Here is a 55350-nt window from a genome sequence, read left to right as displayed (position 1 = left end):
GTCTCAAGAAGGGCAGAAGACGGCCCTGCAGAAGATGATGCAGGACAAGTCCGGGTATGATCCTGCGCGTGCGATCACCGACCTGCAGATGGCGCAGGTGGCGATCGAGGCCTCGGCCCAGATCATCAACTCGCTGAAGAACACGTCGCTGTTGAACCTGCTGCGTTAAGCCGCCGCTTTAAAAAAGAAAACGGCAACGCTGGACCGATTGGTGGTCGAGAACGTATCATGAACAATGGCTCGTCTCGATCTGCGTCGAAAACTGTCCGTTCTCGCCGATGCGGCGAAATACGACGCCTCGTGTTCGTCGTCGGGGACGTCGAAACGAAATTCGCTCGGGGGCAAGGGGATAGGCTCGACCGAGGGCATGGGCATCTGCCACGCCTATACGCCGGACGGGCGTTGCATCAGCCTGTTGAAGATCCTGCTGACGAACTTCTGCATCTACGACTGCGCCTATTGCATCAATCGCGTGTCGTCGAACGTGGAGCGGGCGCGGTTCGATGTGGACGAGGTGGTCGATCTGACGCTGAACTTCTACAAGCGCAACTATATCGAGGGGTTGTTCCTGTCGTCGGGCATTATCCGGTCCGGCGACTATACGATGGAGCAGCTGGTTCTGGTCGCCAAGACCCTGCGCGAGGTTCACGACTTCCGCGGCTATATCCACCTGAAGCTGATCCCCGAGGCCGATCCCAAGCTGGTGGAGATGGCGGGCCTGTATGCCGACCGTCTGTCGGCCAATATCGAACTGCCGCGCGACGAGGCTCTGGCCCGATTGGCCCCGCAGAAGGACGTCGGCGTCATCAAGAAGGCGATGAGCCAGGTGCGGCTGGGCGTTGAGGCGGCCAAGCCGGGCAAACGCGACAAGATCAAGCCGCCGAAGTTCGCGCCGGGCGGTCAGAGCACGCAGCTGATCATCGGCGCCGACGGCGCGCCGGACACCGAAATCCTGGATCGCAGCGCGTCGCTGTATGGCGGCTATGGATTGCGGCGGGTCTACTATTCGGCGTTCAGCCCGATCCCTGATTCCAGCGCCGTCCTGCCGCTGTCCAAACCGCCCCTGATGCGTGAGCACCGGCTGTATCAGGCCGACTGGCTGATGCGGTTCTACGGTTTTTCCGCGCCAGAGATCGGGGAAGGGGCGTCGGACGGCATGCTGGACCTTGCGGTCGATCCCAAACTGGCCTGGGCGCTGAACAAGCGCGAGCAGTTTCCGGTCGATGTGAATCGGGCGCCGCGCGAGATGCTGCTGCGGGTTCCCGGCTTTGGGGTGAAGGCGGTGGACCGGATCGTGTCGGTTCGGCGCTATCGGACCTTGCGGCTTGAGGATGTCGGGCGGCTGACGCGGTCGGTTGCGAAAATCCGGCCGTTCATCACAGCGCTGGACTGGACGCCGGGCGGGCTGACGGATGCGGCGGACCTGAGGGCGCGCGTGACCAGCCGCACGCCCGAGCAGTTGAGCCTGTTCTGATGGCGACGGCGATGCTGGACGGCGAGACGGACTTCGACGGCTGGCGCAAGGCGGCGCGGGCGTTCCGGCTGGCGGGCGTGGAGCCGGCGGCGGCGCGGTTCGTGGTGCGCGGCGGGCAGGAGCAGGGGGGATTGTTCGATAAGGCACCGGCTGCTCACCCCAGCCTACGGGCAGACGAGCGGCAGGAATTCAGCGTCCCGAAAGACTTCGTGGAACTGGCCCAGAACCTGATCCTGCACCGGTCCGGCGACCGGTTCGACCTGATGTATCGGCTGCTGTGGCGGCTGCGGGACGAACCGGATCTGATCAAGGTGATCTCCGACCGCGACGTGGCGGACGCGCTGGAGCGGGTGAAAAACGTCAGTCGTGCGTCGCATAAGATGAAAGCCTTCGTGCGCTTTCGCCAGGTGCATGACGACCGCGGCGAGGCCTGGGTGGCGTGGTTCGAGCCGCCGCACCGGGTGCTGGAAAAGACCGCGCCCTTCTTCCAACGGCGGTTCACGACCATGCGCTGGTCGATCCTGACGCCGGACGGCTCGGCCTTCTGGGACGGCGGGACCCTGCGGTTCGGCCCGCCCGCGACACGCGACATGGCGCCGGCCGAGGACGAGATCGAGGACTTCTGGAAGACCTACTACGCCTCGACCTTCAATCCCGCGCGCCTGAAGGTGAAGACCATGCAGGGCGAGATGGCCAAGTCCTACTGGAAGAACCTGCCCGAGGCCGCGCTGATTCCGGAGCTGATCGCCGCCTCGTCGGTTCGCACCGACACCATGGTCGCCGCGCCCGCGCCCGAACCCAATCCGCGCTTCGCACGCCTGACTGCGCCCGATCTTCACGCCGCGCGGCCGGACGCCGAGGCGGTGCCCAACAGCTTGGCCGATGTGACGGACGGGGTTCAGGCCTGCCGCCGTTGCCCTCTGTATCGTGATGCGACCCAGGGCGTGTGCGGGGAGGGACCGGCGACGGCGCGGCTGATGATCGTCGGCGAACAGCCGGGCGATCAGGAGGATCTGGCGGGCCGCGCCTTTATCGGGCCGGCGGGTCAGGTGCTGGATGCGGCGCTGGCCGAGGCAGGCATCGACCGATCCGACGTCTATGTCACCAACGCCGTCAAACACTTCAAGCACGAGCCGCGCGGCAAACGCCGTCTGCACAAGACGCCCAACGTAGGCGAGGTCCAGGCCTGTCGCTGGTGGTTGGATGCGGAGCGGCGGCTGATCAAGCCCAAGGTCGTGCTGGCGCTAGGCGCGACGGCCGGTTTGGCGCTGTTGGGGCGCAAGCCTGCCGTGATGCAGGAACGCGGTGCGCCGATCGCGCTGGAGGATGGATCAAGCGCCGTCCTGACCGTACACCCCTCCTATCTGCTGCGCCTGCCCGATGCGGAGGCCAAAGCTCAGGCGCGTCGGCTGTTCATCGACGATCTGGTCGCGGTTCGGCGTCGTATGGATTGATCCGAGAACGAATCCCGTTCGGCCGCGTTTGGCATCAGCGTGAGCGTGACAGTTGGGGAAAATCGAATGGGGGAGGCGGTCTCGACACGGTCGAACGACAAACATCTGCGCGAATGTCATCGCGCGTTGACATCGTCTGCCGGCTTGACCATTAGCGCGGTAGGGATTTCGGCTGCCTGGAGAGGCGGCCTGGGGAAGATCGCGATGTCCAACCGGTCGTTCGAGGCCCGATGAGCCAGCCGCAGTATGAAATCGTCGATGCGGACGGCGCGGCCAATCTGCGCCTGTCCGGCGATTGGACGACAACGGCGCTCGGCCGGCTGCCGACCGAGCTGAGCCGCGACCTGGAAGGCCGCGAGATCGCAAGCATCGACACTGCCGATCTGGGCCGGTTCGACACCGCCGGCGCTCTGGCCCTGGTGCAGGCGTCCAGCGGGCGTCTGTCGAAAAGCCAGTGGAAGGACCGGCCCGAGGCCGGTCGCATCTACCACATGATCGAATTGCTGGAGCGCGAGAGCGCCCCAGCCCCCAAACGCCCCAGCGCCTTCATCCGCACCTTCGCCAAGATCGGCCGGGGCGTCTATGATTTCGGCGGCGAGGCCATGCTGTCGCTGGCCTTCCTGGGTCGGTTGATGGCGGCTGTGGTCGAGGCGGCCAAACATCCTGGCGGCATTCGCTGGCCCGCCTGGGTCAGCCAGGCCGAGCGGGCCGGGCTCGACGCCATCCCGATCGTCATGATCACCAACTTCTTCATCGGCGCCGTCATCGCCTTCATCGGTGTGGATCTGCTGACCGACTTCGGGGCCCAGGTGTTCGCTGTTCAGCTGATCGGCGTGGCCATGTTCCGCGAGTTCGCGGTCGTGATCGCCTCTGTCCTGCTGGCGGGGCGTTCGGCGTCTGCGTTCGCGGCCGAGATCGGCTCGATGCGGATGAACCAGGAAGTCGACGCCATGCAGGTCATGGGAGTCAATCCGTTCCAGGCGCTGGTGATCCCACGCGTTGCATCACTGGTGCTGATGCTGCCGCTGTTGACCTTCATGGGCATGATCGGCGGCCTGCTGGGTGGTCTGGTGGTGTGCTGGAGCTCATTGAATCTTGGCCCGTCCTTCTTCTTCCAGCGTCTGGTCGAAGACGGCACCATGGCGCAGCACCTGATGGTGGGCCTGGTGAAGGCGCCGGTCTTCGCCCTGGTCATCGCCGCCATCGGCTGCCGTCAAGGCATGTCGGTCGCCGGCGATGTCGAAAGCCTGGGGCGCCGGGTGACCGCCGCCGTGGTGCAGGCCATCTTCGCCATCATCTTTCTGGACGCCGTGTTCGCCCTGATCTTCCTGGAGCTGAACATATGACCGATGCACCGGAAAACATGATCGAGGTGCGAGGCCTGCTGAGCCAGTTTGGCGAGCGGACGATTCACGAGAACCTGGACCTCGACCTGGTGCGCGGCGAAGTCATGGGCGTGGTCGGCGGGTCCGGCGCGGGCAAGACCGTGCTGCTGAACACCATCATCGGCCTGAAGGAGCCCGAGGGCGGCACGGTCAATGTCCTGGGTTACGACCGCGCGACCCTGACCGATGATCAGTCGGCTGACATCGAGAAGCGGACAGGCATCCTGTTCCAGCAGGGCGCGCTGTTCTCGTCGCTGAGCGTACTGGAGAACGTCGCCTCGCCCCTGGTGGAGCACACGAAACTGCCCAAGGCGATCATCTATGAGTTGGCCGAGCTGAAGATCGCCATGGTCGGGTTGAAACCCGAACACCACCATCTGAAACCCGCCGAACTGTCGGGCGGTATGAAGAAGCGCGCCGGCCTGGCGCGGGCGCTGGCGCTGGACCCGGAACTGGTCTTCCTGGACGAACCGACGGCGGGTCTGGATCCCATCGGGGCGGCGGCGTTCGACGAGTTGATCCGGCAACTGGCGGACGACCTGGGTCTGTCCGTCTTCATGATCACCCACGACCTCGATACGCTGTACGCCATCTGTGACAAGGTGGCGGTGCTGGCGGACAAGCGAGTCGTGGAAAAGGCCACGGTGCAGGAGCTGGAACGCTCCGACCATCCGTGGATCAAGGAATACTTCCTGGGGCCGCGCGGTCGCGCAGCCACCAAGACGGCGGCCTGAGGAGAGCCGACTATGGAAAGAGACGCACATTACGCCGCGGTCGGGATCGCCACCGTCTGCCTTCTGGCGGCGCTGGCCGTGTTCACCATCTGGCTGGCCAGGCTGCAGTTCAACAGCGATTACGACATGTACGACATCGTCTTCTATGGACCGGTGAACGGCCTGTCTGAAGGCGGCGAGGTGCATTTCAACGGCATCCGGGTCGGCGAGGTGACCGACCTGAACATCGACACCAAGCGCGGCGACCAGGTCATCGCCCGCGTTCGCGTGGACGGCACCACGCCGGTGCGCGTGACCTCGCGCGCCCAGTTGGAGCCGCAGGGCATCACGGGCCTGAACTACATCCAGATCACCGCCGGCTCGCCCAACAGCGCCCTGCTGAAGGAACAGTATCCCGACAATGTCGTGCCGGTGCTGCAGAGCCAGCCGTCGCCGATCGCCGAGCTGCTGAGCGGTTCCGGTACGGTGCTGGCCCAGACGGTGGATGCGCTGAACCGGATCAACCGCGTCATGTCCGACGACAATATCCGCAGCTTCTCGACCAGCGTGAAGAACGTGGAATCCCTGACGACCGAGCTCGAAGCCCGCAAGGCCATCTTCCAGCAGTTGGAAGAGGCCGTGACCAACGCCAACGCTGCGGTGAAGGAATACCAGGCCCTGGCCGTCGATACACGCCAGATCATCAACACCGACGGTCGCCAGGCCATCGCCAACATCAACTCGGCGACGGCGGAGGCGCGCACGGCCATCGCCTCGGCCAACCGGTCGATCAGCGGGCTGGAGCGTCCGCTGGGCGATTTCACCACCAACAGCCTGCCGCAACTGTCCGGCACGATCGAAGAGCTGCAGGACGCCACCCGTTCGCTGCAGTCCCTGATCGACGATGTTCGCGCCAGCCCGCGCGACTTTATCGGTCGTCCCCAATCCAAAGAGCTGGAGGTGCAGCCGTGATCCTTCGTCCTGTCCTTCGAATGGCCGTCGCTACGGCCGCTATGGCCGCTCTGAGCGGGTGCGCCCTGCTGTCGAGCCCGGACCCGGTGCAGAACTATCGGTTCGGCCTGCCGGTCGAGGCGCCGTCGGCCGTGGGCGACACGCCTGCGCCGCTGACGGTCTCGATCCGGCGCATCGAGTTTCCGCAGGCGACTGGCGACGACCGCATCCTGGGCGTCACCGGGCTGGAGACGGCCTATATCGGCGGGGCGCGGTGGGTGTCGCCGGCCTCGACCCTGTTCGACGACAGCCTGAAAGCCGCCTTCGCCAATCGGGCCGACCGAATCCGCGTTCTGGGCCGTCGCGAAGCCGACACGCCGCCGCTGGTGTTGCAGGTAACGGTCACGACGTTCGAGGCGCGTTACGCCGCGCCGGGCGCCGTGCCGGACGTGGTGGTGACGGCGCGCGCGCAACTGCGCTCCACGCCTGAACGGCGCGCCGCGTCCGGCGGTACCATTCGCCCGGAGGAAGGGCGTTCGGTCGAACGCGTCTTCACCGTGACCCAGCCGGCCGGCGACAATCGCGTGTCGGCCATCGTCGCGGCCTTCGATACCGCCACGCGCGACATCAATACCCAGATCACCGACTGGACCATCAGTTCCGCCAACTGACGGCCGGTCGACCTTCATTCAGGGCTGCAGGACGAAGGCCTGCGGATGCGCTAGGCTGTCTCCGAATCTGACCCGGAGTTGTCATGAGTTTTTCCGCCACCGACGCCGCCTTCGAAGGCTTTCGGGTCGTTCGCCGTCATCCGTTCGTGGCCCTGGCCTGGGGGCTGGTCTATCTGCTGATGTATGTCGTCATGTTCGGCCTGGGCGCCGACAAATGGGCGGCCCTGATGGCGGCGGGCGAGGCGTTGGAACAGTCGGCCAATCCGTCGATGGCAGACTTCCAGGCCTTGGGTCAGGTCTATGCCGGCGCGCTGGCCTGGGCGGCCCCGGCCGGGCTGTTGATCGGGACGGTGCTGAGCGCCGCCGTCGCACGTTCAGTGCTGCGTCCTGAAGAGTCGCGCTGGGGCTATGTCCGCGTGGGCATGGACGAGGTGCGGGTGCTGGTCGTCAGCCTGCTGGTCAGCCTCATCGTCGGTCTGGCCTCCGGCGTGGGCATGGCCTTGGTGGGCGCCGCCATCGGCTTCGGCTCCGCGTCGGGCCAGCCTCTGCTGATCCTGGCGGGCGTGCTGCTGGTCTTCGCCGTCTTCGCCCTGATCGTCTGGCTGGCGATCAAGTTCAGCCTGGCCGTGCCGATGACCGTGGATCGCCGCAAGATCACGCTGTTCGAATCCTTCACCGCGACCAAGGGGCATTTCTGGGCGCTGCTAGGGATGGCCGTCATCGCGGTCATCATGTCCCTGATCGTCAGCATCCTGGGCATGATCATCGGCGCGGCGACCGACCTGATGACCGGTGGGATCAAGACCCTCGCCCGCTTCGACGGCGTCGGCACGATGCAAATCCTGGCCCAGGCCTGGCCGGCCATTCTAGTGTCGTCGGTTGTCAACGCCCTGATGTCGGCGCTGCAACTGGCTGTGCTCTATGCCCCGTTCTCGGCCGCTTGGGCGGCGCTGAAGCCGCGCTGATCTTTCCTGCTCCATCGCCGCCCATGTCGTGCGGCGATGGAGGGTCGGTCGGCTAGGCCGAAGCCTTTGCCCGCCTCTTCTTGGCCGGCTCGCCGACGGATCCGCCTAAAGCAGCGACCCGCGCCTTGCGTCGGGTTTCGTGCCGATCCAGCACCTCCTTGAGGTATTTTCCGGTCCAGCTGGCGCTGTTGTCCGCCACCTGTTCCGGCGTGCCGACCGCGACGATCTCGCCGCCGCCGTCGCCGCCTTCGGGGCCGAAGTCGAGCAGATAGTCGGCGACCTTGATCACATCCAGATTGTGCTCGATCACCACGATGGTGTTGCCGGCCTCGACCAGTTCCTGAAGCACTTCCAGCAGTTTGCGCGTGTCCTCGAAATGCAGGCCGGTCGTCGGCTCGTCGAGGATGTAAAGGGTGCGGCCCGTCGCGCGCTTAGACAGCTCCTTGGACAGCTTGACCCGCTGGGCCTCGCCGCCCGACAGGGTCGTCGCCGGCTGGCCGACCTTGACGTAGCCCAGGCCCACGCGCTCCAGCGTCAGCATCTTGTCGCGGATCGGCGGCACGGCCTTGAAGAAGGTCGCGGCCTCCTCGACCGTCATGTCCAGCACGTCCGAGATGGACTTGCCCTTGAATACGATCTCAAGCGTTTCGCGATTGTAGCGTTTGCCCTTGCAGACGTCGCAGGTGACATAGACGTCGGGCAGGAAGTGCATCTCGATCTTGATGACGCCGTCGCCCTGGCAGGCCTCGCAGCGCCCGCCCTTGACGTTGAAGCTGAACCGGCCGGGGCCGTAGCCGCGCGCCTTGGATTCCGGCAGGCCGGCGTACCAGTCACGGATCGGGCCGAAGGCGCCGGTATAGGTCGCCGGGTTCGAGCGCGGGGTGCGGCCGATGGGCGACTGGTCGATGTCGATGACCTTGTCGAAATGCTCCAGCCCCTCGATCCTATCGAAAGGAGCGGGGGCCTCTGATGCATTGTTCAGGCGGCGCGCGGCGGCCTTGTAGAGGGTCTCGATGGTGAAGGTCGATTTGCCGCCGCCGGATACGCCGGTGATGCAGGTGAAGACGCCGACGGGGATTTCGCCGGTGACGCTCTTCAGGTTGTTGCCGCTGGCGCCGCTGATCTTCAGCATCCGCTTGCGGTCGATGGGGCGGCGACCGTCGACGGGGATCTCGATCTCGCGTTCGCCGGTCAGGTATTTGCCGGTCAGGGACTTGGGATTGGCCATGACCTGGGCCGGCGTGCCTTCGGCGCAGACCTCGCCGCCGTGAATGCCGGCGGCCGGGCCCATGTCGATGACATAGTCGGCGGTCAGGATGGCCTCCTCGTCATGCTCGACCACCAGGACGGAGTTTCCGAGGTCGCGCAGGCCTTTCAGGCTTTCCAGCAGGCGGGTGTTGTCGCGCTGGTGCAGACCGATGGAGGGTTCGTCCAGCACATAGAGGACGCCGGTCAGGCCTGAGCCGATCTGCGACGCCAGACGGATACGCTGACTCTCGCCGCCCGACAGGGTGCCGGAGGCGCGCGACAGAGACAGATAGTCGAGGCCGACGTTATTCAGGAACCGCAGCCGGTCGCCGATCTCCTTCAGGATGCGCCGGCCGATCTCCATCTGCTTGTCGCTGAGCGCCTCGGGCAGGGCCTGGACCCAGTCGTAGGCCTTCTTGATCGACAGGGTGGAGACATCGGCGATATCCTGGCCACCGACCTTGACCGCCAGGGCCTCGGGCTTCAGCCGCTTGCCGTGGCAGGCGTCGCAGGGCGTCTCGGACTGGTAGCGGGCCAGTTCCTCGCGCACCCAGGCGCTGTCTGTCTCGCGCCAGCGGCGCTCCAGGTTCGGCAGCACGCCCTCGAACGGCTTGGAGACCTCGTATTTGCGGGCGTTGTCGTCATAGGTGAATTTGATCTTCTCGGCGCCGGTTCCGTACAGGATCGCCTTGTGCGCCGGGGCCGGAAGCTCGCGCCACGCCACGTCCATTGAGAAGCCATAGTGGCGGCTGAGTGACTGAAGCGTCTGTGTGTAGAGGGGCGAGGGACCGCGCGCCCACGGAGCGACCGCACCCTTATGCAGGGTCTTGTCGCGATCCGGGATCACCAGATCGGCGTCGAAGGCCAGCTTGACCCCCAGGCCGTCGCAGACCGGGCAGGCGCCGAAGGGATTGTTGAACGAGAACAGCCGCGGCTCGATCTCGCTGATGGTGAAGCCCGAAACCGGACAGGCGAACCGTTCGGAGAACAGCAGGCTGCGCGGCGCCGTCTCGCCCTCGGCCACGCTGGCCCATTCGGCGTTGGCGATGCCGTCGGCCAGACCGAGCGCGGTCTGAAGACTGTCGGCGTAGCGGGCTTCTTGGTCAGGCTTGGTGACGATCCGGTCCACGACGATGTCGATGTCGTGCTTGAACTTCTTGTCCAGGGTCGGAGCTTCGTCGATGGCGTAGAACTGGCCGTCGATCTTCAGGCGCTGGAAGCCCTGACGCTGCCACTCGGCGATTTCCTTCTTGTACTCGCCCTTGCGGCCCCGGACGACGGGGGCCAGCAGCAGGATGCGCTCGCCGTCGGGCAGGGCGACCAGCTTGTCGACCATCTGGCTGATGGTCTGGCTTTCGATCGGCAGGCCGGTGGCCGGCGAATAGGGCACCCCGACCCGCGCCCACAGCAGGCGCATATAGTCGTGAATCTCGGTCACCGTGCCGACGGTCGAGCGCGGGTTCTTGGACGTCGTCTTCTGTTCGATGGAGATGGCCGGCGACAGGCCCTCGATCAGGTCCACGTCCGGCTTGCCCATCAGTTCCAGGAACTGGCGGGCATAGGCCGATAGGCTCTCGACATAGCGCCGCTGGCCTTCGGCGTAGATGGTGTCGAACGCCAGCGACGACTTGCCCGAACCCGACAGCCCGGTCATCACCACCAACTGCTCGCGTGGGATGTCGAGGTCCACGCCCTTGAGATTATGCTCGCGGGCGCCGCGAACGCGGATGAAGTTATGCTTTTCGGTCATGCTGTCCGGAGAACGCGGAGGAGGGCCGGTCGGGTCCGGCGCGACATCGCTATATGGGGATGAATCGCAGGATTGAAGCAAGAACAATGTGTGAACATTGCGGGGATCCGCAGGCTGGGTTATCGTCGCTGCATGGCCGATGGTTTCGACATCCATCTGAACGAAGATCAGGCGCGCCGGCTGAAGGCTGCGGCCGAGGCGGCGGGCGTTGAGCCGACGGCCTATGCCTTGAAAGCGCTGGAAGGCGTGATCGGCGATATCAGCATCACAGGCGTCAGCGAATATCCGGCGGCTTGGGTCGCGGAGGACGCCGAACGCTGGGCGGAATATGAGCGGACGGGCGTGACCATTCCGCTGGAAGAGGCCTTGCAGGACTTCCACGCCAATCTCGCTCGGCGCCTGGCGGAGAAGTCGTGAACTATAGGGTCCGTTTGCTGCCGCCCGCCCGCAGCGATCTGATCCGGGTCTCGAATTTTCTGGCCGACGTTGCGCCGAACGCCGCTCTACGCGCTGCTGATGTGCTGGACGAGGCGCTCAGGACACTCGAAACCTTTCCTGAGCGTGCGCCGAAGAACCAGTTTGGCGGTCGAGACATGATCGTACGATTTGGGCAGGCTGGTTATGTCATCCGCTATCATGTCGAGCGGGCGAATGTCGTCATAACCCGTATCTTCCATACGCTGGAGCATCGTTCGTCCTGACTTAATCTGGCGTCCAGACCTGCGTCGGCCGCGCGAACCGCTCGCCCTTGGCCAGAAGCGTCCCGTTGGCGGTTGCGATCCCCAGTTCCAGGCTTTCGGCGATGCGGCGGGCGCGTTCGATGAAGTTATTGGCGGCGACAGGCGGGCACAGGTCGCGGGCGGTCTCGACGAACAGCTCCAGCCAGCGGTCGAAATGGCGGGCGTCGATGGGCAGGGGCAGGTGTTTGGGCATCGGCCGGCCCTGATAGACGCCGGTCGAGAGCGCGATTGACGACCAGAACAGCTTCATCTGCGCCAGGTGCGGCGCCCAGTCGGTGATGCGGGCGGCGAAGATCGGGCCGATCAGGGCGTCGTCGCGGACGCGGGCGTAGAAGCCTTCGACCAGGGCGTCGATCATGGCCTCGTCGATGCCGGTCTCGTCACGCAGGCGCTGGACCGCTGCCTCGCGGCGCGCGGCGGCGCCGGCGGGATCGTCGATGCGGAAACGGCTTTCCATGGCTGTCGGTGTAGCCGGAGCGAGCCTATTGGTCGAGGAAGTCGCCGGCGTTGAAGGACAGGATGCAGACGGGATCGCCGCCCGCTGCATCGGTGGAGCAGGCATCCACGCCGAACAGATCGGCCTGGACCTTGGCGGTGGAGCGGAAGGTGCGGCCGTCGCGCTGGAACACCGAGCCGATCTTGTCGCTCCACGGGATCAGAGCCGTCGCGAAGGCGGCGGCCGGCGCGCCGGTGCAGGTGAACAGCAGGAACTCCGCGCCGCGCCCGTCATCGGTGCGGCGATAGGCGCCGGCGGCGACGGCCTGTGCGAGGCAGGCGGCGTAGAGGCGGGCATTCGGCGTCGGGTCCTGGGTCGGAACGGCGGCGTAGTTTGGAGGCGCGGGCAGGGCATCGGGCGCGGTGGCGCAGGCGGCAGAAGCTAGAGTGGAAAGCAGGGCGAGAGCGGCGACGGGCTTCATGAAAGTCTCCTGACGGTCAAGCTTCTCACGCGGCCGTGTTCGATGCCAGACTTGCGCATTGCAGGATTACGACCCATCCTCCTTGTTCTGACGCGTTTTGCAGAAGGTTTGACGATCATGATCATCGCATTGGCCACCGGTTCCGCCCTGTCCGCCATGCTGCTCGTGATCCTCAATGCCAACCAGCCCAAGCCGAAACGCGTCCCCGTCCGCACGCGCGACACTCGACAAGGTCGCCGCTAGGACGCCGGACGGCGTAACCCTATTCGATAATCTGAGCCTGACGTTCGGGCCCGAGCGCACCGGCGTCGTCGGTCGCAATGGCGCGGGCAAGAGCACGCTGCTGCGGCTGATCTCGGGCGCTGCCGCGCCGGCCGAGGGCGTGGTGGCGCGGACCGGCTCGGTCGGTGTGCTGGATCAGCGGTATGACCCTGCGCCTAATGAGACGGCGGCGCAGACCCTGGGCGTCGCAGAAGACCTGGCCATCATTGCGCGAGTGTTGGCCGGCGACGGCACGGCCGATAACTTGGCGGAGGCCGACTGGACGCTGGAGGCGCGGCTGGGCGAGGCGCTGGCGGCTGTGGGACTGTCGGGGGTGGCGCTGGATCGGCTGACCGCCAGCCTGAGCGGGGGCGAGCAGACGCGGCTGAGGCTGGCCGGCTTGATGCTGGCGCAGCCGAACCTGATCCTGTTGGACGAGCCGACCAATCATCTGGACGTCGAGGCGCGGGCGCTGGTCGCCGAGGTGATCGGGCGCTGGGACGGCGGGGCCGTAGTGGTCAGCCATGACCGCAACCTGCTGCGTCGGATGGACCGGATCGTGGAGGTGTCGGGCCTGGGCGTGGCCATCTACGGCGGCGGCTATGACCTCTATGTCGCGCGCAAGGCGGCCGAGCGGGAGGCGGCGGAGCGAGGGCTGGCCGAAGCTGAGCGCGACGTCGCACGGGCGGGCGCAGAGGCGCAGAGGCGAACCGAAACCAAGGCGAAGCGCGACGCAGCGGGGCGTCGCAAGGGCGCCAAGGGCGACATGCCCAAAATCCTCCTGGGCGCACGGGCCGAGTGGGCCGAGAACAGCGGCGGGCGCGACCGGCTGCTGGCCACGCGACAGGCCGAAGCGGCGCAAGGCGCGCTGGCGGCGGCGCAGGAGCGGGTGGAGCGGACGCGGGCGCTGGCGATTCCGATGCCGACGACGGGACTGGCGGCCGGGCGAACGGTGCTGACGCTGGATCAGGCGTCGTGGGCGGCGCCCGAGGGGCGGACCATCGTCGGACCTATCTACCTCAGACTGGTCGGGCCGGAGCGGGTGGCGGTGACCGGGGCGAACGGGGCGGGCAAGACGACCCTGTTGCGGCTGATCACAGGCGATCTGGAACCGACGGCGGGGTCCGTCGAGCGGCCGGTGCGGGCGGTTCTGCTGGATCAGGAGGCGGCGATTCTGAAGCCGGACGAAACGCTGGTCGAGGCGTGGCGGCGGCTGAACCTGCAAGGGAGCGTCAACGACGCCCAGGCGGCGCTGGCGCGGTTCCTGTTTCGCAATACCGCGGCCCAGCGCCGGGTCGGGGATCTGTCAGGCGGCGAGCGGCTGAGGGCGGCTTTGGCCTGCGTTATGACCGGGACGACGCCGCCGCAACTGCTGGTGCTGGACGAGCCGACGAACCATCTGGATCTGGACGCCATCGCGGCCGTGGAGGCGGCGCTGGCCGCCTACGACGGGGCGCTGGTCTTGGTCAGCCACGATGCGGATTTCCTGGCCGCGCTGGAGGTCACGCGCACCTTGGTCCTGTGACGGGTTGAGGCCGTCAGCCCCAGGCTTCGACGGCGCCCTTGCGGCGGACCATCGACGGGCTGCTGAGTTGGGTGCGGGGTTCGGCCTCGGCGCGCCCGAACAGCCAGCCTTGGCCGTATTCGACGCCTGCGGTCTTCAGCTCGGCGGCGACGCCGTCGGTTTCGATCATCTCGGCGATGGTTTCCAGCTTCATCGAGCGGCACAGTTCCACGATGCTGTGCAGCATGGCCCTTGACCGTTCGTCCGTCTGGATGTCGCGCACGATGGCGCCGTCTATCTTGACCGCATCGACCGAGAGCTTTCGCAGATAGTCGAAGGCGGCGGCGCCCGCGCCGAAGTCGTCGATGCAGACCCTGATGCCGGCTTCGCGCAGGGCGGCCAGACGACGGTCGGCGGCCTCGATGTCGGCGAGGGCCGAGGTCTCGGTGACTTCGACCATCAGGCGTCGACGTTCCTCGGGCGCGCCGGCGGTCATGCGCAGCAGGTGTTCGACATAGGAGTCGTCGCCCAGCGAGGCGCCGGAGACATTGATCGCCATCTTCAGCAGGCCGGCGCCTGACTGACGCATCCGCTTAAGCACCTTTTCCGCGACGGCGAGATCGAAAGATTTGATCAAGTCCAGCTCCTCGGCCATGCGGATGGCGTCGGCGGGGCCGCTGTTTGAGTTGAAGCGGGTCAGGGCCTCGAAATGATGAACGGCGCGAGTGTCGAGGTGGACGATGGGCTGGTAGTGCACCTGGAATTCGCGCGACTTGACCAGGCTGCGGAAGGTCTCGGCGTCGCGGAAGGTGCGTTTCAGCGAGTCCGCGAAGGCGATCTGCGGATTGATCAGGCCATCGCCCTTCAAACAGCCCTCTATGGCGAACCGCATGGCGCGCAGGACGCACAGCGAATCCGATCCAGGCGGCACGGGTGAGCTGAAGGCTTCGGCGCCGAGGGACAGACCTTCGGCGCGGCCCGCTTCGACGATTTCGGCGGCGATGTCGCGGCGGTCGTTGGCGGGACGCAGCAGGGCGAACCGCACGCCGGTCACCTGGGCCGCGCTTGATCCCTCGACGGCGGCGGATTGCAGGGTCGCCTCGATGCGGCGGTTCAGACGGTCGGCAGCGTCGCCACTGACGTTCTCCAGACCGCGAATGTCCAGGAAGGACAGGGCGAGGTCCGTGTTCGTGTCAAGCACCCGTCCGGCGTCGGCCAGGAATTCTTCCGCCTCCAGCAGAGGGCGGGTCTCAAGATCTTCGAGCGCGAAGGCCGGGCCTTCATAGGATATGGCGCAGGACACGGCCGGCGCCATCTGCGGCAGCACGAAGGCCCGGAACGTGGCGCGACGCACGCGGTCGGGTCCTGCCGCCACGAGAATGGACGTCGAAGGAATGCGGACGCCGGACTTCATCTTGCCCAAGGCCGTCAGGGTGGATGCGCCCTCGTGCAACAGATCGAGAAGCGGTCGGCCGGTCCAGGTCGCGCCGGCGTCCTCGCCGGCCGAGGCTCCGGCGCCGATCGCGAAGGAGACAACGCCCTTGGAATCCACCTCCACCAATGTGTCGGCGGATGCGAAGGCCAAGCCTAAGAGGCGGGTGGTCAGCGTCATGAAGACATGCTGACACGCAGTCGCTTAAAAAATAGGCAATAATCCTTAGCCGCGAACCGTGATTTGCGGCCTTGATGACGTCGCCCCTCAGGCCATCCGGTTCAGGGCGACGGCGCGTCCGTCCCCCAGGGATGCGCGGCCATCGGCGGCATAGGCGGAGGCCGGCGTGCGGGCGGCGGTGACTTCTGCCGCGATGGCGCGGACCAGGCCCTCTGAAATCTGACGGGCGGCGTCGACGGCGCGTCCGTGGCGGGTCAGAACGGCGTCGAACTCGCGAGTAGCGTCGATCAGGGTCTTGCGATCTTCGAGGGGCGCGCCGCTCAGCAGGGCCGGGTTCGCCTTCACGTGGGCGGAATCGCGACGATAGAGATTGGCCATCTCCTGGGTTTCGGCCAGGCCTGAGGCCACGTCCTGTGGGCGGCCGTCGGCGAAGGCGAGGGTCTCGGCTTCCAGGCGCTCGGTCAGGCGCAGCGTCAGGGTGGTCAGTTGGCGCACGCGCGCCTGGGCCAGTTCGGTATCGCTCATTGCCGCCCCTCCTGCATCTTCAGCATTTCGGCCATGACCGTGTTGCTCAGGCCGATGCCGCCGGCCTTGACCGTGCTCTTGGCCATCTCGTCCAGCATGAAGCTGCGCCAGGTCGCCTCGCCCTGACCGCCGCCGAACAGGCCGTCGGTCGAAATGCCCTCGAACATCGGCTTCAGCATCTGCGAGATGAAGGTGGCCTCAAAGGCCTTGGCAGTTTCCTCGATCTTGTCGCGGTTCGGCGCCGTGGGCGCGGCCGCAGCGGGCCGCAACAGATCGGGGGAGACGGTTAGGTCGCTCATGCTCACATCACCTCGATGTCGGCCTGAAGGGCGCCGGCGGCCTTGATGGCCTGAAGAATGCTGATCATGTCGCGCGGGCTGACGCCCAGGGCGTTCAGGCCGTTGACCAGGGTGGACAGGTTCGCCCCGCCCCCAACCATCCGCATCTGGGTGCCGAGGTCCTCTTCGACGCTGACCTGGGTGGACGGCACGACGGCGGTCTGGCCCTGGCTGAACGGGGCGGGCTGGCTGACGATCGGCTGTTCGTCCACCGAGATGGTCAGATTGCCCTGGGCGATGGCGACGCGCGAGATGCGGACGGCGTCGCCCATGACGATGACGCCGTTGACCTCGTCGATGATGACCTTGGCGGGGGTATCGACGCTGACCGCCAGGTTCTCGATCCGGCTGATGAAGCCCGCCATGCCCAATTCGCCGGGCGCGCGCAAGGCGACGACGGTGCCGTTTTCCGCCAGGGCCGAACCGGGGTAGGCGGCGTTGACCACGGCGGCGACGCGCTGGGCGGTGGTGAAGTCGGGGTTGCGCAGGTTCAGGCGCACCTCGTTCATATTGGCCATCTGGAAGCCGGTCTCGCGTTCGACCACGGCGCCCGAGGCGATGCGGCCGGCGGTCGGAACGCCGCGCGTCACCGACGATCCCGAACCGCCCGAGGCCGAGACGGCGCCGGTCTGGACCGAGCCTTGAGCCACTGCATAGACCTGACCGTCCGCGCCCTGCAGGCTGGTGACGACCAGCGAACCGCCAAGCAGGCTCTTTGCGTCGCACATCGAGGCGACCGATACGTCGATGCGCGAGCCGGGCGTGGCGAAGGCCGGCAGGTCGGCCGTGACCATGACGGCGGCCATGTTCTTGGTGTTTGCGTTGGCGCCGCGGATGTTGACGCCCAGCCGCTCGGTCATGCCTTCCAGCGACTGACGGGTGAAGGGGCAGTTGCGCAAGCTGTCGCCCGTGCCGTTCAGCCCCATCACCATGCCGTAGCCGACCAGTTGGTTGCCGCGCACGCCCTCGACGGCGGCGATGTCCTTGATGCGGGACTGCGACTGGGCCAGCGCCGGCGTCGCACCGCCGGCGACGACGAGCGTCGCGGCGACGGAGGCGATGAGGCGGGCAAGCAGATTTTGCATCGGTCAGGCGTCCACGCAAGGTTACGCCTCTTTCACTGCGAGGATCGTGCCGGATAATTAACGACGTGAATTCAATGCAGGCGGGCTTTGCCGCAGTACGGAAGCGGCAGGATTTGCCGGGGCGTTAACCAAACAGTCACCGCCGCCCGTCATGCATGGGGTCATGACGCGGAGCACCTACGCATGAAGGTTGTCGGCCCAAACGGCGTCAGCACGCCTGCAAGCACACGCACGACGCGATCCGCCAGCGGCTTTTCGCTGGGCCAGGCGCCGGCTGCGGCGTCGCCTTCAGCCGCGACGGCCAGCTCTGCAACCGGCGGCGTTTCGGACGTTTCGGCCCTTATGGCTTTGCAAGGGATCGAAGGGCCGCTTGAGAAGCGTCGCCGGGCGATCCGACGGGGCGGCGGTCTGCTGGACCGACTGGACGAACTCAAGCTGGCGCTACTGACGGGCGATGCGGACGAAGGCTCGCTGGATCAGCTGGCGCGAACCCTGCGCGAGGAGCGCACAGACGACGGTGATGCGGATCTGAGCGCCCTGCTGGACCAGATCGACCTGCGAGCCTCCGTGGAACTGGCGAAGGCTGAAATGCGCGGGAAACGGGGCTGAGGCGGAATAATCCCCTAATCTCAGTCGGCTAAGCTTCCCGGGTGAGTGAGATTTGTCACTGTAAGCCCTCGGATCGCCGTAATCGGATCACGGAATCGAGAACCGCGTTGCCGCGACTCGACAGGCTGACTATACGGCCATCTACGCCACAGGGGGGCGTGTTAGAGAGCGTGAGATCGATGAACGCTTTGGCGTCCGTTGTGTCCGACGAAACCGGCCCGTATCGGCCGTCTGACAGCGAACCGTTCATGAACGAACGGCAGCAAGCCTATTTCAAGAAGAAGCTGATGGATTGGAAGGACGAGATCCTTCGCGAGTCCAAGGGCACGGTGGTCAATCTGAAGGCGGAGACCGAAAACCACCCCGATCTGGTGGATCGCGCCTCTTCTGAGTCTGACCGCGCCCTTGAGCTTCGCACCCGGGATCGCCAGCGCAAGTTGATCTCCAAGATCGACGACGCCCTGCGCCGGATCGAGGACGGCTCCTACGGCTACTGCGAGGACACCGGCGAGCCCATCAGCCTGGGCCGTTTGGAAGCCCGCCCGACGGCGACCCTGTCGGTCGAGGCCCAGGAACGCCACGAACGCCGCGAACGCGTCCACCGCGACGACTGATATTGAGCCCGTTCAGGCGGGAAGAGCCGGGGTCAGATCGGTCTGGCTGAAGTCGTCGCCCTTGAACAACAAGGGGGCGTCGCTTTCCTTGGCCAAGGCGTAGGCAAAACAGTCTCCGAGATTGAGCCTGGCGGGCGTTCGCTTGCCGAAGTGCCACTCAGCGCGTGCGGCAAGGGACGCGGTGCGTGATGTGGCGGCGGCGATCCGTATTCCCAAACTGGCGATCACTTGGTCCAGGTCGGCGACGCCAGCCTCTCCGCGAAGGGCTCTAAGACGCGTCGCAGCCTCCCAATATCCAACGGGCGATAAGACGAGGTCTGTTTCACGCGCCATGAACCGACGAAACGCCATGTCTTCAGGTTCTCGGAGCAGCACCGCCACCAAGGCGGAGGCATCGACCACGATCATTTGGGCAGACCGTCTTCGTCATAAATGTCATCGTCGGTCAGCAGGGGGCCAATGATCGGCAGGCTGTTGAAGTGAGCGACGATTTCTTCAACTGCGGCGAGTTTGGCCTCGATTTCAGCCTCTCGTCTGGCGACCAGACGCTCGTCGCGCTCTCTGACCATCTCCTCGACTAGGTCGGTGATGGACTTGCCTTCAAGACGTGCAAGTTCACGCAGCCGTTCGGCGACTTCGGGCTTTCTGATCTGAACAGGCGCATTCATGACGGATCGAAATCTATCATGATAAGCCGTTCAATCCAACCCGCGCCTTGACTTCGCCGGGTTGCGGGGCGACCTAGCCGCCTCGCTTTCGAGGTCGTCTATCCATGTCCGTCAAGGTCCGTTTCGCCCCGTCTCCCACGGGTAAGCTGCACGTCGGCAATGTCCGCACCGCCCTGGTGAACTGGATGTTCGCCAAGGGGCAGGGCGGTTCGTTCGTGCTGCGCATCGACGATACCGACCTGGCGCGCTCCACGCCCGAGTTCGAACAGGGGATCGAGGACGACCTGACCTGGCTGGGGATGCCGTGGGACGAGCGTTACAACCAGTCCAAACGGTTCGGCCGCTATGAGGAGGCCGCCGCCAAGCTGAAGGCTTCGGGCCGGCTGTATCCCGCCTATGAGACCGCCGACGAACTGGACCGCCGCCGCAAGGTGCAGCTGTCGCGCGGTCTGCCGCCGATCTACGACCGCGCCGCGCTGGAGCTGACCGAAGACCAGAAGGCCGCCTATGAGGCCGAGGGCCGTCGCCCGCATTGGCGTTTCAAGCTGGAAGGCAAGCGGGTCGCCTGGGAAGACCTGGCGCGCGGTCATGCCGAGGTGGACACGGCCTCGATGTCGGACCCCGTGCTGATCCGCGAGGACGGCCTGTTCCTCTACACCCTGCCGTCGGTCGTGGACGACATCGACATGGCCATCACCCACATCATCCGGGGCGAGGACCACGTCACCAACACCGGCGCGCAGATCGAGATCTTCGAGGCGCTGGAGGCGACGGTTCCGGGTTTCGCCCATATGCCGCTGCTGGTCGGCGCCGATGGTGCCGCCCTGTCCAAGCGCCTGGGTTCGCTGTCGATCAGCGACATGCGCGATCAGGGCTACGAGCCCATCGCCATCACCAGCCACCTAGGCCGTATCGGAACGTCAGATCCGCTGGAAGTCGGCGCCTCGGTCGAGGCCTTGGGTCAGAGCTTCGCCTTTTCCAAGATGGGCCGGTCGCCGGCTCGTTACGACACGGCGGATCTGGACCGGCTGAACGCCCAGGCCCTGCATGTCATGGACTATGCGACGGCCCAGCCGCGTCTTCAGGCCCTGGGCGCCGATCTGGGCGAGACCTTCTGGTCGGTGGTGCGCGGGAACCTGACCAAGTTCGCCGATGTCGTGGAAATGGCGAAGATCGTTCATGGGCCGGTTCAGCCGGTGATCGAGGACGTCGCCTTCATCGAGACGGCGCTGCGTCTATTGCCGGACGTGATCGACGAGAACGCCTGGTCGGCGTGGACCTCGGCCGTCAAGGCCGAGACGGGCGCCAAGGGCAAGGCCCTGTTCATGCCGCTGCGTCTGGCGCTTACGGGCCAGCCGCATGGGCCGGACATGGCGGCCATGGCGCCGCTGATCGGTCGCGAGACGATACAGCGGCGTCTGAGAGGCGAGGCGGCCTAAACCGCCTCGCGCTTCGTTAGGCGTTGCAGACGGCCAGTTCGTCGGCGCTCAGTTCCACGCCCTTGTAGGAGAAGGCGGTCACGGGACCGAACTTTTGAACCACGCGACGGCAGGCGCGCGTTGCAGGTTGCGGCGTGCCGCCCGACGCGGTGCAGGTCGCGCCTTCGCAAGACCAGCGCGCGCCGTCGATGATGGTGGCGCGGGCGGGCGCCGAGGCGGCGTCGACCAGGGTCAGGCTTGTGGCGGCGGGGGCCTGGGCGACGGCCGGAGCGGCGACGAACAGGGCTGCGGCGATGAGCAGGGCGCGCATGGAAAAACTCTCCGAAATGAAGAACGGCGTCGTGCCGCTGCGCCCCAATGTCAGTTTTCCATAAAAACTGTCAATACGTAGTCGCGCGAATATTAGCGTCGATCACTTACCGCTGATCATGTTTCAACTGCGGCATGTCGCCGCCAGCCTGAACCTGGGCCATCGCCTCTTCGACCGTCTCGGCGACGGTCCAGGCGTCGAGGAACGATGGCGGGGTCATGCCTTCCTCGACGCTGTGCTTCATCAGGGCGAAAAAGCCGTTCCAGAAGCCGTTCAGGTTCAGGAAGACGACCGGTTTTTGGTGCAAGTCCAGCCGCTTCCACGACAGTAGTTCGACGACCTCTTCCAGGGTGCCGATCCCGCCGGGAGCGACCACGAAGGCGTCCGACTGATCGTACATCAGCTGTTTGCGCTCGTGCATCGAGGTGACGACGACGGTCTCGACCTCGTCGAACAGGCGTTCGCGGCTGCGCAGGAAGGCCGGCATGATGCCGACGACGCGGCCGCCGGCTTCGTGTGCGCCCCGCGCCGAGGCGCCCATCAGGCCCACGCCGCCGCCGCCATAGACCAGCCGCCAGCCGGCCTCGGCCGTCGCCTTGCCGAAGGCGTAGGCGGCCTCGGTGTAGGAAGGATCGGCGGTTTCGGAGGCGCCGCAGAACAGGCAGACGGAAGAGCCGTCGAACGGCAGGAACGAAACGGGGGGCAGGGACATGGAGCCTCGAAGAAAACGAATACCCGATCTGGCCATGGCCAAACCGACGGCGCTCAAGCTAACACAGGCTCAAGCCGCTGGGTCGCCAGTCCTATATCGTAGAGGCGAAGGATGAAACGTCGGATGATCGTCGCGTGTGTCGCGGTCCTGGCTGCGGCGGCCTGTTCCGACCCGCAGGGCGGCGTGGCGGGGCCGACAGGGGCGGACGAAGCTTCGCCCTGGGTCCGGCCGCCGCTGATCGACGGTGTGACACGTGATGGCGGGGTGCTGGTCGTGCGCGGGGCGGCGGGTCCGAATGCGCGCGTCGTGCTGCGTGCGCCAGGTGCGGCTGCGGTAGCCGCCAGCGCGGATGGGGCGGGCCGATTCGAGCTTCGGCTGCCGCCCCTGCACGGCGATGTGCGGTTCACGCCCGAGGTGCAGGTGGGCGAGGACGCCGCCGTCTCGCCAGAGACCCTGGTGGTCATCCAGGGCGGAGCGGGGCCTGTGGCTCTGATCGCCGCAGGGCAGCCAACCGTCCGTCTGGACGGCGCGGGCGGGCTGGACGCGGTGGATTCGGACGGCGCCACGCTGATGGCGTCGGGTCAGGCGGAAAGCACGGCGCCCGTCGTGACGATCAACGGCGTCGGCGTGACGGCGACGGCGATCGGGCGCGGGCGGTGGCGCGCTGTCACAGGGCAGTCAGGCGCAGCGACGATCACGGTGAACGGCAAGAGCGTCGACTATCCGGGCGCGGGCGGTGCGACGGGTTTCGTCATCGAGCGAGCCGGGCAGGGCTGGCGGATCACCTGGCCCGTGGCGCCGAACGGTCGCCAGTCGGCGTGGCTGCCGGATCGAGGCGGTTGACGTCCTGGAAACCAATTCGGTTAACTAAGAGGATAGTCCTCAGGGACACCGTCACCGAACCTTATTTCAGCCCGGCGCCCCCCGCCGGGCTTCTTTTTGATCGAAGATCAGCCCTTGTCGGGCGTGTCTTTCGCCTTTTCCGTGCGGTCGCGGAACAGGGCGGCACGGGCCAGAAGGATCAGGGTGACCGGCGTGGTGACGGTCAGGAACAGGCCGATCAGGATTTCGCGCGGCATGAAGCGCCCCTCGACTGTCGTGAACCACACCACAGACGCCGCGAGGATCAGCGCCATGCCCAGCGTCGCGCCCAAGGTCGGCGCGTGGACACGCTCGTAAAAGGTCTTCAGCCGCGTCAGGCCGACGGCGCCCAGCAGCGACAGGGCCGAGCCGGCGAGGGCCAGACCCACGACGACGAAGGCGGCCCATGTGGGAACTTCAGCCTGGGTCATTCGATCACCTCGCCGCGCATCAGGAACTTGGCCAGGGCCACGGTGGCGGCGAAACCCAGCATGCCGATCACCAGGGCGGCCTCGAAATAGAGATGGCTGTTGGTGCGAATGCCGAAAACCACGACCAGAAGCATGCCGTTCAGATAAAGGGTGTCCATGCCCAGCACGCGGTCCTGGGCGCGCGGGCCGTGGATGATTCGCCACGCGGCCAGGCCCATGGCGCAGATCAACATCAGCTGGGCCAAGCCCAGGCCCCAGGTCAGCACCGCCGCCGTCATTCGAAGATCTCCATCAGCCGGCGCTCGTATCGGTCCTTGATCAGACGCACCCAGGTCTCTTCGTCCACCAGGTCGAGCACGTGGAGCAGCAGCCGGCCGGTCGCGGACTCGTACTCGACCCACAGGGTGCCGGGCGTCGAGGTGACGATGATGGCCAGGACCGCCAGGCCATATCGGTCGCGCAGGTCCAGCGGGATATGGATGAAGCCGGACGTCCGCTCGTGGCGACGACGGCCCAGGATAATCTGCGACACCGCCCAGTTGGAGCGCACGATGTCGCCGGCGACGTCAATGGCGAGGCGCGCCATGGCCTTGGGCGCCTTCAGCCGCACGCGATCCACGCCCAAGGCCAGCATGATGATTGGCGCCAGCAGGGCCAGCAGCAGGGCGAGCACCAGAGACGGCGGAGCGACCGAGGCGCTGAGCAGGATCGAGGCGACGAACAGACCCAGCGACAGGACAGGGTAGGGCAGGATGCGTCTCATCGGCCGCCACCGCCCAGGACAGCGTGGATGTAGCCCTGCGGCTCGGCCAGCCAGGCCGCCGTATGGTCGGTGTAGATCAGGGCGGAGCCGGCGAAGATGGCCAGGAACACGCAGGCGCCGAGCAGGGCGGCGACCGCCGTCAGCTCGGCCGCGCCCACGACGAACGCCGGCGCATCCTCGTCGCGGGTCCAGATGGCGCCGACGCCCAGGCGGGTCAGGCCGATCAGGACCCCGAGGCTGGAAACCGACAGCACCGCCACCAGCGTCCAGGCCGCCGCTCCGCCGACGCCGACCAACGCGCTGATCATCGACAGCTTGCCGACGAAGCCCGCCAGGGGCGGCATGCCCGCCACCATCAGGGTGCAGATCAGGAAGGCGCCGCCCAGGGCCGCCACGGCCGCCGGGATGACCAGGCCGGGCTCGTTGCGTTCCTCATCGTCGAACGGGTCACGATATTCATCGTCGAAGACGGCGCGCGCCTCACCGACATCGGCCTCGCGCCCCCTCTGCAGAATCTCGGCCAACAGGAACAGGGCGGCGCAGGCTAGGGTCGAGCCAATCAGATAGAAGAGCGCGCCGCTGAGGGCCGCTGGGTCGCCGACGCCCAGGATCGCCAGCACGGTGCCCGACGAGATCATCACCCCGAACCCTGCGGCGCGGGACAGATCGCGCGAGGCGATCAGGCCGAAGGTGCCGAAGGCGATGGTCGCCAGGCCGCCGAACATCAGCCAGGTGAGCCCAAATCCGGCCGAGGCCCCTGCGTCTGCGCCGAACAGCAGCAGGCTGAGGCGGATGATCACATAGACCCCGACCTTGGACAGGATGGCGAAGACCGCCGCCGCCGGGGCGCTGGCGGCCGAATAGGTCGAGGTTAGCCAGAAGCCGACCGGCCACATGGCGCACTTGATCAAAAAGGCCGTGCCCAGCACCGCCGCCCCGATGTGGAACAGGCCCAGGTCATCCGCCGCAATGGTCGGAACCCTGATCGCCAGGTCGGCCATGTTCAGCGTGCCCGTCACGCCGTAGATCAGGCTGACCCCGATCAAGAACAGCAGGGAGGCGGTCAGGTTGACGGCGATATAGATCACGCCCGCCCGCACCCTGGCCTCGCCCGAGCCGTGCAGGGCCAGGCCGTAGGAGGCGGCCAGCATCACTTCGAAGAAGACGAACAGGTTGAACAGGTCGCCGGTTAGAAGCGCGCCGTTCACCCCCATGATCAACAGCAAAAACAGGGCGTGGAAACGCGGCCCGGCCCGGTCCCAGCGCGCCAGGGCGAAGATCAGGGCGCAGCCGCCCAGCACGCTGGTCAGGGCTACCATCATCGTCGATAACCGGTCGGCGACCAGGACGACGCCGTAGGGCGCGGCCCATGACCCTAGGCGATAGACGCGGGCGGTATCGCCGCCGCCCACCGCGCCATTGGCGCTCTCGTGCAGCAGGATCAGCGCCATGATCAGAATGGCCGCCATGGCTGCCAGGCTGAGCGAGGCCTTCAGGATGCGGCGGCGCTCGTTCGCCATCAGCATGGCCGAGGCGATGATCATCGGCAGGACGATGGGGCCGATGATCAGATGGGAATGCCAGTCGGTCATGCGTCAGGCTCCTTGCCGTCGACATGGTCGCTGCCGGTGATGCCGCGCGCGGTCAGGATGACCACCAGGAAAAGCGCCGTCAGGGCGAAACTGATGACGATGGCCGTCAGCACCAGGGCCTGGGGCGTGGGGTCGGTGTAGCGGGCGGGATCGAACACATCGCCCTTCAGCACCGGCGGTGCGCCCGACTTCGGCCGTCCCATGGCGAAGATGAAGATGTTGACCGCATAGGACAGCAGCGACAGGCCCATGATCACCTGGAAGGTGCGAGGCCGCAGCATCAGCCACACGCCCGATGCCGACAGCACGCCGATGGCCAGGGCGAGAACCAGTTCCATCATGACGACTCTCCTTCCTTGGCGTCTCTTTGCTTGGGCTTGCGCAGCGACTGGTGCGCCAGGGCCACCAGGGTCAGGACCGTCGCGCCGACGACCAGCACCACTACGCCCAGGTCGAACAGGACGGCGCTGGCCAGGGGCACGCGGCCCAGTATCGGCAGGTCGGCATACTGGAACCAGGAGGTCAGGAAGGGATAGCCGAACACCCAGGACCCGATCCCGCTGAGCGCTGCGATCACCAGGCCGGCGCCGATCCAGAAGATCGGCCGGATGGCCAGCCGCTCCTCCACCCACCGGGCGCCCGAGGCCATGTATTGCAGGATGAAGGCGATCGACAGGGTTACGCCGGCTGCGAATCCGCCGCCCGGCAGGTCATGCCCGCGCAGGAACAGGTGCACGGCCAGCAGGATGATGAAGGGGAAGATCCAGCGCATGACGACGCGCGGGATCAGCATGGTCTCCTTCAGGGTATCGCCTTCCGAGCGGGTGTCGTGATCGCGGTCCGAGGCGTTCTGGGCCTTCTGCTGACTGGGGTCCGGCAGGGTGTCGTCCGCTGGGCGGAACCGGCGCAGCAGGGCGAAGATCGTCAGGCCGACGATGCCCAGGACCGTGATCTCGCCGAAGGTGTCGAAGGCGCGGAAGTCGACCAGGATGACGTTGACGATGTTGCGACCGCCCGCGTCCTTGTAGGCGTGCTCCACGAAGAAGCGCGAAATCCCCTCGACCGACGGCCGCGTCATCACAGCGTAGGAGATGGCGGCCAAGGCCGTGCCTACGGCTGCGGCGATGATTACGTCGATGCGGCGGCGACGACGCGAACGCCGCTCCATGGCCTGGGGCAGGCGGATGGTCTCCAGCCGTTTCGGCAACCAGCGCAGGCCCAGCAGCAGCAGGACGGTGGTCACCACCTCCACCAGCAACTGGGTCACGGCCAGGTCCGGCGCCGACAGCCAGACGAAGGACAGGCAACTGGCCAGACCCGCCCCGCCCATCAGAACGACGGCCGCCAGCCGGTGATACTTCGCCTGCCAGGCCGCCGCGACCGCACAACTGCCGCCGACCAACCACAGGCCCGCAAAGGCCCAGTTCGCCAGGGTCGGCGTCGGCATGATCGGCCTGATGACCAGGCCCGCGCCAAGGGCGGCCAGACCGCCCGCCAGCAGGGCGACCAGGACGATGGCGCGCAACTGCGGTTGTTGTCGTGTTGCGCCGAACAGGCGGACCAGGGCTTCGGAACCCTTGAATAGGCCCGTCATCGCCCGTTCGAACAGCCAGCCGCCGTTCAGCCGCTTCCAGCCCCAGGGCCCGCCGCGCGGATTGGCGTTGATCCGCTTGCCGAAGACGACATACAGGCCGACGCCTCCGGCCAGGGCGACGAAGCTCAGCACGAGCGGCAGGTTGAACCCGTGCCATAGGGCCAGGCTGTAATAGGGCAGGTCGAAGCCCAGCACCGAGACGGCGGCGCTCTTCAGGAACGGACCCACCGTTACGGCCGGGAAGACGCCGACGACCAGACACAGGGCCACCAGCACCTCGACCGGACGCCGCATCCAGGCGACCGGCTCGTGCGGCACGCGGTCCAGCTTGGTCGGCGGCGGGCCGAAGAAGGTCGTGTGGATGAAGCGCAGCGAATACAGGACGCTGAAGGCGCTGGCCAAGGTCGCCAGGGCGGGCAGGAGCAGGTTCAGTCCGTGGGTGTTCACGCTGGCCACCGCCTCGGCCAGGAACATCTCCTTGGACAGGAAACCGTTCAGCAGGGGCACGCCCGCCATGGCCGCCGCCGCCACCATCGCCAGGGTCGCGGTGAAGGGCATGAAGCGGAACAGGCCGCTGAGCTTCCTCATATCCCGCGTGCCGGCCTCGTGGTCGATGATGCCGGCGGCCATGAACAGCGAGGCCTTGAAGGTGGCGTGGTTCACGGTGTGGAAGATGGCGGCGATACAGCCCAGCGGGCTGCCCAGCCCTAAAAGCAGGACGATCAGGCCCAGATGGCTGATGGTCGAATAGGCCAGCAGGCCTTTCAGATCATGCTGGAAGATGGCGCACCAGGCGCCCAGCAACAGGGTCGCCAGACCCATGCCGCCGACGATTAGATACCAGCTCTCCGTCCCTGCAAAGACCGGCCAGAACCGGATCAGCAGGAAGATGCCCGCCTTCACCATGGTCGCGGAATGCAGATAGGCGCTGACCGGCGTCGGCGCAGCCATGGCGCGCGGCAGCCAGAAATGGAACGGGAACTGGGCGCTCTTGGTCATGGCGCCTAGAAGCAGCAGGATCAGGGCAGGCAGATAGAGCGGGCTCTCCTGAATGGCGTCTCGCGAGGCCAGGACGACATCCAGATCGTAGCTGCCGACGATCCGCCCGATCAGGATCATGCCGACCAACAGGGCGATCCCGCCCGTCGCCGTCACCGTCAGCGCCATGCGCGAGCCTTCGCGCGCCGCCGCGTTCTGATGCCAATAGCCGATCAGCAGGAACGAAAAGAGGCTGGTCAGCTCCCAGAAGACGACCAGCTGGATCAGGTTGCCCGACAGCACCACCCCCTGCATCGCGCCCATGAAGGCCAGCAGGAAGGAGAAGAAGCGCGGCACCGGATCCTTCGGCGACATGTAGTAGCGGGCGTACAGCACCACCAAGGCGCCGATCCCCAGGATCAGGGCGCTGAACAGCCACGACAGTCCGTCCAGCCGCAGCACCAGATTGACCCCCAGCGACGGAAGCCAGGGGATCTCGTAGCGCAGCGTCTCTCCGTCCTGAAACATCGGCCACAGCGCCGCCAGACACCCCAGGCTGACCAGGGCCACGACCCACGACAGGATGGCGGCGGACGTTCGTGCATGGCGCGGCAGGCCGGACGCGACGATGGCGCCGAGGAAGGGCAGGACGAGAATGACGACGAGGAGGAAGCTGATGGACATTACGGCGGCGCGTCTCTCCGAAGTCTCGCGAGGGGCTTGGCCGAACGCTCAAGGTTCGGCAAGGTTCTGATCGCCTCTCACCTACGAACTGGAAAGCGACGCGTCAAAGCGACACCACGGCGCGGCGGCGCTTGATAGCGGTCATGCGGTCTGACGACGGCAAGCAGCCCGGCGGGCTATGCCTGGCGAATATTGCTTTGTCGGGGAGGGGCTTAGGTCAAAGGCCTGTAAGAATGGCGGCCTTTACTCCCGAGTGGCTCCGCGGGTAGGATTCGAACCTACGACCAGCCGATTAACAGTCGGCTGCTCTACCACTGAGCTACCGCGGAACATGCTCGGGAGGCGGGCCTATAGCAGCGCCTGTTCTGATCTTGCAATGGGAAATTGAGCAAATCGACCCGATAATTATCGACGATCCCGAAGACCCGCGTGTTGCGGCCTATCGAGACATCCGTGAACGCGATCTGACGGGCCGCCAGGGCCTGTTCATCGCCGAGGGGGAGGTGGTGGTGCGTGGGCTGGCGTCGGCGGCTTCGCGCTGTCGGCCGTTGTCGCTGCTGCTGGCCGAGAAGAGGGTGGCGGCTCTGACGGATGTGATCCAGGCCCTGCCGCCTGCGACGCCGGTCTATGTGGCGCGACAGCCTGTGCTGGACCGCATCGCCGGATTCGAGCTGCACCGGGGCATATTGGCCCTGGGCGAAAAACCTGCGCCGCCGTCGCTGGCCGAACTGCTGGCGGATGTGAGGCATCAGGACGTGTTCGTCGTCGCCAGCGGCATCGGCAATCACGACAATATGGGCGGTCTGTTCCGGAACGCCGCCGCCTTCGGGGCAAAGGCCATGCTGCTGGATGCGACCTGCTGCGATCCCTTCTACCGCAAGGCCATTCGCGTCTCGGTCGGGGCCGTGCTGCGCACGCCGTTCGCCGTCGCAGAGGCCGAGGTCATCGTGGACGCGCTGCAACAGGCGAGCATCGAGGTGCTGGCCATGACGCCGTCGGCGACGGAGCGCCTGTCGGATTATCGACGGACGGGGCCGGTCGCGCTGGTGCTGGGGTCAGAGGGGCCGGGTCTGCCCCGAACTCTGATCGACCGCTGCCGGCCCATCGGCATCGCCATGGCGGGCGGGTTCGATTCGCTGAACGTCGCCGCGACCAGCGCGGTGGTCCTGCATCACCTGACGACGACGGCGCTGGCGGGGCGCTGAAAACGCGAAGGCCGCCCCGAGGGGCGGCCTTCGTCCGTATCGTCGCGATGGAGGCCTGACCGGGAATCGAACCCGGGTGCAAGGATTTGCAGTCCTCTGCGTCACCACTCCGCCATCAGGCCGCTTTTGGTCCCCGATTTCTCGGGGGCGGTCATCGCGAGGGGCGTTCGCTATCAGATCGGATTGTCCGCTGCAACGCACGGACCTATAAGCGCGCGAGTTTTCCTCCCGGATTATCGTTGAAGGCTGCCCTACAGATGGATTTCACCGCAGAGCGCAAGGCTATGGTCGACTCGCAGGTGCGGGTGAACGACGTGACCGATCGCGCCATTCACCTGGCCATGATGGCCGTACCGCGTGAATCGTACTGCGCGTCCGATCGCGCCTTCGCCGCCTATTCCGAAGAATCGGTGGTCATCGCCGGCGAGCGTCGCCTGATGCCCGCCCGCGACATCGCCAAACTGCTGCAGGCCGCCGATGCGCGGGCAGGCGAGAAGGCCCTGGCCATCGCCGCCCCCTACGCCGCCGCTGTACTGGCGCGCATGGGCGTGAGCGTCACCGCCCAGGAATCGGACGACGCCGTCTTCGCCGTGGTCGGCGAGGCCCTGGCGGCCGAGGGCGTGACGACGGTCGTCGCGCCGCTGGCCCAACCGGCCGGTGAAGGCTGGGACCTGATCATTTCCGAAGGCGGCGTGCAGAGCCTGCCCGAATCGTGGGGCGCGGCCCTGCGTCCCGGCGGCCGTATCGTGGTGGTCGAGCGTCGCGGCGCCATCGGCAAGGCGGCCCTGTATGTGCAGACACGCGAAGGCCTGTCGCGCCGCGAGCTGTTCGATTCGTCGCCGTCGGTCCTTGCCGAGCTGACGCCGGCGCCCACTTTCGCGCTGTAAGAAACAAGAGACGCGCGGTTGCGACGGAAATCCCGTTCGCAACCGTGAAGAAAACTTAACTGGCGTGTGGTTCGGTCAGGCCGCAGTTACGCTTGAGAAAACATTCGGGCGTTCCTCGGGGCGTCAGGCAAGGACGGACAATGTTGAAACGCTCGCGTGTGCTGGCTTCGGCCGCAGTGGTCGCCGTGATGACCGGACTGGGTGCGCCTGCCTGGGCAGAGACGCTGCAGGACGCCATCGCCTTGGCCTATCGGACCAATCCCAACCTGTTGGCCCAACGCGCCAACCAGCGCGCGCTGGATGAGACGGTGGTCCAGGCCCGCTCCGGCCTGCGCCCGACCGTCAGCGCCTCGGCGGGCGTGGATTACACCCGCAGCGACTTCCCCACCGTGACCCAGTTTGTGGACACCAACGGCGACGGCGTGCCGGACACCCAGGTCTCGTCGTCTTCGTCGGAAACCGACGGCGCGAATGTGGGCGTCAGCCTGAGCCAGAATATCTGGACCGCGGGCCGCACCTCGCGCGCCATCGATCAGGCCCGCGCCAGCGTCCTGGCCGGCCGCGAAAACCTGCGCGAGATCGAACAGTCGGTCATGCTGTCGGTGATCCAGGCCTATGTGAACGTGACCCGCGACATGGAAATCCTGCGTATCCGCCAGGAAAACCTGACCGTCCTGCAGCGTCAGCTAGAAGAGACCAGCGCCCGCTTCGAGGTCGGCGAGATCACCCGCACCGATGTGGCCCAGGCCGAGGCGTCGCAGGCGCAGTCCGAAGCCGATCTGGCCAACGCCCAGGCCCAGCTGTCCACGTCGCGCGCCGCCTATGCCGCCGTCGTGGGCCAGTCGCCTAGCGATCTGGAAGCCGCGCCGGCCCTGCCGGCCGTGCCCACCGACTTCGACGTCGCCATCGAGACCGCGCTTCAGCGGAATCCCGGCGTGCTGGCCGCCACCTATACGCTGCAAGGCGCAGAGGCGGCCGTCGCCGCCGCCCGCTCGGAATATCTGCCGTCTGTTCGCGCCACCGCTTCCTATGGCGGCTCGACCAACGATCTGGGCGATCTGGGTGAACTGGCGGACCGTCGCAGCTTCACCGCCGGCGCCACCCTGTCGGTGCCGCTGTTCACCGGCGGTCTGAACCGTTCGCGCGTTGCGCAGGCGCTCGAGCGCGCCAATGCGGCTCAGATTTCCATCGAAGGCGAGCGCCGCACGGTGCTTCAGGACGTCAGCTCGGCCTACGCCCAGGTGCTGTCCACCCGCGCCACGGTGTCGGCAGGCAGCGAGGCGGTTCGCGCCGCTTCGGTCGCCGCCGAGGGCGTGCGCCAGGAGGCCCAGGTCGGTCTGCGCACCACGCTGGACGTGCTGAACCAGGAACTGGCCCTGCGGAACTCGCAGACCCTGGTGGCCAGCGCGCGCGCTGCGGAATATGTGGCCCGCGCCTCGCTGCTGGCCGCCATGGGGCAGCTGGAGGGCCCCGCGCTGAACCCGACCCTCGACGCCTATGATCCCGCGACCAACTACGATCAGGTCAAGGGGCGCGGCGGCCTGCCGTGGGATGGCGTGATCGAGACGCTGGACCGCGTGGCCTCGCCGCCGATCGTCGCCGCCGCCGACGCCGCCGATGCGCCGATCGACACGCAGTTGAAAGGCGAGGTCGTCCGCACCGCGCCGCAGAACTGACGGCCGCCGAATACGGACTGAAACCGCCCGTTGATTCCGACGGGCGAAGATGCGACGACAGGGCATAGGCGCCCAACGATCCGTCGTTCGGCGCCTGACGCTTTCGCGGCGAGCGGCCTAGTCCGTAAGCCAACTTCTTCCCAGGCCTCGCCCAAGGTTGCGCCATGACCGATCAGTCCGCCCAGGAACCGACCATGGAAGAGATCCTGGCGTCGATTCGCCGGATCATCTCCGAAGATGACGCTCCGGCCGAGACGCCCGCCGCAGCTGCGCCTGAAGCCACGCCTGAACCTGTGCCGGAGCCGCTGGCGGCCGAGACCATCTTCGCCGCACCCGTAGAGCCGACGCCGGAACCCGCAGCCGTCGAGGACGACGTGCTGGAACTGACGGACCGCTACGAAGCGCCGGCCGAAACCATCGGCGACCTAGACGTGGTCGAGCACACGCCCGAACCGTATCAGCCCGAGCCGGAACCCGCGCCGCTCTATGCCGAATCGGCGCCCGAGCCTGCGCCCTCCTATGACACCCTGGTCGGCGACAGCGCCGCCGCCAGCGCCGCCTCGGCGTTCGCCGGTCTGGCCGCCTCTTTCAAGAAGCCGGAGCCGACGCAGGCCGCGTCGGGCGACCTGCCCTTCGTCAGCGGCAACACGGTCGAGGCCATGGTCGCAGAGATGCTGCGCCCGTTGCTGAAGGACTGGCTGGACAACAATCTGCCCGGCATCGTCCAGGCGGCCGTACAAAAGGAAGTCGAACGCATCGCGCGCAGCGCCTAGCCCTTCGCTTCACCGCAGACTAATCGAAGGGCGGCTCCTGCTGGGGCCGCCCTTTGTCATTCGAGGCCCCGTGCGGCCGCGCCGCTTGCGCCGCACGACAACGATCAAAGAAGTCCCATGCTTGAGAAGACCTTCGAACCCCAGGCCGCCGAGCCCCGTCTGTACGCCCAGTGGGAAGAGAGCGGCCTGTTCGCGCCGCGCGCCGCCGCCGCGACTGACGGCGCCGCCGACGCCTATTCGATCGTTATTCCGCCGCCGAACGTGACCGGCAGCCTGCACGTCGGCCATGCGCTGAACAATACGCTGCAGGACATCCTGGCCCGCTATCACCGGATGAAGGGCAAGGCGGTGCTGTGGCTGCCGGGCACGGACCACGCCGGCATCGCCACCCAGATGGTGGTCGAGCGTCAGCTGGCCGCCGCCGGCAACGTCGGTCGCCGCGACATGGGCCGCGACGCCTTCATCGAGAAGGTGTGGGAATGGAAGGCCGAGAGCGGCGGCGCCATCGTCCAGCAACTGCGTCGCCTTGGGGCCTCCTGCGACTGGTCGCGCGAGCGGTTCACCCTGGACGAGGGGTTGAACGCCGCCGTGCGCAAGGTCTTCGTGCAACTGCACAAGGAAGGCCTGATCTATCGCGACAAGCGGCTGGTGAACTGGGATCCGCATTTCCAGACCGCCATTTCGGACCTGGAGGTCGAGCAGCGCGAGGTCGAGGGCGCCTATTGGCATTTCTCCTATCCGCTGGCCGACGGCGTGACCTACGAACACCCCGTCGCCTTCAACGAGGACGGCAAGGCGACGGAATGGGAGACGCGCGACTTCATCGTCGTGGCGACGACCCGGCCGGAGACCATGCTGGGCGACACCGGCGTTGCGGTTCACCCCGAAGATGAGCGGTATGCGGGCCTGGTCGGCAAGTTCGTGACCCTGCCCATCGTCGGCCGTCGCATCCCCATCGTCGCCGACGACTACGCCGATCCGACCAAGGGCTCGGGCGCGGTGAAGATCACGCCGGCGCATGACTTCAATGATTTCGGGGTCGGCAAGCGGGCGGGTTTGCCGTCGCTGAACATTCTCGACGCCTTTGGTCGCATCACGGTAGACGATACGACCGACGTTCCCGTTGAATACGTCGGCATGGACCGCTTCGCCGCGCGCAAGGCCATCGTCGCGCGCGCCGAGGAGGACGGCTGGCTACGCGAGATCGAGAAGACCAAGCACGTCGTCCCGCACGGCGACCGTTCCGGCGTGGTCATCGAGCCTTGGCTGACGGACCAGTGGTACGTCGACGCCAAAGTCCTGGCCCAACCGGCGCTGAAGGCGGTGGAGCAGGGCGACACGGTGTTCGAGCCGAAGTCGTACGAGAAGATCTATTTCGAATGGCTGCGCAATATCGAGCCCTGGTGCATCAGCCGCCAGCTGTGGTGGGGCCACCGCATCCCGGCTTGGTTTGGTCCCGAAGCAGGTGACAACGGCAAATGGGCTTATGGCCCGCAGCGCATTTTTGTTGCGATGGATGAGGCTGATGCCATCGCGCAAGCAGAGGCATTCTACGGCTGCCCAGCTACCGTCAGTGATGAAGTGGGGCACGAACCCGCACGGCCAGCCGATGACAGCGAAAACTATCCGTACAAGGCCGTGCGTCTGAAGCAAGACGAGGACGTCCTCGACACCTGGTTCAGCTCGGCCCTGTGGCCCTTCTCGACCATGGGCTGGCCCGAGAAGACCGAGGATCTGGAGCGGTTCTATCCGACCAGCGACCTAGTAACGGCGGCGGACATCATCTTCTTCTGGGTCGCCCGGATGATGATGATGGGCCAGCACTTCATGGGCGAGGTTCCGTTCAAACGGGTCATCATCAACGGCCTGGTCCGCGACGAGAAGGGCCAGAAGATGAGCAAGTCCAAGGGGAACGTCATCGATCCCTTAAGCATCATCGACGAACTGGGCGCCGATCCGCTGCGGTTCACCATGGCCATCCTGTCGGGCACGCGCGACATCAAGCTATCGAAGCAGCGCATCGAAGGATACCGCAACTTCGGCACCAAGCTGTGGAACGCCGCCAGGTTCAGCCAGATGAACGAGGCGCGGCGGGGCGAGGGCTTTGATGCCGCGACGGTCGAACAGACGATCAACCGCTGGATCCGCGGTGAACTGACCAAGGCCGAGCGCGCCGTGTCCGAGGCCATCGAGGGCGGGCGGTTCGACGATGCAGCGGGCGCGCTGTACCGGTTCGTCTGGAACGTCTTCTGCGACTGGTATCTGGAACTGGCCAAGCCGGTGTTCAACGGCGCCGATGAGGCCGCCAAGGCCGAGACGCGGGCCATGACCGCCTGGACCCTGGACCAGACGCTGAAGCTTTTGCACCCGGTCATGCCCTTCATCACCGAGGAGCTGTGGGCCGAACTGGGCAAGGAGGGGCCGGCACGCGACGGCCTGCTGATCGGCGCTGAATGGCCGGTGCTGCCGGACGCCTTCATCGACGCCTCAGCCGAGGCCGAGATCGGCTGGCTGGTCGATCTGGTTGGGGAAATCCGGGGCCTGCGCGCCGAAATGAACGTACCGGTATCGGCCAAGCCGCCGCTGGCCTTTGTCGCTCCCGACGCCGTGACCGCCGAGCGTATCGCACGCCACCGCGACCTGATCCTGACCCTGGGCCGGGTGTCCGAGGTCGGATCGGCGGAGGCCGCGCCAACGGGCGCGGTGACCTTCGTTTCGGGCGGATCGACGGTCGCGCTTTCGTTAGCCGGCATCATCGACCTGACCGCCGAACGGGCGCGTCTGGAAAAGGAAATCGCCGCCTTCGACAGCGACATAGGTCATTTCAACAAGAAGCTGGGCAATCCCAACTTCGTGTCGCGGGCCGCGCCGGAAGTCGTGGACGAGCAGCGGGCCAAACTGGCCGAGGCCGAAGCCGGCAAGGTCAAGCTGCAGGCGGCGCTGACGCGGTTGGCGTCGCTGTGAGCCCTTCTCCCCTCGGGGGAGAAGGTGGCCCGCAGGGCCGGATGAGGGGGTTGGTTCAGCCTGATCCCCTCGTTGATGTTCGGTCCGAGTGTGGCAGCCCCCTCATCCGTCTCGCTCCGCGAGCCACCTTCTCCCCTCGGGGGAGAAGGGCGTGAGGACGCGGATCGATCAGCTTTTGGTCGCGCGCGGGCTGTTTGAAAGTCGTTCGCAGGCGCGCGCGGCGATCGAGGCGGGGCTGGTGGCCGCCAACGGCGTAGCCGTGCGAAAGCCTTCGGAGCAGTTCACTGACGATGCCACACTTCAGGCTCAGCCCGCCCACCGTTGGGTCGGACGGGGGGCGTTGAAACTGGATCACGCCCTGACCGTCTGGCCTGTCGTGGTCGAGGGCAGGGTGGTGCTGGACGTCGGCGCCTCGACCGGCGGATTCACCGAGGTCTGTCTGGATCGCGGCGCGGCCCAGGTGTTCGCCGTCGATGTCGGCTTCGGCCAGATGCACGAGCGGGTCGCGGCCGATCCGCGTGTGGTCAGCCTGGAGCGAACCGACGCGCGCGACCTGACGCCGGATCTGATCCCGGAAAGGCCGTCGCTGATCGTGTGCGACGCCAGTTTCATCAGCCTGATCAAGGTGCTGCCCGCCGCTCTGGATATGGCGGCGCCGGCGGCGGACCTGATCACCCTGGTCAAGCCGCAGTTCGAGGCCGACGGTCCCGGCGGCGGCAAGAAGGGCGTGGTCAAGGATACCGCCGCCCACGCGGCGGCCGTCGAACGTGTGCGGGACTGGCTGGAGGCGATGAGCTGGACCGTGCAGGCGACGACCGAGAGCCCCATTACCGGCGGCGACGGCAATGTCGAGTTCCTGTTGTGGGCAAAAAAGCCGGGCTAAACAGGCTTGCTGCCGGTAGCCCTCAAACACGGGCTCAAGTCGCGCGAAGCGCGATAGCCCCAAAATAAAGAGAAACCGCCGGAGGATTGCTCCTCCGGCGGCTCCGTCACGCCGTCGATCGACAGGGGGGCTGAAAATTAATCGACGACGCGATAGCGGCCGTACTGGTCGGGGCAGGTGCGGACATATCGAGTGTCCGTGCGACCATCGGGCAGACGGACCTGGCTTTCGGCCAGACGGCATCCGTCTGAATTCTGATAGGACTCGACCGGGCGCGAGCGGTCGTCGTAGTAGCCGCCACTGCTGTAGGCATAGTCGTCGCGACGATCCTCGTAACGATAGCCCTGATCGCCGGTGTAGCGATCGTCGTAGTAGCTGGGCTGGCTGTAGCCCTGGGCGTAGTAGCCATTCGACCCATAGCTGCTCTGGCCATAGTTGTTCTGATAGCTGCGGCAGGCGTCCGAGCTGGAGCGGCCGACCTGCGACCCGACCACGGCGCCGAGGACGCCGCCCAGGATGCTGCCTTCGGTTCGACGACCGCGCGCCGCCAATTGCGAGCCGATAACCGCGCCCGCGCCGCCGCCGATCACTGCGCCGGCGCCGGTGCGACCCTGGCGTTCACGCGCGCAGGGGTCGTAGGACTGCTGATAGCCGCGCCCGTAGTTGTAGTACGGAGCATACGCGCCGGTGCCGTAGTTCTGGCTGTAGCCGTTGCCGTAATAGACTTGCGCCGACGCCGTGAGCGGGGCGGCGGTGACGCCGAGCGCCAAGGCGGCGACGGCGGCGAGCGATGTTTTGGTGAGACGCATTTTCCAAACCTCTGAGGACCGAACGGTTTCCGTCAATCGTTAACGGCAAAGCCTCGTGTCTCGTTGCAGAGAGATTTACGACCGCGAAGCTGAACGGCAATTGATCGGTTCGTTCATATTCGTTCATGTTCGCCGCGCCCGCTATAACGTCCGCAAAACGCCGCGTGGGTTGAGCGGCGGGGTACGCACGGCTAGAAGCCCGCCGATGGACATCTTCACGATCGACCGCGTCGGCGGCCAGGGCGACGGCGTCGCCCAGACGCCGTCGGGGCCAGTCTTCGCCAGCCTGACCCTGCCCGGCGAAACGGTGCGCGGCGTGGTCGTGGACGGCCGGTTGGACCAGGTCGAGATCGTCACCCCCAGCCCCGACCGGATCGCACCGGTGTCGCCGCAGTATGGCGACTGCGGCGGGTGTTCGCTTCAGCACTGGTCCGAGGGGCCGTATCTGGACTGGAAGCGCGAGCAGGTTCGGCTGACGCTGGCGCGCGAGAGTATCGAAACCGAGATCGAGGCGACCGTGGCGACGCCGCCCGGAAGCCGTCGCCGCGTGGCGCTGCATGCCCGTCGGACGCAGGACGGGCGGGTGGTGCTGGGGTTCAAGGCGCGTCGCTCGTGGCGGCTGGTCGAGGTGCGGGCCTGTCCCGTCGCCGATCCCCGGATCGTGGCGGCCATTCCGGCGCTGGTCGAGTTGGCTGCGGCCTTTTTCGAACATCCCAAATCCGCGCCGACCCTGCATGTCACCTGGACCCTGTCGGGGCTGGACGTCGATGTGACGGGGGTCGAGCGGCGCTCGGGCGGCGGGCTGTCGGCCGATGCTCAGTGGAAGGCCATCCAAGCGGCGCATCGGGCCGATCTGGCGCGGCTCAGCCTGGCGGGCGACACCCTGGTCATGGTGCGCCAGCCCAAGGTGGCGTTCGGCCCGGCGACGGTCTCCCTGCCGGCCGGCGGTTTTCTGCAGGCCGTGCCCCAGGCGGAAGACGCAATGACCTCGCGCGCGGTAGCGGCGGTGAAGGGGGCCAAGAAGATCGCCGACCTGTTCTGCGGCGCGGGCGCCTTCACCTTCCCTTTGGCGACCGTGGCGCCCGTGATCGCGGCGGACGCCTCCAAGCCAGGCATCGACGCGCTGAAGGCCGCCGTCGGTTCGGCCAAGGGCCTGAAGGCCATCACCGCCGAGGCGCGCGACCTGTTCCGCCGACCGCTCAATCCGTATGATCTCAAAGGGTGCGACGCCATTGTGTTCGACCCACCGCGCGCCGGGGCCATCGACCAGACGACGCAGATCGCGGATACGAAGGCCTCGGTCGTCGTCGGGGTGTCGTGCAATCCCCAGACCTTCGCCCGCGACGCCCGCGTGTTGATCGACGCCGGGTTTCGGCTGGAGACTGTCACGCCGATCGACCAGTTCCTGTGGTCGTCGCATGTCGAACTGGTGGGGGTGTTCAGGCGATGACCATGGACGATCAGAACGACGAAGGCTTTGTTGAGGATGGGGGCGGTTTCGACGCCGAGGACTGGACGCGGCTGAAGCCGTTCGTCGGCGCCGTGGGGACCCTGGACGATGTGCAGGCGCGCCGGGCCGTTTTCGCCCTGGGCGACACGGACGATCCCCGCCCGATCGTCATGGACCTGCCCCAGCCGGTGATCTGGTGGGAGGAGGACGGCGAGCAGGCGGCGGTGGCCGTGCAGGCCGAAAGCCACCTCGGCCCTGACGGCGAGGAGATGGAGATTCTTGGCCTGATCCTGCCGGACGGCGAGGGGGCGGTGGCCCTGATGGAGGATGTCGATCTGGTCGATGATACCGATCCGACCTGGCGCGACCTGGTCACCCGCGCCATCGATCCGTCTGCGGCGGACGACTAACCCAGCGCTGCGGCGACGCGGGCGACGAAGTCCGGCTGCGCCGGGATGTCGCCATGGTCCGCGCGGGGGAACACCAGACGCTCGACATCGACGCCGCGCGCTTCAAGATCCTGAGCCAGTTTTCGGCTGAGCGCTGGCGGCAGGGTCTCGTCGCGACCGGCTTCCAGCACCACGACTTTACCCGGATAGCCTTCCAGCGTCGCCGGCACGTCCACGGTCGCCAAGGCATCGGCCAACTGGACACGGACCAGAGGCCGCCACAGGCCGATCATCTCGTTCACGGCGTCGCGGGCGGTGGGCGTCGTCGCCTCAAGAACAAGGGAGTCAGCGCGTATGACGCGCGCGGCCTCGGCGCAGATCGGACCGCCCAGGGAATGCCCCCAGGCGATCAGTTTACGGCCCTCGGCGTCGGCCTGTGTGCGAGCGGTCGCCGCAATGACCTCGCCTGCCGACCTGTAGGTCGCGAAGTTCGCCTGTCCAGGCGTGTCGCCCGAGCCGGGATAGTCGAACATCAGCACGTCGCCGAATGGCGCAAGTTCGGTCGCCACCTGCGCGCCGCTGACGCCGCGCCGGAAGAGATTGCCGCCGCAGTAGAGGATCAGCGGTGCGTCTGTGCGACCTGTCCGCACCCGCGTGGCGGCGACCGCGCCTCCAGGATATTGCAGGGACAGGGTTTCGGCCCCGGGAATGGCGCGACCGGGCGTTAGGTCGATCTTCTCGGCCTTCACGCGCGCGTCAGGATAGAAGAACTGTCCCTCGGGCACGCTGACGGTCATGCAGCCGGCCAGGACGCCGGACAGACACAGGGCGGCGACGGCCGCAGACAGACGCTTGATCATGAAATCCCCCAAGGATGCGCGACGCTAACCTGAAGGTGTAGGTTCAAGCAATCTTATCGAGGGGCAGTTCGAAAAGATCCATCTGCGGCCGAGCGTCGGCGGGCACGCGGAACTGGGTTTCGTCCAGCAGGCGGTGCGGCGTGTCGAGGCCGTAGCGTTTGACGGCGGCCTTGAACCGCGCGCCGATCAGTTCGGCCACCGGGCCGGTTCCCTTCATGCGCTGGGACCAGTCGGCGTCGTAATCCTTGCCGCCACGCGTCTGGCGGATCAGCGACATGACGCGCGCCGCGCGGTCCGGCCGGGCGTCGGCCAGCCATTCGCGGAACAGGTCCTTGATTTCCAGCGGCAGGCGAAGCGTCACATACATGGCCCGCGTCGCCCCGGCCTTTGCGGCGGCTTCGAGGATGGATTCCAGTTCGTGGTCGTTGAGGCCGGGGATGACGGGCGCAAAGCCGACGCCGACGGGACAGCCCGCATCCGCCAGGCGGCTGATGGCCTCCAGCCGTTTGGCCGGGGTGGAGGCGCGGGGCTCCATCGCGCGGGCCAGACCCCGATCCAGCGTGGTGATGGAGACGAAGGCCGAGGCCAGCCCTGCCTTGCCCATCGGCCCCAGGATGTCTGCGTCGCGCCCGATCAGCACCGACTTGGTGATGATGCTGAACGGGTGGTTGAAGCGTTGCATGACCTCCAGGATCGAGCGCGTCGATTTCAGATCTCGCTCCACCGGCTGATAGGGGTCGGTGTTGCCGCCTATGTGGATGCGTTTGCACCGGTATCGGGGGGCGAGGAACGCCTGTTCCAGCAGACTTGCGGCTTGGGGCTTGAAGAAGATCCGGCTCTCGAAATCCAGGCCCGGGGATAGGCCCATCCAGGCATGGGACGGACGGGCGTAACAGTAGATGCAGCCATGTTCGCAACCTTTGTAAGGGTTGATGGAGCGGTCGAATCCGATGTCTGGGCTGTCGTTCCGGGCGATGATGGTGCGGGCATGCTCCGGGGTGAGGGTGGTGCGCAGCGGCGCGGTCTCGGCGTCGTCGCGCGTCCAGCCGTCGTCGAACGACTGATGCTGTTCAGGCTCGTAGCGGCCGGTCGCATTCGAACGCGCCCCTCTTCCCTTGGCGGTTTCCATGGGAAGGACGATGCGACATCATCTGGAACAAAGCAAGAACATTTGTTCTCGCTTTTTGGTCACCTCAGTTAGGGGCGATGACCATGCAAGTAACGCGACGTTCAGCCAGGGCCTCGCACGCAGTCTTGGCGCCGGTCTCCGTCAGGCCGACGAAGCGAGAGCGATACCAGTCGCCGGCCGTCTGGACGTTGCGTTCGGCCGTGGCGAACTGGGTGCGGAAACGCCGGTTGAGCTCGGTCAGCCAGTCGCTGGCGACCTTCTCCTCACGGAAGGCGCCGACCTGAACGGCCCAGCGTCCGGCGGGCGTGCGGGCCGCGGCGCGGGCCGGCTCTCGCGCCGGGGGCGGGGTCGCGCGACGCGGCGTGGTTGAGGGCGCGACGGCCGCGCTCGATGGTGCGCCGTTCAGCGAGGCGGTGACATTGTGGGGCGCGCGAGCGGTCGGAGACGAGGCCGCAGCCTGGCCGATGGCCTGTGCGGTTGCGGCGGTGCGCTGGCTGGCCGCGCGTTCCGACGGGGCAGGCGCGACGCGGGTCGGCAGGGCGGCGGGCGGCGGGGCCGCCGTATAGGCGACGGCGGTGGATTCGGCGCCGATCCCGTCCTCGTCGTCATTGACCGAGGCGTAGGCGATCGGGGAGTCGGCCGAAACGCCGCCGACGCCGAAGCCGCGCTGTTCGAAGAAGGTCTGGGCGATCTGTATCCGCTCGCCTTGGGCGCGACGGCGTTCGACCTCGAAGCCGGTGTCCATCAGTTCGGCGACGTGGGCGTTGCGGCTGGCGGTCGAACGGCCGCCCAGCACGATGGTGATCAGTCGGCGTCCGTCGCGCACGGCCGAGGCCGCGAGGTTGTAGCCCGAGGCGTTGGTGTAGCCGGTCTTCATGCCGTCATAGCCGCGCCCGGTGGGCAGAAGGCCGTTGGTGTTGCGATAGTTGCGGCCGTTGTAGGCCCAGTCATGCAGGCCGAAGTAGCTGTAATACTGTGGGAAATCACGCATGATTGCGCGCGCTAGGATGGCCTGGTCGCGCGCCGAAGTGATCTGGCGCGCATCGGGCAGGCCGTTGGCGGTGAAATAGCGGGTTTGGGTCATGCCCAGCTGTTCCGCCTTCAGGGTCATCATATTGGTGAAACGGGCTTCCGACCCGCCGATGTGCTCGCCGATGGCCAGGGCCATGTCGTTGGCGGACCGCACCGCCGTGGCGCGCATTGCGTCGTCGAGGGTGATGGTCTGGCCGGCGGCGAGGCCCAGCTTGGACGGCGGTTGCGAGGCGGCGCGCGGCGAGATCGTCAGCACGTCGTTCACGTTCGCCTTGCCCTGAGAGAGGGCCTCGAACGCCAGATACAGGGTCATCATCTTGGTCAGGGACGCGGGATAGCGGCGGCTGTCGGCGTTGCGGGCGAACAGAACCTCGCCGGTGGCGGCGTCGATGACGATGGCGGCGTAGCGGCTGTTCTCCTGGGATTGGGCCTCGATCGGCCGGACATTCGCGCCCAGGACCAGCGAAAGCGCGAGAACGGCGAACAGGCCACGGCGGAGAAAAGCGATCATGGGCGGGACAACCCCTCGGTGAACAGGGTGCGACAGGGCCCCCCGGCCGTCACGAAGAAAGAGCTAGCATAGGAAGCGCGGGTTTCGTGGTGGTTAACCGCTCGTCAACGGGAATTTGACCCGACGACCAAGGTTATCGCTGATAATATGCTGCATTGCACAATAAGCTTGAAAAACCTTCGCACTTGCAGCATAAGAAGGGCCTGCGAGGAGCATCCTCGCCTGAAATTTCCGCCCAGCGCCCGTCACCTCGGGCCACATCACCGGAGAGACGACCATGGCCGACGCCACCGAAAACGTGAAGAAGACTGCCGATCAAGCCACCGCAGCCGCGACTTCGGCCGCGGCCAAGGTCAAGGCTCAGGCCGAAACCATGCAGGCTGCAGGCACCCAAGCCTTCCGTGAAGGCATCGAGAAATCGACCGCCTCGCTGGCCGAGCTGAATGCGCACGGCAAGAAGAACCTGGACGCCATGGTCGAGTCGGCCACAGTCGCCCAAAAGGGCGCCGAGGCCCTGTCGCAGCAGGCGCTGGGCTTCGCCAAGTCGTCCTGGGAAGAAGGCGTCGCCGCCTCCAAGGAACTGTCGACCGCCCGTTCGGTGCAGGAGTTCTTCGAGCTGCAGACCGCCTGGGCCAAGAAGTCGATGGAGCGCTATGTCGCCGAACTGACCAGGACGAACGAGATCGTCACCGCCACGGTCAAGGACAGCATCAAGCCGATCAACGAGCGCGTCACCGCTTCGGTCGAAACCTTCCAGGCCGCTCGCTAACCACGGCGTCCTCTACGGATCGAGAAGGCCCCGGAGTTCGCTCCGGGGCTTTTTTACGTTTTGGATCCGTCGTTTGCTCTTCACGCAATCCGTGACTGGACGCCGCTTCAATTCAGGCCATCATTCCCTATCTGTTGAAGACAAGACGACTCCCCGATTACGGAATACGAATGCCCATACAAAGGCCCGGTGATACCGGGGGCGGTCAAGGCACCGCCACCGTCACCGAAACAAAGCCCAAGCTTCAGAAGCCCTCGCTCTATCGGGTGTTGATCCTGAACGACGATTATTCGCCGATGGAATTCGTCGTTTATGTGCTGGAGCGGTTCTTCCAGAAGAGCCGCGAAGAGGCCACCCGCATCATGCTGCATGTGCATCAGCATGGCGTGGGCGTCTGCGGCGTCTTCACCTACGAGGTCGCCGAGACCAAGGTCGCGCAGGTCATCGAGACCGCGCGCCGACACCAGCACCCTCTGCAATGCACGATGGAAAAGGACTGAGAGGAACCTCCCGATGCCTTCATTTTCCCGTCCTCTCGAAGAAACCCTGCACCGCGCGGTGGGATACGCCAATGCGCGCAGGCACGAATATGCAACGCTTGAGCACCTGCTGCTCGCGCTGATCGACGATCCCGACGCGACCGGCGTGATGCAGGCCTGCAACGTCGATCTGACTGCGTTGAAAGCGGCGCTGACCCTGTATGTCGACAACGATCTCGCCGCCCTGGCCACGGCCGACGGCGAGGACGCAAAGCCGACCGCCGGCTTCCAGCGCGTGATCCAGCGCGCCGTGATCCACGTCCAGTCCTCCGGCCGCGAGGAAGTGTCCGGCGCCAACGTGCTGGTCGCCATCTTCTCCGAACGCGAGAGCCACGCCGCCTACTTCCTGCAAGAGCAGGACATGACGCGCTACGACGCGGTCAACTTCATCGCCCACGGCATCGCCAAGAAGGCCGGCGCCAACGAGGCCCGTCCCGCCAAGGGTTCTTCGCCTGAGGAGGCCGAGGACGCCTCGGCCGTCAAGTCGGGCGGCGAGGCGCTGGAAGCCTATTGCGTGGACCTCAACGAGAAGTCGCGCCAGGGCAAGGTCGATCCGCTGATCGGTCGCCAGGCCGAGGTTGATCGCTCGATCCAGATCCTGTGCCGCCGCACCAAGAACAACCCGCTGCTGGTCGGCGATCCCGGCGTCGGCAAGACTGCCATCGCCGAAGGCCTGGCCCGCAAGATCGTCAACGGCGAGGTGCCCGACGTCCTGAAGGACGCCACCATCTACAGCCTCGACATGGGCGCGCTGCTGGCCGGCACCCGTTATCGCGGCGACTTCGAGGAACGCCTGAAGCAGGTGGTCAAGGAGCTGGAGAGCCACGAGAACGCCGTGCTCTTCATCGACGAGATCCACACGGTGATCGGCGCCGGCGCGACCTCCGGTGGGGCAATGGACGCCTCCAACCTGCTGAAGCCGGCCCTGGCGTCGGGTTCGCTGCGCTGCATGGGATCGACGACCTACAAGGAATATCGCCAGCACTTCGAGAAGGACCGCGCCCTGGTGCGTCGCTTCCAGAAGATCGACGTCAACGAGCCGACGGTCGAGGACACGGTGAAGATCCTGAAGGGTCTGAAGACCTACTACGAGCAGCACCACAAGGTCCGCTACACCGACAGCGCCATCCGCACCGCGGTCGAGCTGTCGGCCCGGTACATGACCGACCGCAAACTGCCGGACAAGGCGATCGACGTGATCGACGAGGCGGGCGCCGGCCAGATGCTGCTGGTCGAATCCAAGCGCAAGAAGGTCATCGGCCAGAAGGAGGTCGAGGCCGTCATCGCCAAGATGGCCCGCATCCCGGCCAAGTCGGTGTCCAAGTCCGACACCGAGAGCTTGCGTGAGCTTGAGGTCGATCTGAAGCGCGCAGTGTTCGGCCAGGAACAGGCCATCGACCAGGTCTCGGCGGCGATGAAGCTGGCGCGGGCGGGTCTTCGCGATCCGAACAAGCCCATCGGCAGCTTCCTGTTCAGCGGTCCGACTGGCGTTGGTAAGACCGAGGTGGCCAAACAACTGGCGTCGACCCTGGGCATCGAGATGCAGCGGTTCGACATGTCGGAATACATGGAGCGCCACACCGTCAGCCGTCTGATCGGGGCGCCTCCGGGCTATGTCGGCCATGATCAGGGCGGGCTTCTGACCGACGCCGTCGATCAGCACCCGCACTCGGTGGTGCTGCTGGACGAGATCGAGAAGGCGCACCCGGATGTCTACAACATCCTGCTGCAGGTGATGGACAACGGCATGCTGACCGATGCGGTCGGCAAGAAGGTGGATTTCAGGAACGTCATCCTGATCATGACCACCAACGCCGGGGCCGCCGACAACGCCCGCGCCTCCATCGGCTTCGGCCGGGGCAAGGTCGAGGGCGAGGACGACAAGGCCATCCAGCGCCTGTTCGCGCCGGAGTTCAGGAACCGCCTGGACGCCATCGTGGCCTTCAAGCCGCTGCAGGCCGACACGATCCGCTCAGTGGTGACCAAGTTCATCCTTCAGCTGGAAGCCCAGCTGGCGGATCGCAACATCACCATCGAATTGACCGACGAGGCGGCCGACTGGCTGGCCAAGAACGGCTTCGACGAACTGTACGGCGCGCGTCCGCTGGCGCGGGTCATCCAGGACTCGATCAAGAAGCCGCTGGCCGACGACATCCTGTTCGGACGTCTGACGCGCGGCGGCCATGTGAAGGTCCAGCTGAAGGACGGCAAGATCGACTTCGACATCGCCAGCGCCAATGCGCCCGCGAAGGCCGAGGAAGAAGAGACGGCCTGATCCTTAAAAGATCGAAAGCAGAAGGCCCGGCTGGAAACAGCCGGGCCTTTTTCTATGTCGACTTGTAGGGCGACAATTCTTCGGTCATCGCCGCCATCTCGGCCTGCATCGCCGGGCGTTCGCCGTCCAGATAGCGGGCGACGGGATCGCGCAGGGCCGGGTCGGCGATGAAGTGGGCGGAATAGACGGGGGAGGGCAGGTAGCCGCGCGCGATCTTGTGATCGCCCTGGGCGCCGGCCTCGACGCGGGACAGGCCGCGCGAAATGGCGAAGTCGATGGCCTGATAGTAGCAGAGCTCGAAATGCAGGAAGGGCACGTCTTCCAGCGTGCCCCACTGGCGGCCGTACAGGGCGTCGCGGCCGATGAAGTTCAGGGCGCCGGCGATGGGCGTCTGGTCCCTAAACGCCATGACCAGGGCGATCCGGTCGGCCATGGTTGCGCCGACGCGGCTGAAGAAGTCGCGCGTCAGATAGGGCTGGCCCCATTTGCGCGAGCCGGTGTCCATATAGAAGGCGAAGAAGGCGTCCCAGTGCGCCTCGGTGATCTCGGCGCCGGTCAGGACGCGGATGTCCAGATCGGCCTGGGCGTCGCGGCGCTCGCGCTTGATGGTCTTGCGGCGGTTGGCCGACAGGGCCGCGAGGAAGTCGTCGAAGGTCTGATAGCCGTTGTTGCGCCAGATGAACTGGATGTCCTGGCGCAGCAGCAGGCCCGCCTCGGCCATGGCCGACCATTCCGGCTCGGTCGGGAAATTGACGTGCAGGGACGAGACGCCCAGCCGCTCGACCAGCGTCACCGCGCCCTGGATCAGAGCCTGGCGCACCGTGGCGGCGTCGGTCTCGGGGTGGTTTAGGAAGCGTGGCCCGGTCGCGGGCGTGAAGGGCACGGCGCCCAAAAGCTTGGGATAGTAGCGGCCGCCCGCCCGTTCATAGGCGTCGGCCCAGCTGTGGTCGAAGACGTATTCGCCCTGGCTGTTGCCCTTCAGATAGAGGGGCATGACGCCCAGGACGGCGTTGTCGTCATCCCGCAGGGCCAGATGACGCGGGGCCCAGCCCTGACGCGGCGCAGCGCTGCCCGATTCCTCGCAGGCGTGCAGGAAGTCGTAGGAGACGAAGGGATCGCCGGTGGGATGCGCGCACGCGTCCCAGGCCTCTCGGCCGATGTCGGCGATCCCTTCGTGAACCGAGATCTGAAAGATCAGCGGATCTCCACGATCGCATCGATCTCGACGGCGAAGCCGAGCGGCAGCTTGTAGACGCCGACGGCCGAACGGGCGTGCTTGCCCGCATCGCCGAAGACTTCGACCATCAGGTCCGAGCAGCCGTTGATGACGGCGGGAATGGCGATGAAGTCGGGACCGGCCTGGACGAAGCCGCCCAGTTTGACGATGCGGACCACCCGGTCCAGATCGCCGTCGCAGGCCGCCTTGATCTGGGCGATCAGGTTCAGACCGCACAGGCGGGCCGCTTCCGTGGCCTGTTCGGGCGTCACGTCCACGCCGACCGTGCCCTTGATCCCGCCCGAAGCGTCGTTCGACAGCTGGCCCGAGATGGTGACCTGATTGCCCGAGCGGACATAGGAGACATAGCTGGCCACCGGCTTGGCGGGTTCAGGCAGGGTGAGGCCGAGTTCGGCGATACGGGCTTCGATGCTCATGGGGGCTCCTTTTATCTGGGCGCGGTTTAGCGCGCGGCAAGGGCGGCGTCACGTCCATCGCGCGGCTTTAAAGGTTCGCCAACCGCGCCGTGTCATTGTCCCGATCATGGATATGCATCTGACCCCCGACGTCGCCGCCTTCCATGCCGTGCTGGCGCGACTGTCCCCCGACGACCGGGCGCGCGTGGACGCCGTCGCCGGACCGGCCGCGCAAAAGGCCGCCGAGGCCGCGCCGCACTGGGATTTCGAAATGCCGGCCAAGGCGGTTGACGCCCTGTTGGGCGCCGAGGCTTCGGACGATGTGCGGCGGGGCCTGGTCGCCGCCTGGGCGTTGCAACTGCCCGACCGCGCTGCGGCGATGAACCTGCCGCCCGAGGTGATGGCCCTCTATCCCTACTGGGTCGAACAGCTGGCGGCCTTTCTGGACAAGGCCGAGGGCGACTACGTCTTCGACCACTGGTCCAAGGATGTGCGCTTCACCCTGGCGCTCAGCGTGCCGGGCGCAAAGAGCCAGGTGATCGACCTGAGTTCGCCGGTCGGGCCGGGCCAGATCGTCAAACACGTCCGCGACGGCTGGGGCATCAAACCCCTGTTCCGTTATCTGGCGGCGGGCGCCAAACGCGAGCCGTGGCTGGAGGTTCACACCGAAAGCCGCTGGCTGAGGGGCTTCAACGAGGACGGCTGGAACGAGGCCTGGGCGACGGCCGCGGAGCTGTGCCGCGCGCGACCGGAACTGGCGGGGATGATCGGCTCCAGCTGGTTCTACGACCCGCCGCTGACCGAGATCAGCCCGCGCCTGGCGCACCTGCGCCTGAATCCGCTGAAGGGCGGCGCCTTCATGGTCCACCAGGGACCGGCGCCGATCCATACCGAACGGGCTGCGACGGCCTCGGCGTCGAGGAAGGCGTTGATCGACAGCGGGGAATACACCGCCCGATCCTGGCTGATGATCTGGCCCCGCAAGGAACTGATCGCCTGGGCGGATCGACGCAAGGCGGCAACCCCACTCCCTGATTCGTCATCCTAGGCCTTGTGCCTAGGATCCATAGACTCAGGCTTCACCGTTTACTGAAGGTGTTAGACGTCGGTCATTGATCGGCTGACACCGAGCGTATGGATCCTAGGCACAAGGCCTAGGATGACGATCTTTAGCGAGTTTAGGCCGTCGCCACCCGCCACGCTGCCGCGACCGGCTGAATGTCCAAATCGGCCGCCTTGGCCAGGCGGATTAGCCGGTCGATGTCCTCGGGACGACAGCCGTAAGGCGTGGGCGCATCGCTGACGTCGTGACCATAGGCGATCAGCCAGCCCCTGGACGCCGCCGTCCCCGCCACCAGCGCCTCCAGATCGTAACCGGGCAGGCGCCGGCTCTCCAGGCCGATGGCTTGCAGCAGGTTCCGGTCGGCGCGGCCGGCGTTGATGCCGTCGCGCACCCCGCGCCCGCAAAGGAAGCGTTTGTCGACGATCGCCTTGGACCCCAGGGCGCAGTCGCCGAACGGATAGGCGAAGGTCTGCATCTGATACCCGTCCAGCCGCTCGGCCACCCAGGCGGCGTTGCGGGCCAGGCTGGCGTCCAGCTCTGCCGGCGACAGGGTCAGGGCCGAGACGTGTTCGAAGGTGTGGCAGCCAACCTCGTGGCCGGCCTCATGCAGCGCCTGCAAATGCTCTACCTCGAACTGCGGCAGGTCCAGATTGCGACCGCCCGCCAGGCCCCCGCAGACATAGTAGGTCGCCTTGACCCCGTGCTGGGCCAGGATCGGCCCCGCCTCGGTCCACGCCGATGCCGGGATGTCGTCGAACGACAGGCTGAGGACGCCGCGCGCGGGCTGGATCGTCTCGGCGCGGACATCGAGATACCGGCCGGCGCGGCGACGCATCTTGTCGAGAAAGGCGTTCATCCCGCCCTTATGGCCCAACGGGCTTAAGGCAGGGTTTCAGACCGTGACGGGCTGAGCCGTCAGGCCGCGCACGCCGAAGACGCGGCGATAGCGTTCGATCTCGGCCGGATCGCCGACGGCCTTTTCCGGGTTGTCCGACAGTTTGACGGCCGGTCGGCCGCCGGCCTCGACCACCTTGCAGACCAGGGAGATCGGCTCCAGTTCCGGCGCGAAGGCGGGCGAGCAGTCGCGGAAGTCGTTGGTCAGGTTGGTGCCCCAGCCGAAGCTGAGGCGGGCGCGACCGTGGAAATGGGCGTGGGTCGCCTCGATGCCGTCGATGTCCATGCCGTCCGAGAAGATCAGCAACTTCTCCTTCGGATCGCGGCCATGCGCGCGCCACCAGTCGATCAGGCGGTCTCCGGCCGGGATGGGCGGGGCCGAGTCGGGACGGAATCCGGTCCAGTCCGCCACCCAATCGGGCGCCTGCTTCAGAAACGCCTCGGTGCCGAAAGCGTCGGGCAGGACGATCAGCAGATTGCCCGCATAATGCCTGCGCCACTCGTCCAGCACGGCATAGGGAACCTGGGCCAGCGCCGCGTCGTCGGGCGCCAGCGCCGCCATCACCATCGGCAGTTCGTGCCCATTGGTGCCGATGGCCTCCAGATCGTTCTCCATGGCGTGGAGCACATTGGACGTGCCGATGAAGGAGGATCCCAGCCCCTCCTTGAGCGCCTGGATGCACCAGCGTTGCCACAGGAAGCCGTGCCGTCGCCGGGTGCCGAAATCGGACAGGGCCAGGTCTGGCAAGGTGCGCAACCGTTCGACCTTCGACCACAGCCGCGTCTTGGCGCGCGAATACAGGATGTCCAGCTCGAACCGTCCCAGCCGGCGCATGCCGACACGACAGCGCAACTCGTTCAGGATCGCCAGCGCCGGAATCTCCCACAGCGTCACCTCGGCCCAGCCGCCCGAGAAGGTCAGGACATACTGCCCGTCCTGAACCGACAGGTCATAGTCCGGCAGGCGGTAGTCGGTCAGCCATGCGATGAAGTCGGGCGAGAATATCTGCTTCACCCCATAGAAGCTGTTGCCCGCCAGCCAGACCAGTTCCTTGTTGGTGAAACGCAGGGTGCGGGCGTGATCCAGCTGTTCACGCAGGGCGCCGATGTCGATCTCGTCAGCCAGGCGGACGCGGCTCGTGCGGTTGATGACCTGGAAGACGACCGGCACGTCGCGATGCTCGCGCCAGATCATCTGCAGCATCAGCAGCTTGTAGAAGTCGGTATCCAGCAAGCTGCGGACGATGGGGTCCAGGCGAAAGCCGTGGTCATAGGCGCGTTTGGCGAGGTCCATGGCGCTTCCTACGGCTTCAGCGCGCGGCCCGCCACCACGGCGTCCTTGCCGAACTTTTCGCGCAGCTTGTCGATGGCGCGTTCGGTCTTCAGCGTGCGGGTCTCTGGCGTCTGGAACAGGCCGGCGGGCGCGTCCTCGGCGTCCTGAACGTCGGCCATGCCGATGCCGATCAGGCGATAGGACGGGCCCAGTTCCGGCTTCAGCAAGTCGCGCCCTGCCGCGAACAGCGCGCGCGCGGTCTGGACCGGGTCGGGCAGGGTGATGCGGCGGGTGATGATCTTGAAATCGGTGCGGCGCAGTTTCAGCACCAGAACCCGGCTGGCGACGCCGTCGCGCCGGGCCTTGGACGCCAGCTTCTCGCACAGGGGCCACAGCTCGGCCTCCAGCGCCTCAGATGAGGTCAGGTCTTCGTTGAAGGTGGTCTCGGCGCTCATCCCCTTGCGGTCGCGCTCGGGGTTCACGGCGCGGGCGTCGCGGGCGTGAGCCAGTTCGTGCAGGCGCAGGCCCGATTCGCCGTAACGTTTGACCAGATCGCGCACATCCGCACGGGCCAGATCGCCGATGGTCGAATAGCCGTCGCTGCGCAGCGCCTTGCCGAACACCGGGCCGACGCCGGGCAGGGTGGTGACGAGGCGCGGCGCCAGCAGGGCCTGGGCGTTGGCGGCGCCGACGACGGAAAATCCGCGTGGCTTGTCCATCTCGGACGCCATCTTGGCCAGGAAGCGATTGGGCGCCAGGCCGATGGAGACGCTCAGGCCGGTCTCCTCCTCGATGTGCTTTTGAAAACGGATCAGCTGAAACGCCGGAGGCCCGCCGTTCAGCCGCTCTGTCCCCGACAGATCGACCCAGGCCTCGTCCAGCGACAACGGCTGGATCAAGGGCGTCAGCCGACCCAACGCCCCCAAGATACGCTGCGATTCGAAGACGTATTTGGTGAAGTCGGGCTTGATGACCACCGCCTCGGGACAGGCCTTCAGCGCCTTGAACATCGGCATGGCGCTGCCAACGCCATACTGGCGCGCCACATAGCAGGCGGTGGAGACCACGCCGCGCTTGCCGCCGCCGACGATGACCGGTTTGTCGCGCAGTTCGGGCCGGTCGCGCTTCTCCACCGAGGCGTAGAAGGCGTCGCAGTCCATGTGGGCGATGGACAGCTGGTCCAGTTCGGGATCGGCGACGATGCGCCGCGACCCACACGCCGGACAGCGGCGCTCGGGCGGTCCGGCGGGATCGGCGCCGGTCCACAGGCAGTCGCGACAGATGGCCTTGATGGCCACGCTTAAGGTCTCCGTAAGGTTGGCTTCACCCCAACTTAAGACTGCTCGCCTACGAATGCGACCAACGAGGCGTCCCGCGTTCGAGGGTCGCGCAGGTCAGGTGATGATGTCCAAGAAAGTCCTCATCGTCGAGGATAACGAGCTGAACATGAAGCTTTTTCATGATCTGCTTGATTCCCAGGGCTACGAGACGCTGCAGACCCGCGAGGGCTTGCAGGCGTTGGCCCTGGCGCGCGCCCATCATCCCGATCTGATCCTGATGGATATTCAGCTGCCGGAAATCTCGGGCCTGGAAGTCACCAAGTGGCTGAAGGACGACGAGGAGCTGAGCCACATCCCCGTCATCGCCGTGACCGCCTTCGCCATGAAGGGCGATGAGGAGCGGATTCGTCAGGGGGGGTGCGAGGCCTATATCTCCAAGCCGATCTCGGTCATGCATTTCCTCGAAACCATCCGGCAGCACCTCGGATGAGCGCTCGGATCCTCGTCGTCGACGATGTGGACGTGAACGTCCGCCTGCTCGAAGCCAAGCTGACCATCGAATATTACGACGTGCTGAGCTGCAACGACGGCGCGACGGCCCTGACCATCGCCGCCGAACATCAGCCCGACCTGATCCTGCTGGACGTCATGATGCCCGGCATGGACGGGTTCGAAACCTGTCGCCGGCTGAAGGCCCAGGCCGAGACGCGCCATATCCCCGTCGTGCTGGTCACCGCGCTGGACGGCCGCCAGGATCGCATTCGGGGGCTGGAAGCCGGCGCCGACGACTTCCTGACCAAGCCCATCGACGACGTGATCCTGTTCGCGCGGGTCAAGTCGTTGACCCGGCTGAAGCACGTCATGGACGAGCTGCGAGAGCGCGAGGAAAGCGGCCGGCGTCTGGGCGTCGATTCGGACAACGCGGCTCGGCTGCGCAGCGAGGGCGGACGGGTGCTGATCGTCGATGACGACATGCGCCAGGCCGAGAAGATGTCGGCCGAGCTGAGCGGCGAACACCGCGTCACCATCGAATCCGATCCCGAGGCGGCGCTGGTCGCGGCCAAGGGGGCGCTGGATCTGATCATCGTCAATGTCGCCGCCGCCGGCTTCGACGGTCTGCGGATCGTGGCCCAGGCCAAGTCGGGCGACGCACGCCGCGCGCCGATCCTGGCGGTGGTGGAGCCGGCCGAACGGCCGCGCATGGTCAAGGCGCTGGAACTGGGCGCCGCCGACATCCTGCCGCGTCCCATCGACACCGAGGAGCTGTCGGCGCGCGTCCGCACCCAGATCCGACGCAAACGCTATACCGACTTCCTGCGCCAGAAGCTGGACAGCAGCATGGAGATGGCCGTCACCGACGCCCTGACCGGCCTGCACAATCGTCGCTACATGACCAGCCAGCTACAGGCCCTGGTCGGCCGCGCGGCCCAGGGCGGGGCCCAGGTCGCGGCGCTGGTGCTGGACATCGACCACTTCAAATCCGTCAACGACAGCTTCGGTCACGATGCGGGGGACGAGGTTCTGGTCGAGTTCGCCGTGCGCCTGGCCACCAACGTCCGCGCCGTCGACCTTCCATGCCGGATGGGCGGGGAAGAGTTCGTGGTCGTCATGCCGGGCGCCAGCCTGGAAGACGCCGGCCGCGTCGCCGAACGGATTCGCCGCGATGTCGCCTCCGCCCCGTTCCGGGTCATGGGCGGCAAGGAACAGATCACCATCACCATCTCGATCGGCGTGTCCGCCACGACCGGTGACGGCGATACGCCCGAGGGTCTGCTAAAACGCGCCGACGAAGGCGTCTATGAGGCCAAGGCCGCGGGCCGCAACAAGGTCATCGCCAAGGCGGCCTGACCGCCCCTCCAGACAACTAAAAACGCCCGGCTGGAGACCAGCCGGGCGTTTTCAATTTCTCAGCCGATCAAGTGGTTACTTGATCTTGCCTTCCTTGAACTCGACGTGCTTGCGCACGACGGGGTCGTACTTCTTGACGACCATTTTCTCGGTCATGGTGCGGGCGTTCTTCTTGGTGACATAGAAGAAGCCGGTGTCGGCCGTGGAGTTCAGGCGGATCTTGATGGAAGCCGGTTTGGCCATCGGAATTACCTCTGCGACGGCGAAAGCCGCTTAAAATAAGAGGCGCGGAGCATACTCAGGATCGCCCCAAAGTCAACGGGCGCGATGCCACGTTGATGCGGTGAGATGCACATATAGT

Annotated in this window: 56 protein-coding genes and 2 tRNA genes (1 of these 58 cut by a window edge); 29 read left to right on the top strand and 29 right to left on the bottom strand. The window is 66.3% G+C overall.

The genetic code is table 11. The features are described from left to right. The 8 genes from ACP693_RS00595 to ACP693_RS00560 form a co-directional block, all read left to right on the top strand. Nucleotides 1-169 carry the final stretch of a flagellin gene (locus ACP693_RS00595; protein WP_426016209.1) on the top strand. 797 nt of this gene lie to the left of the window's left edge, so the window shows 169 of its 966 coding nt (coding positions 798-966); the start codon falls outside the window, past its left edge; its stop codon occupies nucleotides 167-169. Nucleotides 170-235: 66 nt separating this feature from the next. Further along, a complete protein-coding gene (locus tag ACP693_RS00590) occupies nucleotides 236-1474 on the top strand; it encodes a putative DNA modification/repair radical SAM protein (protein WP_426016211.1) in 1239 nt (412 codons plus the stop codon). Then, a complete protein-coding gene (locus ACP693_RS00585; RefSeq protein ID WP_426016213.1) occupies nucleotides 1474-2928 on the top strand; it encodes a UdgX family uracil-DNA binding protein in 1455 nt (484 codons plus the stop codon). Before ACP693_RS00590 ends, ACP693_RS00585 begins: the two co-directional genes overlap by 1 nt. Nucleotides 2929-3158: 230 nt before the next feature. Further along, the gene (locus ACP693_RS00580) at nucleotides 3159-4274 is read left to right on the top strand and encodes an MlaE family ABC transporter permease (RefSeq protein ID WP_409715665.1); all 1116 of its coding nucleotides are present in this window, start codon (nucleotides 3159-3161) and stop codon (nucleotides 4272-4274) included. Continuing rightward, on the top strand, nucleotides 4271-5047 hold the full coding sequence (locus tag ACP693_RS00575) for an ABC transporter ATP-binding protein (protein WP_426016215.1): 777 nt from the start codon (nucleotides 4271-4273) through the stop codon (nucleotides 5045-5047). Before ACP693_RS00580 ends, ACP693_RS00575 begins: the two co-directional genes overlap by 4 nt. A 12-nt stretch (nucleotides 5048-5059) precedes the next feature. Next, complete coding sequence (locus ACP693_RS00570; RefSeq protein WP_426016216.1) at nucleotides 5060-5998, top strand: MlaD family protein; 939 nt, start codon at nucleotides 5060-5062, stop codon at nucleotides 5996-5998. Continuing rightward, nucleotides 5995-6648, top strand: a complete 654-nt coding sequence (locus ACP693_RS00565; protein ID WP_426016218.1) for an ABC-type transport auxiliary lipoprotein family protein — start codon at nucleotides 5995-5997, stop codon at nucleotides 6646-6648. Before ACP693_RS00570 ends, ACP693_RS00565 begins: the two co-directional genes overlap by 4 nt. Nucleotides 6649-6731: 83 nt before the next feature. Further along, nucleotides 6732-7613: a hypothetical protein gene (locus tag ACP693_RS00560; protein ID WP_426016220.1), complete on the top strand. Its 882-nt coding sequence runs from the start codon at nucleotides 6732-6734 to the stop codon at nucleotides 7611-7613. 52 nt (nucleotides 7614-7665) lie between these two features. Here ACP693_RS00560 and uvrA read toward each other — a convergent pair whose 3' ends face one another. Then, nucleotides 7666-10611, bottom strand: coding sequence for an excinuclease ABC subunit UvrA (uvrA, locus tag ACP693_RS00555; protein ID WP_426016221.1), 2946 nt, complete (start codon nucleotides 10609-10611; stop codon nucleotides 7666-7668). A 90-nt stretch (nucleotides 10612-10701) separates the two neighbouring features. Here uvrA and ACP693_RS00550 point away from each other — a divergent pair, with 90 nt between their 5' ends. Both ACP693_RS00550 and ACP693_RS00545 read left to right on the top strand, forming a co-directional pair. Next, nucleotides 10702-11028, top strand: coding sequence for a hypothetical protein (locus ACP693_RS00550; protein WP_426016223.1), 327 nt, complete (start codon nucleotides 10702-10704; stop codon nucleotides 11026-11028). Between the two features lie 14 nt (nucleotides 11029-11042). Continuing rightward, nucleotides 11043-11312 (top strand): type II toxin-antitoxin system RelE/ParE family toxin, encoded by a 270-nt coding sequence (locus ACP693_RS00545; protein ID WP_426016224.1) that lies wholly within the window; start codon nucleotides 11043-11045, stop codon nucleotides 11310-11312. Nucleotide 11313: 1 nt separating this feature from the next. Here the strand turns inward: ACP693_RS00545 and ACP693_RS00540 are convergent, their stop codons facing one another. Both ACP693_RS00540 and ACP693_RS00535 read right to left on the bottom strand, forming a co-directional pair. Continuing rightward, nucleotides 11314-11808, bottom strand: a complete 495-nt coding sequence (locus tag ACP693_RS00540) for a group III truncated hemoglobin (RefSeq protein ID WP_426016226.1) — start codon at nucleotides 11806-11808, stop codon at nucleotides 11314-11316. Between the two features lie 25 nt (nucleotides 11809-11833). Next, the gene (locus tag ACP693_RS00535) at nucleotides 11834-12268 is read right to left on the bottom strand and encodes a hypothetical protein (protein ID WP_426016227.1); all 435 of its coding nucleotides are present in this window, start codon (nucleotides 12266-12268) and stop codon (nucleotides 11834-11836) included. A 175-nt stretch (nucleotides 12269-12443) separates the two neighbouring features. Between ACP693_RS00535 and ACP693_RS00530 the strand changes: the two genes are divergently transcribed. Beyond that, the gene (locus ACP693_RS00530) at nucleotides 12444-14054 is read left to right on the top strand and encodes an ABC-F family ATP-binding cassette domain-containing protein (RefSeq protein WP_426016228.1); all 1611 of its coding nucleotides are present in this window, start codon (nucleotides 12444-12446) and stop codon (nucleotides 14052-14054) included. 13 nt (nucleotides 14055-14067) lie between these two features. On the opposite strand, the gene ACP693_RS00525 is transcribed toward ACP693_RS00530, so the two are convergent. From ACP693_RS00525 to ACP693_RS00510, 4 genes are all read right to left on the bottom strand, one after another. Beyond that, a complete protein-coding gene (locus ACP693_RS00525) occupies nucleotides 14068-15645 on the bottom strand; it encodes an EAL domain-containing protein (protein WP_426016230.1) in 1578 nt (525 codons plus the stop codon). A gap of 87 nt (nucleotides 15646-15732) precedes the next feature. Further along, complete coding sequence (locus ACP693_RS00520) at nucleotides 15733-16170, bottom strand: flagellar basal-body protein FlbY (RefSeq protein ID WP_426016232.1); 438 nt, start codon at nucleotides 16168-16170, stop codon at nucleotides 15733-15735. Continuing rightward, nucleotides 16167-16469 carry a rod-binding protein gene (locus tag ACP693_RS00515; RefSeq protein ID WP_425984513.1) on the bottom strand — a complete coding sequence of 101 codons (303 nt, stop codon included), beginning with the start codon at nucleotides 16467-16469 and terminating at the stop codon, nucleotides 16167-16169. The genes ACP693_RS00520 and ACP693_RS00515 overlap by 4 nt, the downstream gene beginning before the upstream one ends. 2 nt (nucleotides 16470-16471) lie before the next feature. Continuing rightward, nucleotides 16472-17584: a flagellar basal body P-ring protein FlgI gene (locus tag ACP693_RS00510; protein WP_426019557.1), complete on the bottom strand. Its 1113-nt coding sequence runs from the start codon at nucleotides 17582-17584 to the stop codon at nucleotides 16472-16474. 192 nt (nucleotides 17585-17776) lie between these two features. Between ACP693_RS00510 and ACP693_RS00505 the strand changes: the two genes are divergently transcribed. Then, nucleotides 17777-18202: a flagellar assembly protein FliX gene (locus ACP693_RS00505; RefSeq protein WP_426016233.1), complete on the top strand. Its 426-nt coding sequence runs from the start codon at nucleotides 17777-17779 to the stop codon at nucleotides 18200-18202. 179 nt (nucleotides 18203-18381) lie between these two features. Continuing rightward, on the top strand, nucleotides 18382-18816 hold the full coding sequence (gene dksA, locus ACP693_RS00500; protein WP_425984509.1) for an RNA polymerase-binding protein DksA: 435 nt from the start codon (nucleotides 18382-18384) through the stop codon (nucleotides 18814-18816). A gap of 12 nt (nucleotides 18817-18828) precedes the next feature. Here the strand turns inward: dksA and ACP693_RS00495 are convergent, their stop codons facing one another. Continuing rightward, entirely contained in the window at nucleotides 18829-19224 is a 396-nt protein-coding gene (locus ACP693_RS00495; protein ID WP_426016235.1) for a type II toxin-antitoxin system VapC family toxin, read from the bottom strand. After that, on the bottom strand, nucleotides 19221-19484 hold the full coding sequence (locus ACP693_RS00490) for a type II toxin-antitoxin system VapB family antitoxin (protein WP_409715613.1): 264 nt from the start codon (nucleotides 19482-19484) through the stop codon (nucleotides 19221-19223). The genes ACP693_RS00495 and ACP693_RS00490 overlap by 4 nt, the downstream gene beginning before the upstream one ends. 104 nt (nucleotides 19485-19588) lie before the next feature. On the opposite strand from ACP693_RS00490, the gene gltX reads away from it, so the two are divergent. Continuing rightward, nucleotides 19589-20923, top strand: coding sequence for a glutamate--tRNA ligase (gltX, locus tag ACP693_RS00485; protein ID WP_426016237.1), 1335 nt, complete (start codon nucleotides 19589-19591; stop codon nucleotides 20921-20923). Between the two features lie 16 nt (nucleotides 20924-20939). Here gltX and ACP693_RS00480 read toward each other — a convergent pair whose 3' ends face one another. Then, nucleotides 20940-21233, bottom strand: coding sequence for a CC_3452 family protein (locus ACP693_RS00480; protein WP_409715607.1), 294 nt, complete (start codon nucleotides 21231-21233; stop codon nucleotides 20940-20942). Nucleotides 21234-21339: 106 nt separating this feature from the next. Then, the gene (locus ACP693_RS00475; RefSeq protein WP_426016239.1) at nucleotides 21340-21945 is read right to left on the bottom strand and encodes a TIGR00730 family Rossman fold protein; all 606 of its coding nucleotides are present in this window, start codon (nucleotides 21943-21945) and stop codon (nucleotides 21340-21342) included. Between the two features lie 111 nt (nucleotides 21946-22056). Between ACP693_RS00475 and ACP693_RS00470 the strand changes: the two genes are divergently transcribed. Further along, complete coding sequence (locus ACP693_RS00470; RefSeq protein WP_426016240.1) at nucleotides 22057-22788, top strand: hypothetical protein; 732 nt, start codon at nucleotides 22057-22059, stop codon at nucleotides 22786-22788. A 107-nt stretch (nucleotides 22789-22895) separates the two neighbouring features. On the opposite strand, the gene mnhG is transcribed toward ACP693_RS00470, so the two are convergent. From mnhG to ACP693_RS00435, 7 genes are all read right to left on the bottom strand, one after another. Next, nucleotides 22896-23237, bottom strand: coding sequence for a monovalent cation/H(+) antiporter subunit G (gene mnhG, locus ACP693_RS00465; RefSeq protein ID WP_426016241.1), 342 nt, complete (start codon nucleotides 23235-23237; stop codon nucleotides 22896-22898). Continuing rightward, the gene (locus ACP693_RS00460; RefSeq protein ID WP_426016242.1) at nucleotides 23234-23515 is read right to left on the bottom strand and encodes a K+/H+ antiporter subunit F; all 282 of its coding nucleotides are present in this window, start codon (nucleotides 23513-23515) and stop codon (nucleotides 23234-23236) included. Before ACP693_RS00460 ends, mnhG begins: the two co-directional genes overlap by 4 nt. Then, nucleotides 23512-24000: a Na+/H+ antiporter subunit E gene (locus tag ACP693_RS00455; protein ID WP_426016244.1), complete on the bottom strand. Its 489-nt coding sequence runs from the start codon at nucleotides 23998-24000 to the stop codon at nucleotides 23512-23514. The genes ACP693_RS00460 and ACP693_RS00455 overlap by 4 nt, the downstream gene beginning before the upstream one ends. Next, a complete protein-coding gene (locus ACP693_RS00450) occupies nucleotides 23997-25592 on the bottom strand; it encodes a monovalent cation/H+ antiporter subunit D (RefSeq protein WP_426016246.1) in 1596 nt (531 codons plus the stop codon). Before ACP693_RS00450 ends, ACP693_RS00455 begins: the two co-directional genes overlap by 4 nt. Further along, complete coding sequence (locus tag ACP693_RS00445) at nucleotides 25589-25933, bottom strand: Na+/H+ antiporter subunit C (RefSeq protein WP_426016248.1); 345 nt, start codon at nucleotides 25931-25933, stop codon at nucleotides 25589-25591. Before ACP693_RS00445 ends, ACP693_RS00450 begins: the two co-directional genes overlap by 4 nt. Next, the gene (locus tag ACP693_RS00440; protein WP_426016249.1) at nucleotides 25930-28848 is read right to left on the bottom strand and encodes a monovalent cation/H+ antiporter subunit A; all 2919 of its coding nucleotides are present in this window, start codon (nucleotides 28846-28848) and stop codon (nucleotides 25930-25932) included. The genes ACP693_RS00445 and ACP693_RS00440 overlap by 4 nt, the downstream gene beginning before the upstream one ends. Nucleotides 28849-29102: 254 nt before the next feature. Next, nucleotides 29103-29177: transfer RNA gene (locus ACP693_RS00435), tRNA-Asn, on the bottom strand. Between the two features lie 42 nt (nucleotides 29178-29219). On the opposite strand from ACP693_RS00435, the gene ACP693_RS00430 reads away from it, so the two are divergent. Continuing rightward, nucleotides 29220-30053 carry a TrmH family RNA methyltransferase gene (locus ACP693_RS00430; RefSeq protein WP_426016251.1) on the top strand — a complete coding sequence of 278 codons (834 nt, stop codon included), beginning with the start codon at nucleotides 29220-29222 and terminating at the stop codon, nucleotides 30051-30053. A 48-nt stretch (nucleotides 30054-30101) separates the two neighbouring features. Here ACP693_RS00430 and ACP693_RS00425 read toward each other — a convergent pair. Continuing rightward, nucleotides 30102-30175 (bottom strand) — tRNA-Cys (locus ACP693_RS00425). A 117-nt stretch (nucleotides 30176-30292) separates the two neighbouring features. On the opposite strand from ACP693_RS00425, the gene ACP693_RS00420 reads away from it, so the two are divergent. The 5 genes from ACP693_RS00420 (at nucleotide 30293) to ACP693_RS00400 (ending at nucleotide 37236) form a co-directional block, all read left to right on the top strand. After that, nucleotides 30293-30940, top strand: coding sequence for a protein-L-isoaspartate O-methyltransferase family protein (locus ACP693_RS00420; RefSeq protein ID WP_426016253.1), 648 nt, complete (start codon nucleotides 30293-30295; stop codon nucleotides 30938-30940). A gap of 140 nt (nucleotides 30941-31080) precedes the next feature. After that, nucleotides 31081-32616 (top strand): TolC family outer membrane protein, encoded by a 1536-nt coding sequence (locus tag ACP693_RS00415; RefSeq protein ID WP_426016255.1) that lies wholly within the window; start codon nucleotides 31081-31083, stop codon nucleotides 32614-32616. A gap of 164 nt (nucleotides 32617-32780) precedes the next feature. Further along, nucleotides 32781-33389 carry a DUF2497 domain-containing protein gene (locus ACP693_RS00410; protein WP_426016256.1) on the top strand — a complete coding sequence of 203 codons (609 nt, stop codon included), beginning with the start codon at nucleotides 32781-32783 and terminating at the stop codon, nucleotides 33387-33389. A 117-nt stretch (nucleotides 33390-33506) separates the two neighbouring features. Next, nucleotides 33507-36353 carry a valine--tRNA ligase gene (locus ACP693_RS00405; protein ID WP_426016258.1) on the top strand — a complete coding sequence of 949 codons (2847 nt, stop codon included), beginning with the start codon at nucleotides 33507-33509 and terminating at the stop codon, nucleotides 36351-36353. A 151-nt stretch (nucleotides 36354-36504) separates the two neighbouring features. Next, nucleotides 36505-37236 (top strand): TlyA family RNA methyltransferase, encoded by a 732-nt coding sequence (locus tag ACP693_RS00400; RefSeq protein WP_426016259.1) that lies wholly within the window; start codon nucleotides 36505-36507, stop codon nucleotides 37234-37236. Between the two features lie 137 nt (nucleotides 37237-37373). On the opposite strand, the gene ACP693_RS00395 is transcribed toward ACP693_RS00400, so the two are convergent. Continuing rightward, nucleotides 37374-38045, bottom strand: coding sequence for a glycine zipper 2TM domain-containing protein (locus ACP693_RS00395; RefSeq protein ID WP_426016261.1), 672 nt, complete (start codon nucleotides 38043-38045; stop codon nucleotides 37374-37376). A 205-nt stretch (nucleotides 38046-38250) separates the two neighbouring features. Here ACP693_RS00395 and ACP693_RS00390 point away from each other — a divergent pair, with 205 nt between their 5' ends. Beyond that, entirely contained in the window at nucleotides 38251-39495 is a 1245-nt protein-coding gene (locus ACP693_RS00390; protein ID WP_426016263.1) for a class I SAM-dependent RNA methyltransferase, read from the top strand. Nucleotides 39496-39497: 2 nt separating this feature from the next. Further along, nucleotides 39498-39905, top strand: coding sequence for a hypothetical protein (locus ACP693_RS00385; RefSeq protein WP_426016265.1), 408 nt, complete (start codon nucleotides 39498-39500; stop codon nucleotides 39903-39905). Here the strand turns inward: ACP693_RS00385 and ACP693_RS00380 are convergent. The 3 genes from ACP693_RS00380 to ACP693_RS00370 form a co-directional block, all read right to left on the bottom strand. Further along, nucleotides 39902-40744: an alpha/beta hydrolase family protein gene (locus tag ACP693_RS00380; RefSeq protein ID WP_426016267.1), complete on the bottom strand. Its 843-nt coding sequence runs from the start codon at nucleotides 40742-40744 to the stop codon at nucleotides 39902-39904. The genes ACP693_RS00385 and ACP693_RS00380 overlap by 4 nt on opposite strands. A gap of 43 nt (nucleotides 40745-40787) precedes the next feature. Further along, nucleotides 40788-41873, bottom strand: coding sequence for a PA0069 family radical SAM protein (locus ACP693_RS00375; protein WP_426016269.1), 1086 nt, complete (start codon nucleotides 41871-41873; stop codon nucleotides 40788-40790). Nucleotides 41874-41937: 64 nt separating this feature from the next. Further along, nucleotides 41938-43416: a serine hydrolase gene (locus tag ACP693_RS00370; protein ID WP_426016270.1), complete on the bottom strand. Its 1479-nt coding sequence runs from the start codon at nucleotides 43414-43416 to the stop codon at nucleotides 41938-41940. A 277-nt stretch (nucleotides 43417-43693) separates the two neighbouring features. Here ACP693_RS00370 and ACP693_RS00365 point away from each other — a divergent pair, with 277 nt between their 5' ends. The 3 genes from ACP693_RS00365 to clpA all read left to right on the top strand — a co-directional run bounded on the left by ACP693_RS00365 (nucleotide 43694) and on the right by clpA (nucleotide 46999). Continuing rightward, entirely contained in the window at nucleotides 43694-44185 is a 492-nt protein-coding gene (locus tag ACP693_RS00365) for a phasin family protein (protein ID WP_426016272.1), read from the top strand. Nucleotides 44186-44355: 170 nt separating this feature from the next. Further along, a complete protein-coding gene (gene clpS, locus ACP693_RS00360) occupies nucleotides 44356-44685 on the top strand; it encodes an ATP-dependent Clp protease adapter ClpS (RefSeq protein ID WP_346495895.1) in 330 nt (109 codons plus the stop codon). Nucleotides 44686-44698: 13 nt separating this feature from the next. Then, the gene (gene clpA, locus ACP693_RS00355; protein ID WP_426016274.1) at nucleotides 44699-46999 is read left to right on the top strand and encodes an ATP-dependent Clp protease ATP-binding subunit ClpA; all 2301 of its coding nucleotides are present in this window, start codon (nucleotides 44699-44701) and stop codon (nucleotides 46997-46999) included. Between the two features lie 52 nt (nucleotides 47000-47051). Here clpA and ACP693_RS00350 read toward each other — a convergent pair whose 3' ends face one another. Next, nucleotides 47052-48197 carry a GNAT family N-acetyltransferase gene (locus tag ACP693_RS00350; RefSeq protein ID WP_426019558.1) on the bottom strand — a complete coding sequence of 382 codons (1146 nt, stop codon included), beginning with the start codon at nucleotides 48195-48197 and terminating at the stop codon, nucleotides 47052-47054. Beyond that, nucleotides 48194-48652, bottom strand: coding sequence for a RidA family protein (locus ACP693_RS00345; protein ID WP_135195265.1), 459 nt, complete (start codon nucleotides 48650-48652; stop codon nucleotides 48194-48196). The genes ACP693_RS00350 and ACP693_RS00345 overlap by 4 nt, the downstream gene beginning before the upstream one ends. A 106-nt stretch (nucleotides 48653-48758) precedes the next feature. Between ACP693_RS00345 and ACP693_RS00340 the strand changes: the two genes are divergently transcribed. After that, complete coding sequence (locus ACP693_RS00340) at nucleotides 48759-49679, top strand: hypothetical protein (RefSeq protein WP_426016275.1); 921 nt, start codon at nucleotides 48759-48761, stop codon at nucleotides 49677-49679. Between the two features lie 130 nt (nucleotides 49680-49809). On the opposite strand, the gene ACP693_RS00335 is transcribed toward ACP693_RS00340, so the two are convergent. From ACP693_RS00335 to ACP693_RS00325, 3 genes are read right to left on the bottom strand one after another with little or no spacing between them, the layout of a single operon-like run. Beyond that, a complete protein-coding gene (locus ACP693_RS00335; RefSeq protein ID WP_426016276.1) occupies nucleotides 49810-50550 on the bottom strand; it encodes a polysaccharide deacetylase family protein in 741 nt (246 codons plus the stop codon). A 36-nt stretch (nucleotides 50551-50586) separates the two neighbouring features. Next, a complete protein-coding gene (pncB, locus tag ACP693_RS00330) occupies nucleotides 50587-51882 on the bottom strand; it encodes a nicotinate phosphoribosyltransferase (RefSeq protein WP_426016278.1) in 1296 nt (431 codons plus the stop codon). 8 nt (nucleotides 51883-51890) lie between these two features. Next, nucleotides 51891-53159 carry a DNA polymerase IV gene (locus ACP693_RS00325; protein WP_426016280.1) on the bottom strand — a complete coding sequence of 423 codons (1269 nt, stop codon included), beginning with the start codon at nucleotides 53157-53159 and terminating at the stop codon, nucleotides 51891-51893. Nucleotides 53160-53265: 106 nt separating this feature from the next. Between ACP693_RS00325 and ACP693_RS00320 the strand changes: the two genes are divergently transcribed. Together ACP693_RS00320 and ACP693_RS00315 are read left to right on the top strand one after the other, a co-directional pair. Continuing rightward, nucleotides 53266-53631 (top strand): response regulator, encoded by a 366-nt coding sequence (locus ACP693_RS00320; protein ID WP_167762544.1) that lies wholly within the window; start codon nucleotides 53266-53268, stop codon nucleotides 53629-53631. Next, nucleotides 53628-54989: a PleD family two-component system response regulator gene (locus ACP693_RS00315; RefSeq protein WP_426016282.1), complete on the top strand. Its 1362-nt coding sequence runs from the start codon at nucleotides 53628-53630 to the stop codon at nucleotides 54987-54989. Before ACP693_RS00320 ends, ACP693_RS00315 begins: the two co-directional genes overlap by 4 nt. 75 nt (nucleotides 54990-55064) lie before the next feature. Here the strand turns inward: ACP693_RS00315 and rpmG are convergent, their stop codons facing one another. Further along, complete coding sequence (gene rpmG, locus ACP693_RS00310) at nucleotides 55065-55232, bottom strand: 50S ribosomal protein L33 (RefSeq protein ID WP_003164451.1); 168 nt, start codon at nucleotides 55230-55232, stop codon at nucleotides 55065-55067. Between the last annotated feature and the right edge of the window lie 118 nt (nucleotides 55233-55350).

Source organism: Brevundimonas sp. TWP1-3 (assembly GCF_049896085.1).
Taxonomy (GTDB): domain Bacteria; phylum Pseudomonadota; class Alphaproteobacteria; order Caulobacterales; family Caulobacteraceae; genus Brevundimonas.
Note: the sequence above shows the minus strand (reverse complement) of the source record. Positions and strands in the feature narration are given on the sequence as shown.

Coding starts and splice junctions, on each gene's coding strand:
- ACP693_RS00395 (WP_426016261.1), bottom strand. CDS start 38,045: ATGCGTCTCACCAAAACATCGCTCGCCGCCGTCGCCGCCTTGGCGCTC.
- ACP693_RS00495 (WP_426016235.1), bottom strand. CDS start 19,224: ATGATCGTGGTCGATGCCTCCGCCTTGGTGGCGGTGCTGCTCCGAGAA.
- mnhG (WP_426016241.1), bottom strand. CDS start 23,237: ATGACCCAGGCTGAAGTTCCCACATGGGCCGCCTTCGTCGTCGTGGGT.
- uvrA (WP_426016221.1), bottom strand. CDS start 10,611: ATGACCGAAAAGCATAACTTCATCCGCGTTCGCGGCGCCCGCGAGCAT.
- ACP693_RS00575 (WP_426016215.1), top strand. CDS start 4,271: ATGACCGATGCACCGGAAAACATGATCGAGGTGCGAGGCCTGCTGAGC.
- ACP693_RS00490 (WP_409715613.1), bottom strand. CDS start 19,484: ATGAATGCGCCTGTTCAGATCAGAAAGCCCGAAGTCGCCGAACGGCTG.
- ACP693_RS00345 (WP_135195265.1), bottom strand. CDS start 48,652: ATGAGCATCGAAGCCCGTATCGCCGAACTCGGCCTCACCCTGCCTGAA.
- ACP693_RS00540 (WP_426016226.1), bottom strand. CDS start 11,808: ATGGAAAGCCGTTTCCGCATCGACGATCCCGCCGGCGCCGCCGCGCGC.
- ACP693_RS00460 (WP_426016242.1), bottom strand. CDS start 23,515: ATGACGGCGGCGGTGCTGACCTGGGGCCTGGGCTTGGCCCAGCTGATG.
- ACP693_RS00385 (WP_426016265.1), top strand. CDS start 39,498: ATGGACGATCAGAACGACGAAGGCTTTGTTGAGGATGGGGGCGGTTTC.
- ACP693_RS00415 (WP_426016255.1), top strand. CDS start 31,081: ATGTTGAAACGCTCGCGTGTGCTGGCTTCGGCCGCAGTGGTCGCCGTG.
- gltX (WP_426016237.1), top strand. CDS start 19,589: ATGTCCGTCAAGGTCCGTTTCGCCCCGTCTCCCACGGGTAAGCTGCAC.
- ACP693_RS00390 (WP_426016263.1), top strand. CDS start 38,251: ATGGACATCTTCACGATCGACCGCGTCGGCGGCCAGGGCGACGGCGTC.
- ACP693_RS00585 (WP_426016213.1), top strand. CDS start 1,474: ATGGCGACGGCGATGCTGGACGGCGAGACGGACTTCGACGGCTGGCGC.
- dksA (WP_425984509.1), top strand. CDS start 18,382: ATGAACGCTTTGGCGTCCGTTGTGTCCGACGAAACCGGCCCGTATCGG.
- ACP693_RS00445 (WP_426016248.1), bottom strand. CDS start 25,933: ATGATGGAACTGGTTCTCGCCCTGGCCATCGGCGTGCTGTCGGCATCG.
- ACP693_RS00560 (WP_426016220.1), top strand. CDS start 6,732: ATGAGTTTTTCCGCCACCGACGCCGCCTTCGAAGGCTTTCGGGTCGTT.
- ACP693_RS00520 (WP_426016232.1), bottom strand. CDS start 16,170: ATGAGCGATACCGAACTGGCCCAGGCGCGCGTGCGCCAACTGACCACC.
- ACP693_RS00440 (WP_426016249.1), bottom strand. CDS start 28,848: ATGTCCATCAGCTTCCTCCTCGTCGTCATTCTCGTCCTGCCCTTCCTC.
- ACP693_RS00470 (WP_426016240.1), top strand. CDS start 22,057: ATGAAACGTCGGATGATCGTCGCGTGTGTCGCGGTCCTGGCTGCGGCG.
- ACP693_RS00530 (WP_426016228.1), top strand. CDS start 12,444: ATGCCAACCAGCCCAAGCCGAAACGCGTCCCCGTCCGCACGCGCGACA.
- ACP693_RS00515 (WP_425984513.1), bottom strand. CDS start 16,469: ATGAGCGACCTAACCGTCTCCCCCGATCTGTTGCGGCCCGCTGCGGCC.
- ACP693_RS00475 (WP_426016239.1), bottom strand. CDS start 21,945: ATGTCCCTGCCCCCCGTTTCGTTCCTGCCGTTCGACGGCTCTTCCGTC.
- ACP693_RS00340 (WP_426016275.1), top strand. CDS start 48,759: ATGGATATGCATCTGACCCCCGACGTCGCCGCCTTCCATGCCGTGCTG.
- ACP693_RS00320 (WP_167762544.1), top strand. CDS start 53,266: ATGTCCAAGAAAGTCCTCATCGTCGAGGATAACGAGCTGAACATGAAG.
- ACP693_RS00365 (WP_426016272.1), top strand. CDS start 43,694: ATGGCCGACGCCACCGAAAACGTGAAGAAGACTGCCGATCAAGCCACC.
- ACP693_RS00315 (WP_426016282.1), top strand. CDS start 53,628: ATGAGCGCTCGGATCCTCGTCGTCGACGATGTGGACGTGAACGTCCGC.
- ACP693_RS00590 (WP_426016211.1), top strand. CDS start 236: ATGGCTCGTCTCGATCTGCGTCGAAAACTGTCCGTTCTCGCCGATGCG.
- ACP693_RS00580 (WP_409715665.1), top strand. CDS start 3,159: ATGAGCCAGCCGCAGTATGAAATCGTCGATGCGGACGGCGCGGCCAAT.
- ACP693_RS00505 (WP_426016233.1), top strand. CDS start 17,777: ATGAAGGTTGTCGGCCCAAACGGCGTCAGCACGCCTGCAAGCACACGC.
- ACP693_RS00335 (WP_426016276.1), bottom strand. CDS start 50,550: ATGAACGCCTTTCTCGACAAGATGCGTCGCCGCGCCGGCCGGTATCTC.
- ACP693_RS00535 (WP_426016227.1), bottom strand. CDS start 12,268: ATGAAGCCCGTCGCCGCTCTCGCCCTGCTTTCCACTCTAGCTTCTGCC.
- ACP693_RS00375 (WP_426016269.1), bottom strand. CDS start 41,873: ATGGAAACCGCCAAGGGAAGAGGGGCGCGTTCGAATGCGACCGGCCGC.
- ACP693_RS00410 (WP_426016256.1), top strand. CDS start 32,781: ATGACCGATCAGTCCGCCCAGGAACCGACCATGGAAGAGATCCTGGCG.
- ACP693_RS00450 (WP_426016246.1), bottom strand. CDS start 25,592: ATGACCGACTGGCATTCCCATCTGATCATCGGCCCCATCGTCCTGCCG.
- ACP693_RS00570 (WP_426016216.1), top strand. CDS start 5,060: ATGGAAAGAGACGCACATTACGCCGCGGTCGGGATCGCCACCGTCTGC.
- ACP693_RS00370 (WP_426016270.1), bottom strand. CDS start 43,416: ATGATCGCTTTTCTCCGCCGTGGCCTGTTCGCCGTTCTCGCGCTTTCG.
- ACP693_RS00380 (WP_426016267.1), bottom strand. CDS start 40,744: ATGATCAAGCGTCTGTCTGCGGCCGTCGCCGCCCTGTGTCTGTCCGGC.
- ACP693_RS00455 (WP_426016244.1), bottom strand. CDS start 24,000: ATGAGACGCATCCTGCCCTACCCTGTCCTGTCGCTGGGTCTGTTCGTC.
- ACP693_RS00480 (WP_409715607.1), bottom strand. CDS start 21,233: ATGCGCGCCCTGCTCATCGCCGCAGCCCTGTTCGTCGCCGCTCCGGCC.
- rpmG (WP_003164451.1), bottom strand. CDS start 55,232: ATGGCCAAACCGGCTTCCATCAAGATCCGCCTGAACTCCACGGCCGAC.
- pncB (WP_426016278.1), bottom strand. CDS start 51,882: ATGGACCTCGCCAAACGCGCCTATGACCACGGCTTTCGCCTGGACCCC.
- ACP693_RS00405 (WP_426016258.1), top strand. CDS start 33,507: ATGCTTGAGAAGACCTTCGAACCCCAGGCCGCCGAGCCCCGTCTGTAC.
- ACP693_RS00525 (WP_426016230.1), bottom strand. CDS start 15,645: ATGACGCTGACCACCCGCCTCTTAGGCTTGGCCTTCGCATCCGCCGAC.
- clpS (WP_346495895.1), top strand. CDS start 44,356: ATGCCCATACAAAGGCCCGGTGATACCGGGGGCGGTCAAGGCACCGCC.
- clpA (WP_426016274.1), top strand. CDS start 44,699: ATGCCTTCATTTTCCCGTCCTCTCGAAGAAACCCTGCACCGCGCGGTG.